Genomic DNA, 57,330 nt, shown 5'->3' with positions numbered 1-57,330 from the left:
CACCACCCAGCCGCCAATGATGCCCACTGCGCTGAACACCGCCGCCAGCAGGGGCATCGTGATCACCCCGGCCCAGAAACGCGGCGCCAGGATGCGCTGCACCGGGTCCACGGCCATCATCTCCATGGCGCTGAGCTGCTCGCCCGCGCGCATCAGCCCGATCTCGGCCGTGAGCGATGTACCAGCCCGCCCCGCAAACAGCAGCGCCGTGACCACGGGCCCCAGCTCGCGCACCAGGCTCAACGCCACCAGCAGGCCCAGGGCCTCGGAGGACCCATAGCGCTGCAGCGTGTAGTAGCCCTGCAGCCCCAGCACAAAACCCACAAACAGGCCCGAGACCGCAATGATGGCCAGTGAGTAGTTGCCCAGAAAGTGGATCTGGTCGCGCACCAGCCCGGGCCGCACAAAGGTCGCCCCCGCCAGCCGCAGCAGCCGGAAGAACAGGCGCGCGCCCAGGCCGATGTCCGCCAGTTGCTGGCGCACGGCAAAGCCGACATCCGAAGGCCTGTACCAGCTCATGACCGGCGCCCCCCTTCCGGGCCGAAGTCCTGGGCCGGATCGGGCGACGGGTAGTGGAACGGCACGGGCCCCGCAGGCAGGGCATTTACAAACTGGTGCACCAGCGGGTCGCGGCTGGCGCGCACCTCGTCGGGTGTACCCTGGGCGGCGACCACGCCCTCGCCGAGGATGATCACGTGGTCCGCGAGCCGGAAGGTTTCTTCCAGATCGTGCGAGACGATGATGCTGGTCAGGCCCATGGCGTCATTGAGCTGGCGGATCAATTGGGCCGCCGTGCCCAGCGAAATCGGGTCCAGGCCCGCAAAGGGCTCGTCGTACATGACCAGCTCCGGGTCCAGCACGATCGCGCGGGCCAGGGCCACGCGGCGTGCCATGCCACCCGATATCTGGCTGGGCGCCAGGTCGCGCGCACCGCGCAGACCCACCGCGTGCAGCTTCATGAGCACCACGTCACGGATCAGGGCTTCGGACAGGTCGGTGTGCTCGCGCAGCGGGAAGGCGACGTTCTCGAACACGCTGAGGTCGGTGAACAGCGCCCCGAACTGGAAAAGCATGCCCATGCGCCGACGCGCCGCATACAAGGCCGCGACGTCCATGCGACCCACGTCCTGGCCATCAAACAGCACTTGGCCACTCTGGGCCTTCTGCTGGCCCCCAATCAGGCGCAGCACCGTGGTCTTGCCACCGCCCGACGCCCCCATGAGCGCCGTGACCTTGCCCCGTGGCACCGAGAGCGAAACGTCGCGCAGGATGGCGCGGTCACCGTAGGAAAAGGTGACATTGCGCAGTTCGGCGAGAAAGGACGGCTCGGGCATGCGAGAAAAGGGATGGTGGAAATCCGGGACCTGCCCACTCAGCATCCGGCAAGCCCCCTTGGGAAGCGAGCCGCGATGGTAGCCGAAGACACAAACATACATTCACGCATGTTTGTAAAAATTGGCACAGGGCGCGAGGGGCTGCAGCGCGCCCAGGCAGAGGCAACCCCGGATTGACAGGACACCCGATTGTGCCAACAAAGCGCAAGTGTGGCGGATCCCACGGTTTTACCCTGGACAGCGCAGGTCGGCCTCGCGCCCCAAGACCCCACAAAAAAGCGGCGCCCGCAGGCGCCGCTGTTGCTCGAACCCCGTGCGGGCGATCAGCGGGGCAGGTCCGAGTAGCCCATGAGGAACTCGTCCACCGCGCGCGCCGCTTGGCGGCCTTCGCGGATGGCCCAGACCACCAGCGACTGGCCCCGGCGGATGTCACCGGCCGCAAACACCTTGGGCACGTTGGTGGCATAGCCGCCATCGAAATCGGTGGTTGCGCGGGCGTTGCCACGGGCGTCCTTGTCCACGCCAAAGGCGTCGAGCACCGCAGCCACGGGGCTCACAAAGCCCATGGCCAGCAGCACCAGGTCGGCTTGGTAGTGCTTTTCGGTGCCAGGAATTTCCACCAGCTTGCCGTCCTTGAACTCAACCTGCACGGTCGTCAGGCTCTTGACCTTGCCCTTTTCGCCCGTGAACTCCTTGGTAGAGATGGCGAACTCGCGCACGCAGCCTTCTTCATGACTGGAGCTGGTGCGCAGCTTCAGCGGCCAGTAGGGCCACGTCAGGGGACGGTTTTCCACCTCGGGGGGCTGGGGCATCACCTCGAACTGGGTGACGCTGGCCGCACCGTGGCGGTTGCTGGTGCCTACGCAGTCGCTGCCGGTGTCGCCGCCACCGATCACGATGACATGCTTGCCATCGGCGCGGATCTGGCCCTTGAGCTTGTCGCCCGCGTTGACCTTGTTCTGCTGGGGCAGGAACTCCATGGCGAAGTGGATGCCATCGAGGTCGCGGCCGGGCACGGGCAGGTCGCGCGATTGCTCGGCGCCACCAGTCAGCAGCACGGCGTCAAACTCCTTGTTCAGCTGCTCTGGCGTGACGGTCTCCTTGGCCCAGTTGGTGACCTTGGAGTCCTTGCCCAGGCCGTCCTTGGCGGCGCCCACAAACACGCTGGTGCGGATGACCACGCCTTCGGCTTCAAGCTGCTTGACGCGGCGGTCGATGTGCGACTTCTCCATCTTGAAGTCAGGGATGCCGTAGCGCAGCAGGCCGCCCACGCGGTCATTCTTTTCAAACAACGTGACGCTGTGACCTGCACGGGCCAGTTGCTGGGCAGCGGCCAGGCCTGCGGGGCCCGAACCCACCACGGCCACTTTCTTGCCCGTCTGGTGCTTGGCGGGGCGGGGCTTGACCCAGCCCTCTTCCCAGGCGCGGTCAATGATCGCGTGCTCGATGGACTTGATGCCCACGGCGTCGTCGTTCACGTTGAGCACGCAGGCGGCCTCGCAGGGGGCGGGGCAGATGCGGCCGGTGAACTCGGGGAAGTTGTTGGTGCTGTGCAGCACCTCGATCGCGCTCTTCCAGTCCTGGTGGTACACCAGGTCGTTGAAGTCCGGAATGATGTTGTTCACCGGGCAGCCGTTGTTGCAGAACGGCGTACCGCAGTCCATGCAGCGGGCGCCCTGCACCTTGGCCTGGCTCTCGTCGAGGCCGATGACAAATTCCTTGTAGTGCTTCAGGCGCTCGGGCACGGGCTTGTAGCCCTCTTCGATGCGCTCGTATTCCATGAAGCCAGTAGTTTTTCCCATGACGATGTCCTTGTCTATGAATGCTGTGCGAAGGGGGTGGCGTTGCCTTACTTGGCGGGGGCCACTTCTTTTTTGGTAGCAGCTACCGCCGGTGTAGCGGACTCCTCCAGCACTTTCCGTTCATAAATTTCAGCCAACGCACGCTTGTACTCGGTCGGGAAGACCTTGACGAACTTGCTGCGCGATGCGGCCCAGTTGTCCAGCAACTCACGCGCGCGCTTGCTGCCTGTCCAGCGGTTGTGGTCTTCCAGCAGCTTCTTGAGCTGGGCCTCGTCCGTCTGGCCGTTGTGCCAGATGGCGCGGGGCACGGTGGCCTCCTGCTCGGTGGCAGGCAGGATGCGTTCCAGCGTGACCATGGACATGTTGCAGCGCGTGTCGAACTGGCCGTCTTCGTCATAGACGTAGGCCACACCACCGCTCATGCCCGCCGCAAAGTTGCGGCCGGTCTTGCCCAGCACCAGCACCGTGCCGCCGGTCATGTACTCGCAACCGTGGTCGCCCGTGCCCTCCACCACCGCCGTGGCACCCGACAGGCGCACGGCAAAGCGCTCGCCGGCCACACCACTGAAGAAAGCCTCACCCGTGGTGGCGCCGTACATCACCGTGTTGCCGACGATGGTGTTGCGCACGGCATCGCCCCGGAAGTCGATGCTGGGGCGCACCACCACACGGCCACCCGACAGGCCCTTGCCCGTGTAGTCGTTCGCGTCGCCGATCAGGTACAGGGTGATGCCGCGCGTGAGGAACGCACCGAACGACTGCCCGCCCGTGCCTTCGAGCTGGATGCGGATCGTGTCGTCCGGCAGGCCTTCGGGGTGGGCGCGTGTCACAGCCCCGGAGAGCATGGCGCCCACAGAGCGGTTCACATTGCGCGCAACTTCGATGAACTGCACGCGCTCGCCCTTGTCGATGGCGGGCTTGCTGCGCTCGATGAGCTTGCGGTCCAGCGTGTGCTCGATGTTGTGGTCTTGCACATCCACGTGGAAGCGCGGCACATCGGCAGGCACATTGGGCTGGGCAAACAGGCGGCTGAAGTCCAGGCCACGTGCCTTCCAGTGCTCCAGTCCCTGGCGCATGTCGAGCAGGTCGGTGCGGCCGATCAGGTCGTCGAACTTGCGGATGCCCAGCTGGGCCATGATCTGGCGCACTTCTTCTGCGATGAAGAAGAAGTAGTTCACCACATGCTCGGGCTTGCCCGAGAACTTCTTGCGCAGCTCGGGGTCCTGCGTGGCCACGCCCACGGGGCAGGTGTTCAGGTGGCACTTGCGCATCATGATGCAGCCCTCGACCACCAACGGAGCGGTGGCGAAGCCAAATTCGTCCGCCCCCAGCAGCGCGCCGATGGCCACGTCGCGGCCGGTCTTCATCTGGCCGTCGGCCTGCACGCGAATGCGGCCACGCAGGCGGTTCAGCACCAGGGTCTGCTGGGTTTCGGCCAGGCCGATTTCCCAGGGGCCGCCTGCGTGCTTGATGGACGACCAGGGCGAAGCGCCCGTGCCGCCGTCATGGCCGGCGATCACCACGTGGTCGCTCTTGCACTTGGCCACGCCTGCGGCGATGGTGCCCACGCCCACCTCGGACACCAGCTTGACGCTGATGCCTGCGTGCGGCGCCACGTTCTTCAGGTCGTGGATCAGCTGGGCCAGATCTTCAATCGAATAGATGTCGTGGTGCGGCGGGGGCGAGATCAGGCCCACACCGGGCACACTGTGGCGCAGCTTGCCGATGTAGTTGGAGACCTTGCCACCCGGCAGCTGGCCGCCTTCGCCGGGCTTGGCGCCCTGGGCCATCTTGATCTGAATCTGGTCGGCCGACGACAGGTACTCAGCCGTCACGCCGAAGCGGCCCGACGCGACCTGCTTGATGCGGCTGCGCAGCGAGTCGCCGTCTTGCAGAGGCAGATCGACTTCAACGTTCTCGGCACCAATCACGCTCTTGAGGCTGTCGCCCTTCTTGATCGGGATGCCCTTGAGTTCGTTGCGGTAGCGGCGCTCGTCTTCGCCGCCCTCGCCCGTGTTGCTCTTGCCGCCAATGCGGTTCATGGCTACCGCCAGCGTGGCGTGCGCCTCGGTAGAGATGGAGCCCAGCGACATGGCGCCGGTGGCGAAGCGCTTGACGATTTCCTTGGCGGGCTCGACCTCGTCGATGGAGATAGCCTTGGAGGGGTCGATCTTAAACTCGAACAGGCCGCGCAGCGTCATGTGGCGCTTGCTCTGGTCGTTAATGATCTGGGCGTATTCCTTGTACGTGTTCCAGTTGTTGGCACGCGTGCTGTGCTGCAGCTTGGCAATCGCGTCGGGTGTCCACATGTGGTCTTCGCCCCGGGCGCGCCAGGCGTATTCGCCGCCAGCATCCAGCATGGTTTCGAGCACGGGGTCGTCACCAAACGCGGCCTTGTGCATTCGGATGGCTTCTTCGGCAATCTCGAACACGCCAATGCCTTCCACGCGGCTGGCAGTGCCGGTGAAATACTTGCCCACGGTTTCGGTGTTCAGACCGATGGCCTCGAACAGCTGCGCGCCGCAGTAGGACATGTAGGTGCTCACGCCCATCTTGGACATGATCTTGGACAGGCCCTTGCCAATCGCCTTGACGTAGTTGTAAATGGCCTTGTCGGCCGACAGGTCGCCACCCAGGTCCTTGTGCATCTCGGCCAGGGTTTCCATGGCCAGGTAGGGGTGCACGGCCTCGGCTCCGTAGCCTGCCAGCACGGCAAAGTGGTGCACTTCGCGCGCGGTGCCCGTCTCGACCACCAGGCCGGCCGTGGTGCGCAGGCCCGTGCCCACCAGGTGCTGGTGGATGGCCGACAGCGCCAGCAGCGCGGGGATGGCCACCTGCGTCGCGCTTACGGCGCGGTCGCTGATGATGAGGATGTTGGCACCTCCCTTAATCGCGTCCACCGCCTGCGCGCACAGCGAGGCCAGCTTGGCTTCCACGCCCTCACGGCCCCAGCTCAGCGGGTAGGTGATGTCGATGGTGACGCTCTTGAACTTGCCTTGCGTGTACTGCGCGATGTTGCGCAGCTTGGCCATGTCGGCAAAGTCGAGCACGGGCTGGCTCACTTCGAGCCGCATCGGTGGGTTGACCTGGTTGATGTCCAGCAGGTTGGGCTTGGGGCCAATGAAGCTGTTGAGCGACATCACGATGGCCTCGCGGATCGGATCGATCGGCGGGTTGGTCACCTGCGCAAACAACTGCTTGAAGTAGTTGTACAGCGGCTTGTTCTTGCCCGAAAGCACGGCCAGCGGGCTGTCGTTGCCCATGGAGCCGATGCCTTCTTCGCCGTTCTTGGCCATGGGCGCCATCAGGAACTTGATGTCTTCCTGGGTGTAGCCAAAAGCCTGCTGGCGGTCCAGCAGCGGCAGGTCTGCAGACTGGGGCGCAGCCGCCTGGGCACCGGCTTCGATGCTGTCAAGCTTGATGCGCAGGTTCTCGATCCACTGCTTGTAGGGCTTGGTATTGACGACGTTGGCCTTCAGCTCGTCGTCGTCAATCATGCGGCCTTGTTCCAGGTCGATCAGGAACATCTTGCCGGGCTGCAGGCGCCACTTGCGCACGATCTTGTTCTCGGGCACGGGCAGCACGCCCGACTCGGAGCCCATGATGACCAGATCGTCATCGGTGATGCAGTAGCGCGAGGGACGCAGGCCGTTGCGGTCCAGCGTAGCGCCGATCTGGCGGCCGTCTGTGAACACGATGGAGGCCGGGCCGTCCCAGGGCTCCAGCATGGCGGCGTGGTATTCATAGAAGGCGCGGCGGCGCTCATCCATGGTGGTGTGCTGCTCCCAGGGCTCGGGGATCATCATCATCACGGCCTGGCTGATGGGGTAGCCGGCCATGGTCAGCAGTTCGAGGCAGTTGTCGAACGTGGCGGTATCGGACTGGTCCGCAAAGCTGATGGGGTAGAGCTTTTGCAGGTCAGCAGCCAGCACGGGCGATGCCATCACGCCTTCGCGGGCCTTCATCCAGTTGTAGTTGCCCTTGACGGTGTTGATTTCACCGTTGTGCGCCACATAGCGGTAGGGGTGGGCCAGCGGCCACTCGGGGAAGGTGTTGGTGGAGAAGCGCTGGTGCACCAGGCCGATGGCCGAGACGCAGCGCTCGTCGGACAGGTCCTTGTAGTACACGCCCACCTGGTCGGCCAGCAGCAGGCCCTTGTAGACCACGGTGCGGCTGGACATGGACGGAACGTAGTATTCCTTGCTGTGCTTGAGCTTGAGGGCCTGGATGTTGGCGCTGGCCGTCTTGCGGATCACATACAGCTTGCGCTCCAGCGCGTCCTGCACGATCACGTCGTTGCCACGACCAATGAAGACCTGGCGCAGGATGGGCTCCTTCTTGCGCACGGTGGGCGACATGGGCATGTCCACATTCACCGGCACATCGCGCCAACCCAGCAGCACCTGGCCTTCGGCCTTGATGGCGCGCTCCATCTCCTGCTCGCAGGCCAGACGGGAGGCATGCTCCTTGGGCAGGAAGATCATGCCCACGCCGTATTCCCCGGCGGCGGGCAGCGTGATGCCCTGCTTGGCCATCTCTTCGCGGTACAGCGCATCGGGGATCTGGATCAAGATGCCCGCGCCGTCGCCCATCAGGGGGTCGGCCCCCACAGCACCACGGTGGTCGATGTTTTCCAGGATCTTCAGGGCCTGCGTCACGATGTCGTGGCGCTTCACACCCTTGATGTGGGCCACAAACCCGAGGCCGCAGGCGTCGTGTTCGTTACCCGATGAATACAAACCGTGTTGTTGCAGATGCTGGATCTCGGCAGCCGTGGTCATGGCGCACTCCTCATATTTTTCGCAGGGAGTGGGAGATTAGTGCATTGCAACATGGTTTGGCAAGCACATTAATTAGGGTCAGATTCCTTTTAATAACCGAGCATCTCAGTTTGATATTTTATTGGGGACATATTAAATTTAATAGCAATAAAGGCAATGCAGTAGCGCGGAAAAGCCTATTTTTCCTCTGATTTCTTCACGCTTTTTGGCCGCCCGGCCTGCCCCGCCGCCACCCTGCGCGGTGTCTGTTTTTGCAAACCTTCGATGAAATCAGTGTCTCCCAAGGCCCATCCACTCAGGGCCGAAGCCGTGAGCGCCGCCTGCTCCTGCGACCCGATTCCCGTCTGCACCAGCGCGGCATAGGCGGCCTCGCGGGCAAACGGCGTGTTGCCCAGCGCCCAGTACAGCGCATGGGGCGTGAGCAAGCGGTCATTGCGTACGCCCCGCCAGTGGGCATGGCTGGACCAGGGGTAGTCTGCCGCATTCGCCACCAGCCCTGCCCGCACCGGGTTGAGGTCCAGGTACACCATACAAGGCAGCAGGTACTTGTCGGCCTGCAGCACGGTAGACCGGTAGCGCCCTTCCCACAAGGTGCCGGTGCGCGCATGGCGGCGGTTGAAATACTGCACATAGCGCCGCCCCACCGCCTGCATCATCTGCGGCAAAGCATCCGCCGATGTGGGGGTGACCAGCAGGTGGAAGTGGTTGTCCATGAGCACATAGGCATGGACAGCCACCCCGTGCTGGAGCGCGTTGTCTGCCAGCAAGGCGAGCATGGTGTGGAAGTCTTCGCCGTCCTGAAAAATGGGCTGGCGGTTGTTGCCACGCTGGATCACGTGGTGCAGATGGCCTGGCAGGGTCAGGCGTGGAAGGCGGGCCATGGGAAGTGGTCGATGAAGGCAATGCGCGCCATCATAGACCCGTCCCCAATTTCAAAGTCTCTAGGACGCTGCCGCGCAGCTGAGGCACGGGTGAAGCAATCAGCCCGCAGCAGCCGCCTCTGTCACGTTGGCAGCCGCCGCCAACCCAAAACGCGGCCCCAGGGCCTTTTCCAGCCCGAACTCGACCAGGATGGCACGCAGGCGCTCGGCCGCGCTGCGCTTTTTCTGCCCGGTGTAGCGCGCGATGATGAGTTCGTTCTTCATGCTGTGCTCCCACCCGACCAGTTCGGTCACCGTCACTTGGTAGCCACTGGCCTCCAGATACAGGCAGCGCAGCACATTGGTCACCTGGCTGCCCAGCTCACGGGTGTGCAGCGGGTGCCGCCATAGCTCGGCCAAGGGCGTGCGCGCCAGCTGCAGGGCCTTGCCCTGGCGCAGGCAGGCGGCCATCTCGGCCTGGCAGCAGGGCACCAGCACCATCGCACGGGCCTTCTTCTCCAGACCAAAGGCGATCGCATCGTCCGTGGCCGTGTCGCAGGCGTGCAGGGCCGTCACCACATCGATCTGCGCGGGCAACTCGTCGGCCGCTGACGATTCGGCCACCGACAGGTTGAGGAAGGACATGCGGCCGAAACCCAGCCGCTGCGCGAGCAGGCGAGATTTTTCGACCAGCTCAGCCCGCGTCTCGACGCCGTAGATATGGCCATGCCCCAGGGCCTTGAAATACAGGTCGTACAGGATGAAGCCCAGGTACGACTTGCCCGCGCCATGGTCTGCCAGGGTCGGCCCACCGCCGTCCGCCGATAGCTCCGTCAACAGTGGCTCGATGAAATTGAACAGGTGGTACACCTGCTTGAGCTTGCGCCGCGAATCCTGGTTCAGCCGCCCTTCGCGCGTGAGGATGTGCAGCTCCTTGAGCAGCTCCACCGACTGCCCGGGCCGCAGCTCGGACAGCTCCGCAGCCTGGGCATTGGCCTGGGACTGTTGCTTGCGGATCGCCCCACCGGCTCCGCGCGGCGTGGAGGATGGTTTCTTCTGCGTCATCGCGCATTCCCCCCCTCGGCAGACGCCGCACCGGGCGCCGGTGCGTGCGCCCCCACATCCAGCGCCAACCAGCCCTCCATCCCCAGGCCCTCCAGCACTTCCATGTTCCGCTCAAAGATGGCTTCCGCCTCAGGGAACACCTCCACGGCCCGGTCGATGCTGTCTTCGCGCAGCAGATGCAGCGTGGGATAGGGTGCACGGTTGGTGCAGTTGGTCACATCGTCCACGTCAGTGCCCGCAAACTGGAACTGAGGGTGAAAGCTGGCAATTTGCAGGGTGCCATCCAGCCCCAAGGCATCCAGCAGGCCTTCCGCATCACCAAGAAATTCATTGAAGTCCAGAAAATCCTGCAAACAGTGCGGCAGCACCAGCAGGGTCGTGTCCCGCACCTCGGTGGGAATGCTCTGCAAAGCCAGCAACTCGTCACGCAGCAGCGACAGCACCGCGTCGGTGTCCTCGGTCAGCGCCACCACGTAGTGAATCTGCCCCTTGACATGCACGCCCTTGGCGAACGGGCACAGATTCAGCCCGATCACGGCTTTTTCAAGCCAGCGTACGGTGTCACGAATGAACGGGGCTGCGGGATCGGACGCGCCCATCGGGGTGATGGAAGGGGTGGAGGTCATAGGCGCGTAGGCAGGCACAGTGAAACGGGGTCTGATTTTACCGGGGGCCTCGGCGCGGCCCGAGGCGCAGGAGACGTCACACCGCGGTGCAGCACGCAAACAGAGTGACGGCCATGCCGCAGGCGATGGAGCACATGGGCAACGGGCTGATGCAGGGGCCGGTACAGACCCTGGACCGGGCAGCTCTGCGGCCAAACGCCCTCAACCGCCGAGCAGGCGGCGGCCCGTCAGCCGCTCATGTTCGCGCGCTGCAAAACGGTCCGTCATCCCGGCAATGAAGTCGGCCACGGCGCGGGCCCGCATGCTGGCGTCGCCCCCCAGCGCCTGCTGGGCAAACGCCGCTTTCATCTCCTGCGGTGCGGCCACATAGGCGGCAAAAAGGTCACGCACAATTTCCTGAGCCAGCCCCGTCGTCTCCATCACCTGCGGATGCCGGTACAGGTGCCGGAACAGGAACTGCTTGAGCGCTGTAGATCGTTCACGCATTCCGCCACTGAACAGCACCAGCGGCGGGCACCGGCGAACCTCATCAGCGCTGGCGGGCACATGCTCGCGCAGGGCCTCCCGCGTCGCGTCAATCACGTCGTACACCTGCGCACTGAGCATGCGCCGGATGGCCTCGAACAACAGTCGCCGCTGCAGGCTGGGCGAAGCGAGATCCGGGTACTCGGCCTGCGCCGCCGCCCGGTACGCATCGAACAAGGGAACGTCGCGCAGTTGCGCAAGGCTGATCAAGCCCGACCGCACGCCATCGTCAATGTCGTGCGCGTTGTAAGCAATCTCGTCCGCCAGGTTGCACAACTGCGCCTCCAGACTTGGCTGCTCACGCCTTAAAAATCGGCTGCCGACACCGCCGGGCTCCGAGGCTTCCAACTGTTCTGCGTGCGATCGGGAGCAATGCTTGAGGACTCCCTCTCGCGTCTCGAAGGTGAGGTTGAGTCCATCGTACTGTGGGTAGCGCTCTTCGAGCCGGTCCACCACACGCAGGCTTTGCAGGTTGTGCTCGAACCCGCCAAACCCCGCCATGCACCCATGCAGCGCATCCTGGCCCGCATGTCCGAAGGGAGTGTGACCCAGGTCATGGGCCAGCGAGATCGCCTCTACCAGGTCTTCATTGATCTGCAGAGACCGCGCAATGGAACGCCCCAGCTGCGCCACCTCCAGCGAATGGGTCAACCGGGTGCGGAACAGGTCGCCTTCGTGGTTGAGGAACACCTGCGTCTTGTAAACCAGGCGCCGAAATGCCGTGGAATGGACAATTCGATCACGGTCTCGCTGGTACTCGGTGCGTGTCGGTGCGGGCCGCTCCGGATAGCGCCGCCCCCGTGTCTGCGCGGGGTCTGAAGCGCAGGGCAATTGATCAGAGCTCTGCATCAAAAATGGGCTTGTGCGCGCTTCAAGTTTACGCTATTAGCTATATATTTAATAGCAGACTCGCCTGGCTGCGTCAATCGCAACACGCATCAATGACCTCCCGTACCAAGGCATCGGGCGCTGCGCGCACCACGGCCTTGCCAGGCCCGTCAATCAACACAAACCGGATCTCCCCACCTTCAGACTTCTTGTCGATGCGCATCAACTCCAGATAGCGCCCCGCGTTGTCCGCCGGATCCAGCACGGGCCCCTTTGTCGGCAAACCCGCCCGCGCAATCAGCGCAGTGAGCCGTTCCACAAACGCAGCATCCACCAACCCCAGCCGGCGGGACAGCTCAGCCGCCATCACCATGCCAGCAGCGACCCCTTCCCCATGCAACCAGACGCCATACCCCATGCCCGCTTCAATCGCGTGACCAAAGGTGTGTCCGAAATTGAGAATGGCACGCAAGCCGGTTTCTTTTTCATCATGGCTCACTACCCATGCCTTGATTTCGCAGCTGCGCTGGACAACATGGGCAAGTGCACTTGAGTCTTTCGCAAGTACCTTATCCACGGAGCCCTCAAGCCACTCCATAAATCCGATGTCGGCAATGGGTCCGTACTTAATGACCTCCGCCAAACCTGCGCGCAGCTCACGGACTGGCAGGGTTTCAAGCGTACTCAGATCACATACAACAAGGCGAGGCTGATAAAAAGCCCCGATCATGTTTTTACCTAACGGGTGATTGATCGCTGTCTTCCCCCCCACCGAGGAGTCCACCTGCGCCAGTAATGTGGTCGGGAGTTGAACGAAGGGGACACCTCGCATGAAAGTAGCTGCTGCAAACCCTGTCAAATCACCAATCACGCCTCCGCCGAGGGCAAACATGACAGTTTTTCTATCACACTCCCACTTCAGCAATGCAGTGAAAATTTGATTTAAAGAATTCCAGGTTTTGTGGGCCTCGCCATCTGGAAGTTCAACGACATAGACCTCCTGAAAAGAGCTTCTGAGTGAATCCAAGGCCCGGCTCAAATGTAACTTGGCGACCACCACATTCGTAACAACGACGGCTACCCGGGTGCAAACATTGGAGTTTGCGAGGAACCGAGCCAAATCCACCCTCTCTGCAATCAGAATGTCGTACGCTCTGTCACCTAAATCAATTTTTACCAAACCCATATAGCAGCCAATTTCTTACGCAAAAACAGAAAAAGGAGAGACCAATTAAGATTGGTCTCTCCTTCTAGCAAGCTCACTCTTCAAGGGCAAGCAACAGCACTATCATCTTTAATGGTGAGCGATACCGTTTGTTTTACCAACTTCGAATCATAAACATCAATTGGAATCACCTTATCTGCAGTCACGCAACGAACTCCTACCGCAGAAATCGGAACAGTCACAGTCATGGTATTCGCAGCAATTACTGCAGTGGCGTGCACCGCGTCAGCGGGGCTGATCAAAGGCGTGTAAGGCGCAGTACCACCGGCAATCAAGTAAGTTACCGTAGTTGCGGTTGCACTCCGTTCGTTAACCGTTTGATTTGCAGGAGAAACTTGCAGAACATTGGAAGTTACCGTGACAGCAACAACAACAGTCTGTCCAGCCGCATCGGTGATTGCAATGTTGGAAGATCCTTGCGACAACAAGCCCACCGAAACAGAAGATCCGGATACAGAAGCACTTGCCACAGCGGTGTTGCTGGAACTCACCGAATATGGCGCAATCCCACCATTGATGGCAATCGTGTTAGACGTTCCTGCAGCCCCAGTGATACTAGTTGGAGACGTGGCCAAAGTACCCACCTGGACCGTGACAGAAACATTGAGAGTGACTCCAGTCGCATCAGTCACAACCAGCGTAATGGTACCCGCCTTAGGCTGTCCCGTGACAGTAACCGTAGAGCCCGAAATCGATGCGCTGGCAATACTAGTGTCAGAACTATTCACAGAATAAGGAGCAACACCTCCACGCACATTGAACTGCAACGATTGATTGGGCCGCAGCGTGATAGAGGTCCCAGCACTACTCGCCAACGGAACCGCTTTAGCAGTTACTGTAATTTTGACCTGCTGGACCGGCAAACTTTCATCATAAACCGTTACTGTAGAAGTTCCATCACTATTGCCTGCAATATATAAAATACCATCTGTAGACAAGCCTGCGCTGACAGATGCGTCAGAGCTAATGACCCCATAAGGAGCTTTTCCGCCGCGAACCTCAATACCCGTGGAACCGCTCGCACCAACCGGCAAACTGATCGTGTCCACTGGAGGATACACCCTCAGGGTAGCTGAAGGGCCATTCGGCGTCCCACCACCACCACCGCCACCACCACATGCAGCGATAACAGAAAATGCAATCGCCGCATATAAAGCTTTAACAAAATATCTCATAACTACTCCCCAAAGTTCACAATCTACTTCTTTAGCCCGCTATCAGAAATCACTTTTGGCGTGATAAATACCAACATTTCACGCTTCGTTGATTCTTTAGTCCGACTCTTAAAAAGGTTACCGACAACAGGAACATCTCCAATCAGAGGGATTTTATTCTCTTGATTGGTCTCCTCCATTTCAAAAATCCCACCAATCACAACAGTTCCACCATTTTCGATAAGAATCTGTGTTTTGACATGCTTTGTATCAATGGCGACCCCTTGCGTCGTCGTCTCTCCTCGACTATCCTTATTTATATCAAGGTCCAATATTATATTGCCTTCAGGAGTAATCTGGGGTGTGACTTCCAATTTCAGAACCGCCTTCTTAAAGGCCAAACTAGTCGCACCATTAGGAGCAGTTATCGAGTATGGGTATTCAGTACCCTGTTCAATAAGCGCCTTCGTTTGATCAGCCGTAATAATTCGCGGGCTCGAGACTATACGCCCCTTACCATCAGCCTCCATGGCAGACAACTCTAAAGTGAGAAATCTATTCGCAGCCGAATTAAATATAGAGAGCGCAAAACTACCGACGCTGCTGACATTCGAAAGACTAGCTGGAAGGTTTACAAAATTTCCATTAGTGCTTGTAGTACCACCCGCTCCACTAGACGCGACAGCATCACTGTACGATGTCCCAAAAGCAACGCGATTGTTACCACCAAGACCATACCCACCATCTCCTCCACGATTCGCACGGAGATCCGAGCCCCCAAGACGCACACCCAAAGAGCGCCCAAACGAATCTCGCGCTTCCACAATGCGGGCTTCAATCAAAACCTGCCGAACAGCAACATCCAGACTCGCGAGCAGAAGCCGAACCTCTTCCAGCTTACTAGGAGTATCAGTCACAAACAATTGATTGGTTCGCGGTTCTGAGATTGCACTACCACGCTCTGATAGAAAGCGGGTACCAACCCCACCACTGCCAGACGCCGAGGTAGTGAGTTGCGTCAAAATATCTGCGGCCTTAGCATAGTTTAATTGATAGGCCTGCGTCTTCAGTGGCTCTAATTTTTGAATTGCCTGTGCGGCTTCAAAATCTTTTTTCGTACGCGCATCAATCTCATCCTTGGGAGCAATCCATAGGACTGATCCCGTCTTTTTCATCCCAAGCCCCTTAGCATCCATAATTATTTGGAGCGCCTGATCCCAAGGTACATCCTTGAGCCGCAGGGTAAGGGCCCCGGAGACAGTATCAGAAGTTACGATGTTGAAATTTGTAAAATCCGCTATCACCTGAAGAAGTGAGCGAACTTCGATATTTTGAAAATTCAACGAGAGCTTTTCACCAGAATAGCCAGGCCCTTGCGTTAGTTTACTAAGATCGACCTTCTTTTGCCGCACTTCTATTACAAACTGGCTGTCGCTTTGGTAGGCGCTATGCTCCCAATCTCCCACCGATTCAATAAGCATGCGAACACGCTCACCAACTTGAGTGGTTGTGACCGTCTGTACAGGGGTACCAAAATCAGTGACATCAAGACGCCGCCTCAATCCTTCGGGGAGCGATGAACGCATGAATTCAACAGCTATCCCTCTGGACTGCTGCTGCAAATCTACCCCCACCTGATTACTCGGCAAATTAACGACAATCCTGCCCGAGCCATCGGCGCCACGTCGAAAATCGACATCCCTCAATGGCAAAACATCGCCGTTCTGCGCATCTGAAAAATGAATAACAGAGGAAGCCCCCCCCCCCGCCCCTGCTACGGGATCCAACGACACAACCAAAGCTTTACCTTGGATCTCAGTTCGATAGGAAGTTGCAGCTTTAAGATTCAAGACAATTCGCGACCGCTCCCCCGCTTGAACCACATTCACCGACTTAAGATTACCAAGATTAACTTCGTAGGCTGATTTTCCAGTCGCGTTACCAACACCATGAAAATCTAGAGCCACACGCGCAGGCGATTGCGTTGCAAACCCTGTAGGAGCTGTCACAGGAGACTGATCAAAATCAATCTTCAAAACTTCAACGCCACCCTGCACGCTTGCAGAAATCGCATTGATAACGCCCTGGGCTGCGGCACTCACGGACATAATCGCAATAGAAACGCCTACAGCAACACTGCGGTAACGATTCACAAAAAAGCCATTATGATGTTTCATTTTTTCCCCTCTTGCAAATCAAGCGATACCGAGCGCTCTATCCAATCCCCAGTTGCATCTTGCGCGATTTCACGCAGTTGAATTGAAGTTTCCGTTATTCCAACGATTTTTCCATAGTTTTGTCCCAAATAGCCTCCAACTCTTACTTGATAGATAAGATTGTCGACCTTCAGCAAGGCTGTAAGAGTCCCTGTTTTGTTAAGACTCCCCACCATCGCCATAGCATCCAAGGGAAACGATTCAAGAGGCTCTTTGCGTCGAGTCATCTCAGGAGCGATAAGCGCAGCATTAGAGGCGACTTGCGTTGAATCTCGCCGCAATGCCTGGGTCAGCTTCACCTGATTGAATGGCTCAACCCCCCCCCCCTGCAAATAGGATTCCGGAACGAATTTTTTCGGCTCAGTCAAAGGCGTAACCGTAGGTTTCGTATTGGCTCGCTGTTCGGCCATCCACACGCGCAATTCATCCTCACCTGACGGAAGACAACCAGCCAGCGCCAAAACAGGCAGAATACCGAGCAGACTCCGCGTTAATATTCTCATTTAGCCCCTCCCGCCCGCTTCTGAGCCTGCACCTCTTCAGGGTCCAGATATCTAAAAGTGCGAGCAGTAGCCTCCATACTCAATGCATCACGAGTACCAGGTACTAGCGTCAAATTATTCAGCGTCACAATACGTGAAAGGTGAGCGATATCTGATGCGAAAGCACCAATATCATGGTACTTACCCGTCACACGAATGGATATAGGCAATTCAGCATAGTAGTCTTTCGCAACGACCTGCCCGGGTCTAAAGAGTTCAAACTGCAAACTTCGCCCCAATCCGGCCTGATTGATGTCCGACAACAACGCAGCCATTTCAGCCTTACTGGGCAATTGCTTTTCCAACTGAATAACGTATTGCTGGATCTGCTCCCTCTGCTTTTTTAACGCATCCAGGCTCACCGCCTTCACCAGTTTTTTCTGGTAATCCGTTCGCAACGCAACCTCTTTGCTTCGCTCACCATCCAACTCGACTTCAAAGTCTTTCAAAAATGCAAACCAAGCAACAATAGCCACCGCACCTGCAATAAAAAGACACAGGAGACTTTTAGGCAAAACTGGCCACAACGATGGGTCTTTAGCATCTAAGTTTTTGAATTGCCGCTGAACCGAGTCCATCCGCTGTGCAAAGCTAACCGATTTTTCCTTCTTATTAGCCATACTACTTACCTCCCGACGACGCAGCAGCACTCGCCGCAGCCATCACCTTTTGGGCTTCACTCGCACGCACTAATTGAAACCTCAAATTAAACGAGGATACCCTCCGTTGATCACGCTGACTCAGCGAGACCGTACTTGCAGTGATCTCACCAAGCTCTGGCTTAGCCAGCCAGGGGGTATTACTAGCCAGATTTCGCAGCAATTCGGATATCCGCTCATTCGACTGAGCCATCCCCTGCATGGCGATTGTTTGCCCGCTCTGCCTAATTGCAGTGATGTAAACACCGTCCGGAATCTGATTAACGAGTTCCGTCAAAAGATGGACTGGCAAATTTCTATCCGACTGAAGATCCTCAACAGCCTTTTGGCGCGCGCGCAGGGCTGCGATTTCATCTTCGATAGACGCGATTTCCTTAATCTGCCCTTCAAGAATCTTAATTTCCTGTTGCAGGAAACTATTTTTGGCCTGCTGGTCGGCAATCATCATCTGGAACCACCAATAAATAGCCCCAGCTATCACCAAACCAAGGAGGAACGACGCAAACATGGTGGCCTGGAAGGCCTCTTTGCGGCGCTTCCGCGCCTCCTCTCGGTGGGGAAGTAAGTTAATCAGAATCACTGCAGGAACCTCCGCATAGCCAAGCCGCAAGAGGTCAAATAGGATGGGGCTTCACGCACCATCTTTTTGAGCCGAACGGAACTTCCTATCTCCATCCCGTCGAATGGATTGACCGCACTGCAGGCAAACCCCGTCTGCTGAGTAACTGCCTCCGTGAGCCCCGGCAAAGGCGCCGACCCCCCCGCGAGCATGATGTGATCAACACGGTTGTGTGGCGTACTGGTGAAGAAGAACTGCAATGCACGGCCAATTTCTTGGGCCATGCTATCGACGAAAGGACGAAGAACGGCCGACTGATAGTCTTCAGGAAGATCGCCGTTGCGTTTCTTACCTTCGGCTTCTTCCACCGAGAAGCCATATTGACGCACGATCAATTGCGTCAGTTGAGCCCCGCCAAAAGCCTGGTCCCGGTCATACAAGACCTCCTCGTTCCGGATGACCTGCATGCTGGTAGTCAGCGCGCCCACCTCGAACAAGGCCACCATGGCATCAACGCCTTTATTAGGGAGCGCTTCAATCAAACGCCCCGCAGCCAAACGCGACGCGTGGGACTCGATATCGACCACCACAGGCTTCAAGCCCGCAGCCTCTGCCAGGCCTTGCCTGTCCTGGACTTTTTCGCGCCGTGAAGCGGCGATGAGTACGTCTACATCACCAGGCGCATTCTTGCTGGGCCCGATCACGCAAAAATCCAGACTCACTTCGTCGAGCGAGAAAGGAATGTACTGATTGGCTTCGGATTCGACCTGAACCTCAAGCTCCTGCTCGGTCATGCCGCCCGGAAGCGTGATCTTTTTGGTAATGACAGCAGATGGCGGCAGCGCCAGAGCGACGTTTTTTGTCCTCGTTCCGCTCTTCTTGACGAGTCGGCGCAGCGCGTCAGCGACTTCGTCGAATTTTTCGATGTTGCCGTCCGTGATCCAGCCGCGCTCCAGCGGCTCGATGGCGCAACGCTCTAGAACCAGACCGCCTGCCTTATCACGCCCCAACTCCACCAGCTTGACACTGGAAGAACTGATGTCGATTCCCAGCAGCGGAGCAGACTGGCGACTGAACAAAGACCCCATTGAGATCAAGATTGGTCCCCTGTAACTTGCCAAAATGAGGCAACAAAACTTAACACTTCACATGAATGCTATCAGTAAGATAGTTCTCCAGCAAAGATTTTTCCCGTTGTAACGCCTGCGGAGCGTTGCCAAAAGCAGACGAAATTTCGGGGTTCGGCAATACCGTTCGACAAGGATCATGCGCCTTTCGGCGGCACCGGAATCGCCTGGATTTGAGATTCAAGGGAAGCCAGGGCAGACATTTTTATAATGGACTGCCTTACCCTTTCGGAGCGATATGCCGCCCTCCCCCTCGAAGTCGTCCGACAAGTCGGACACAGCCTCCACCCGCACCCGCTCCACCTGGCTTCGCTGGCTTCTTCGCATCACGCTGTGGATGACCGGGTTGGCGGCGGCTGCGGCGGTCGGGCTCGCACTGATCATCGCGGTGGCGCTCGCCGTGGCCTACCCCAACCTTCCCGACATTTCGGACCTGGCCGACTACCGGCCCAAGCTGCCGTTGCGCGTCTATTCTGCTGAAGGGGCCTTGCTGGGTGAGTTTGGTGAGGAGCGCAGAAACCTCACGCCGATCGAAGACATCCCGAAAGTGATGAAAGACGCCGTTTTGGCCATTGAGGATGCTCGCTTCTTCCAACATGGCGGCGTGGACTACAAAGGTGTGGTGCGCGCAGGCCTTGCCAATTTGGGCCGCGTGAAAAGCCAAGGGGCATCGACTATCACAATGCAGGTGGCCCGCAATGTTTATCTGTCGTCAGAAAAAACATTTACCCGCAAAATTTACGAAATCTTACTGACATTCAAACTAGAGCACTTACTGACCAAGGATCAGATTCTTGAGATTTACATGAATCAGATTTTCTTGGGCAATCGAGCTTATGGTTTTGCCGCCGCCTCCGAGGCCTATTTTGGCAAACCGCTGAAATCACTGTCCATTGCAGAAGCCGCGATGTTGGCAGGATTGCCCAAGGCCCCCTCGGCCTACAACCCCATCAGCAATCCCAAACGGGCCCGGGTCCGCCAGCAGTACATCATTGAGCGGATGGAAGAGAACGGCTTCATCACCGCGCAGCAGGCCGCCGAAGCCAAGAAGGAAGAGTTGAAGATCCGTACCGGCCCCGACAACACGCGGGTGCATGCGGAGTACGTGGCCGAGATGGCCCGCCAACTGATCTTCACGCAGTACGGCAATGAGGCCTACACACGCGGCCTGAACGTGTACACCACGCTGAATGCCGCCGAACAGGAAGCCGCTTACAGCGCTTTGCGCCGAGGGATCATGGACTATGAGCGGCGCCAGCAGTACCGAGGCCCCGAAAAATTCGTGGCTTTGCCTACTGCACCGCAAGAAGTCGAGGATGCGATTGACGACGCTCTGGCCAACCACCCGGACAACGGCGACGTGCTCTCGGCCGTGGTGCTGGAGGCCACGCCGCGCAAAATCGTTGCAGCGCGCGCCAACGGGGACACACTGGAAATCACTGGCGATGGCCTCAAGCCCGCGCAGTCCGGACTCAGCGACAAGGCCCCGCCCAACATCAAGATCCGCCGAGGCGCCGTGATACGCGTGGTCAAGACGCCCAAGGGCGCCTGGGAGATCACGCAACTGCCTGAAGTCGAAGGTGCCTTTGTAGCCCTGGACCCTCGCAACGGCTCCATCCGTGCGCTGGTGGGGGGATTCGACTTCGACAAGAACAAGTTCAACCATGCCGCGCAGGCGTGGCGCCAGCCGGGCTCCAGCTTCAAGCCGTTCATCTACTCCGCCGCCCTTGAAAAAGGCTTCACTCCGGCCACTGTCATCAACGACGCGCCGCTGTTCTTTGATGCCGGTGTGACCGGCGGCCAGCCCTGGGAGCCCAAGAACTACGACGGCAAGTACGACGGCCCCATGAGCATGCGCACGGGCCTGGCCAAGTCCAAGAACATGATCTCGATCCGCATCCTGCAGGCCGTAGGCCCCAAGACAGCACAGGAGTGGGTGGGGCGTTTCGGCTTTGATCCTGAAAAGCACCCCGCCTACCTGACCATGGCGCTGGGAGCAGGCTCCGTCACACCGCTGCAGATGGCGGCCGCCTACTCGGTGTTTGCCAATGGGGGCTATCGCGTGAACCCCTGGCTGATCACCAAAGTCACGGACCACAAGGGCCGGGTGATTTCCGAGACCACACCGCCGGTGACCAGTGAACAGCCTCGGGCCATCGAAGCCCGCAATGCCTTTCTGATGAACAGCCTGCTGCAGGAAGTCACCCGCACCGGGACGGCTGCCCGTGCCCAGGCAACTCTCAAACGCCCGGACCTGTACGGCAAAACCGGCACCACCAACGACTCGGTGGACGCATGGTTTGCTGGCTACCAGCCCACCATCGCAGCCGTCACCTGGATCGGCTACGACACGCCCCGCAACCTGGGCAGCCGTGAAACGGGGGGCGGACTCAGCCTGCCCGTGTGGATCAGCTTCATGGAGCGCGCCCTCAAGGGCGTCCCCGTGATGGAGCCCACCGTGCCTGCAGGGGTGGTCAATGTGGGTGGCGAGTGGTTCTATGACGAGTACGCCCGCAGCGCAGGCGTGTCGAGCGTGGGACTGGAAGACCAGCGCTCCACATCACCGGCGGTCACCCCCCAGGCGCCACCGCCTTCTGAAGAGCGCAGCCGCATCCTCGACCTGTTCCGCAACTGACGGAGCGCCTCCTGCGCAACGGCTGCGTTGATGCTGTGGAGCCCAGAGCACTCTCCCGCCCAAACCAGGAGAACAAGAGGCGGGTGTCTACCCGGCACCCGACCGACGCTTCACGGGGCGTCGGTCACTTGGACGGGGCTGTCGCCTACAGGGCGGCAAACTGCAGAGGCAACCCGGACTGCTGGGTGGCGTCCCAGCTCAGGCACGCGAAGAATTCGCCCGCGCCTTTGGTGTCCTGCCATGCACTGCCGTCAAACCGGTAGTGATACCCCCCCGAACGGGCCGCCATCCAGACCTCGTGCAGAGGCTTTTGCAGGTTGACAACGATCTGGCTGCGGTTGGGAAAAGTCAGCGTCACCATCCCCCCCGACCGCTGAGCATCCACATCGGCATCCGTGGTGTCGTTGATGCGATCACAGCTGCGCTCGACGGCAAGCAGCAGTTGTTCGGCGTGGTCCATGAATTCGAGGTCGGTCATTACAATTTGCGCATGTTGAAAGCTCCCCAAATTCTAGTCAGGACACTTGTCCTTGCTGCCAGTGCGGCAGCCCTGCTTGGCTGCGGACAGCGGGGGCCCTTGTACCTGCCGACAGGGCCCGCTGCAGGCCAGCGCGCCACGCTGCCGGAAACACTCACGCCCAGCAGCGGCGCGGGCACAGTGCAGGCGCCTGCTGCCGCAGCCTCTGCTCCCCGCTGACGCAACTGGTGCAACGCTCCGCCGCCATGAGGCGCCAATGCAGCGCCGCTTGATTTCGATCAAGTACAAACCCTAGGGGCACTCGTACAGTCTGCGCTTTATTGCACCGCAGGATGGCCATGGCCCTGGAACTCTACCGCGACAAGAATCACGCTTGCCTGATGTTCACCGACCTCATCGAGGAGGACGGCCAGGCCGTGCAGGCCAATCAGTTTTTGATCGTTGACGACGACACGGGCGCCATCATCGACCCGGGCGGCAACCTCGCCTTCAACGAACTGTTCATGGGAATGACCAAACACTTCCCGCCCCACAAGCTGTCGTACCTGATCGCCTCGCACGCCGACCCGGACATCATTGCCTCGCTCGACCGCTGGATGACGAGCACCAAGGCCAACCTGGTGATCTCGCGCGTGTGGGAGCGCTTTGCGCCGCACTTCACCAAGGTGGGCAAGACCGAGAACCGCGTGATCGGCGTGCCCGATGGCGGCGGCCACCTGCCCCTGGGCCGCCACGAGTTGGTGCTGCTGCCTGCGCACTTCATGCATTCCGAAGGCAACTTCCACTTCTACGATCCGGTCAGCCGCATCCTGTTCACGGGTGACCTGGGCGTGTCGATGATGTCGGGCGCCGAGGCCCGTGTGCCGGTGACCGACCTCAAGGCGCACATTCCTCGCATGGAGGGCTTCCACCGCCGCTACATGGTGTCCAACAAGATCCTGCGCCTGTGGGCACGCATGGCCCGCCAGCTCGACATTGCCATGCTGGTGCCGCAGCATGGCGCCCCCATCATGGGCAAGGAAGCCATCAACGACTTCTTTGAATGGATCGAGAACCTGATGTGTGGCATTGACCTGTTTGATGACCGGGCCTACCAGATCCCCACAGCCTACATCGACCCCGTGACCCGGCAGATGCGCCCGGCGCTGCGGGCCGTGAACGCATAAAGCTGTTGCATTACAAGGAAAAATGGTCGTCTCCGCGCACTGGGCAAGCGAAGATAGCTATTAAATATATAGCAAACGATCCACAGCGCTAAGGCAGGCGCGCTGGAGTGCCACGCTCGCGCGGGGTGGTGGCCAAGCCGGGCTGCGGCCTGCGCCAGCGGTGCCAGACACGCCAGCCCAGCAGCACCGCAAGGATGGCGGCGTACAGCGCCACTTCAGCAAAATCGTTCTTCCCGGCACGCATCCAGAAGAAGTGCAGGATGGCCAAACCCGCCACCGCGTAGACCGCGCGGTGCAGCGCCTGCCAGCGCTTGCCCCCCAGCGCCTTGATGGCCCGGTTGAACGAGGTGCCCGCCAGCAGCGCCAGCAGCAGCAGTGCCAGCGATCCGACCAGGATGAACGGCCGCTTGGCGATGTCGCGCAGGATGTCTGCCAGGTCAAAACCCATGTCAAACCAGGCATAGCTCAGCAGGTGCAGCACTCCGTAGAAAAACACGAACAGGCCCAGCATGCGCCGAAACCGCGCCAGCTGCGGCGTGGCCGTGAGCACGCGCAGCGGCGTGACGGCCAGCACCAGGCACAGCGCTCGCAGCGTCCAGTCGCCCGTGGCGCGGATCAGGGCCTCTGCAGGGTTGGCGCCCATCTGGTTGGTGGCAGTGGCCACCACCAGCCAGACCAGGGGAAACAGGCACAGCACAAACACCAGGGGTTTGGCGGCGGGATGGAGCAGGAGTTTGCGCATGGGGATCGGTGCCTGTTCTGGAGGCCGCAGCCCCCAGTCGGAAGGCCGGGCCAGAAGACAGGGCCCAGAGAACGTCAGGCAGTCACCAGGGATCAGTAGAACTTCTTGAGGTCCATGCCCGCGTAGAGCTGACCGACCTGGGCTTCGTAGCCGTTGAACATCAACGTCTTGCGCTTCTTGGCGAACAAGCCGTCTTCACCAATACGCCGCTCGGTGGCCTGGCTCCAGCGCGGGTGGTCCACCTCGGGGTTCACGTTCGAATAGAAGCCATATTCCTGCTTGGCCGCCTTGTTCCAGGCGGTGCCGGGCTCCTTCTCGACGAAGCGGATCTTGACGATGCTCTTGGCGCTCTTGAAACCGTACTTCCAGGGCACCACCAGGCGCACCGGCGCTCCGTTCTGGTTGGGCAGCACCTCGCCATACATGCCAAATGCGAGCAGTGTGAGCGGATGCATGGCCTCGTCCAGGCGCAGGCCTTCCACATAGGGCCAGTCGAGCACACGCGAACCGACGAAGGGCATGGTCGCCTTGTCGGCCAGGGTCACGAACTCCACGTACTTGGCGCTGCCCTGCGGCTCCACGCGCTTGATGAGTTCCGCCAGCGAATAACCCACCCAGGGGATGACCATGGACCAACCCTCCACGCAGCGCAGCCGGTAAATGCGCTCCTCCTGCGCGCTGAGCTTGATCAGGTCTTCGATGCCGTACTTGCCGGGCTTCTTGACCAGCCCTTCCACGTCCACCGTCCAGGGGCTGGTCTTGAGCGTGTGGGCGTTGCGCGCCGGGTCGGCCTTGTCGGTGCCGAATTCGTAGAAGTTGTTATAGGTGCTCGCGTCTTTGTAGTCGGTGAGCTTTTCCATCGTGGCCGCGCCCGCCACGGTGGACTTGGCACCCGCCAGCGCAGCCAGTTTGTTGGGCCGCACCACCTGGGCTTGCTGCGCCAGCGCCTCGCGGCCTGCCCAGGCCGCCATCGCGGCACCTGCCGCGCCGCCTGCCATGAGCTTGAGCATCTGGCGGCGTTCTTCGTAGACCGCGCGGGGCGTGATTTCGGAGGGGTGGGGGTGGTTGAAACCCGAATCGCGCGGGGGGATCAGCATGGGGAGGCTCCGGTCGTGGTCTGGTGGAAACAGCTGCAGCGGTAGAGCAGCACAACTGTTAGTTCGTTCCCTGGACCGCGCAGGTTACACCGACGACACAATAGTTGCCGACGCCTGCGCCAATGCCCGACCGGGCCCTCACCCCATCACAACGTGCCGTAGCTGTGCAGGCCGCTCAGGAACATGTTCACCCCCAGGAACGCGAAGGTGGTGACCGCCAGCCCCACCAGCGCCCACCAGGCGGACACCGTGCCCCGCAGGCCCTTCATGAGCCGCATGTGCAGCCAGGCGGCGTAGTTGAGCCAAACGATCAGCGCCCAGGTCTCCTTCGGATCCCAGCTCCAGTAGCCGCCCCAGGCCTCGGCCGCCCACAGGGCACCCAGCACAGTGGCGATGGTGAAGAACGCAAAGCCCACGGCGATGGACTTGTACATCACGTCGTCCAGGATCTCGAACGAAGGCAGGCGCGCCGCGATGCGCTTGCGGCCCAGCAGAATGCCCGCAACGATGAGCGCGGAGATGCCGAAGTACACCATCCAATAGCTGCCGCCATTCTCGGTCGCGCCCTGGCGGAACACGATGGGCTCGAAACACAGCACCACGCCCAGCAGCCACAGCGGCGCCAGCTTGTACCAGCGGGTTTCGGCGGCCTGCTGCTTGATCAGGTAGGCAAAGGCCACCATGGCCGCCAGCGCAAAGGTGCCATAGCCGATGAAGTTGGCGGGCACATGCAGCTTCATCCACCAGCTCTTGAGGGCAGGCACCAGGGGCTGGATCTCATGCGCCTCGCGCACCACGGTGTACCAGAGCAAGAAGCCCACAGCCGCACTCACCACCAGCATCACAAAACCGCCCAGCGCGCGCGTGTCGTACTGCTCTTCGTAGTAGAGGTAGAACGCTGCCGTCATCCAGCAGAACAGCACGAACACCTCATACAAATTGCTCACCGGGATGTGGCCGATGTCGGGCCCGATGAGATAGCTTTCGTACCAGCGCACCAGCGTGCCGATGAGCGCCATGGCCACCGCCACCCAGGCGATGCGCGAGCCCAGCATGCCCATGGTGCGGCCCTCGCCGCGCGAGAACATGCCGATCCAGTAGAACGCGGTGCTGATGAAAAACAGCATGCTCATCCACAGGATGGCCGACTGGCTGGAGAGGAAATACTTGAGGCCGAACACCGTATCGGCCCGCGCCAGGTTGCCCGCCCCGTCCTGCTGGTACAGCCCGATCGCCATCAGGGCCACGGCCGCCACAACGAGCAGCAGCACCCGCAGCGGGCGCCAGAACCAGCACAGCCAGATCGTGCAGGGAATGGTCCCGAGCAGGATGCCTTTTTCGTACCCGTCCATGAAGCTGCCGTAGCGCTGCAGCGCATAGAGCCCTCCCACGGTCACGATGGCAGCAAACAGCCAGTCCAGCCAGTTGCGGCGGGCAAAGAAGCCCTCGTTCAGGGTGATCGTCGTGGTGTTCGAAGAAGAGGTCGCGGTGTTCATGCAGTACCTTCGCGGGGCGAGGCCCCGATCAGTTTGTGTGCGAGCTGTGCAAACTCCTGGTCACTGTCCAGCGTCTTGCGGTTGGTGGACAGCGCCATGGTGGCGTGGGTACGCCCTTCCTGGGGGGCCACCCACACCCATACGCGCCGCTCCCGCACGTACAGCATGGCAAAAATGCCCAGGATCAGCAAGGCGCAGCCCAGATAGACAATGTTCTTGCCAGGGGCGCGGGCCACCTGGAACACGCTGGCCTGCACCTGGGTGAAGTCCTTGAGTTCGAACGCCAGCGGCGCAGGGTAGATCTGCGCGTCTGACAGCGAGAGCACGGCCTGCGTCATGAAGCCCTGGGTGCGGTCATCGTGCTGCAGCGGCGCCTGGCCCGCCTGCTTGCGCGCGAGCTGGGCCACCTCGAACAGTGTGCCATTGAGGATGCGCACCAGCACCTCGCCCGCCCGCGCACGCTCGGCCTCGGGCACATTGGCTTCCATGAAGTCCGACACCGCCTGCAGGCCGCCCGTGGGCTTGCCATCGACCATGCCCTGGCCCGCAAACAGCGCCAGCGCGCGGGATGCCGAAAGGCGCAACTGCTCGGCCAGCTCGGGGCGCGACGAATCCATGGCCTGGGACACATAGCGGCGCACGGCCTGCTCGCGCGCATCGGGGTCGGCCAGCAGGGCCTTCATGCGCAGGAACCCGTCCATGCTGCCGTTGTCGTCTGCGGGCACGCGCAGGTAGCGGAAGGGGTCGGCAGGCGATTCGCGCACGCCCAGCAGGAACACTGGCACACCATCGCCCGTGTCCACCGGCAGCATGTAGTTGTGAAACTCACGCGCCTGGCCGGCGGCGTCGCGCAGCTTGTAGGTCACGCTCGGGCCCACGTTGCGCAGCTCTTTTTTGGTCACGGTCTTGTTGGCAGCCCCCAGGCGGGACTCCACCGATTCGCGCAGGTCCACCTTGCGCACATCGGCGCCGCTGCTGCCAGGGCCCGCACCGCCGAAGTTCTCGACGTTGATGGTACGCAGCGCCGTGAACTCCAGCGTCAGCGTGTCGCTGCCCGGACCGCCACCCTTGTTGGTGAGCTGGGTGGAGCCGCCCACCACACCTTCCACGTCAAACGGCTTTGCCCCCGCCACCATGGGTGCGGCACGCAGTTTGAGGTGCGAGCCCCCGTCGTCAAAGCTCGACTGGTAGATCTCGATGCCTTTGTAGCTCGCGGGGTGGTTCACCTCGACACGCGCGGGTGTCTTCTCGCCCGTGGCCTTGTCGTGGATCACGATCTCGCTGGCAAACAGCTTGGGCATGCCGGTGGAGTAATGCTCCACGATGAACTTCTTGAGTTCGATGGCGAAGGGCAGGTCCTGCAGCAGCACGCCGTCGGACTGGTTCAGGATGGCCGTGCTCGACTGCGTGCCCTCGGCCACCAGCAGGTTGCCCCGGAAGGTAGGGTTGCGCTCGGACAGCCGGTGCTCGGGCTTCACATCAGCAATCAGCCCACCGCCCTGGTAGGGCGTCTTGCCGCCCAGCAGCATCTGGGCGCGCACGATGAGGTCGCCGTCGAGCAGGCCACCCACGCACACCAGCACGATGGCACTGTGCGCCGCGATGTAGCCGATCTTGTTGGCCGCACCCGCCTTGGCCGCCACCATCCAGCCCGTGCCGGGGCCTGCGGCGGTGTCGCGCTGCTGCAAGCGCACCTTCCAGCCCCCACCGGCCAGCAGGGTGCCGATGCGGCGTGCCTCGGCCTCGGCCGATTCGGGCAGGTCAGCCTGTGCTTTGTGGTGGAAGGCCTTGAGGCTTTGTTCGCGGATGTTTTCCTTGTAGGCCTTGAGGTCCACCAGGATCTTGGGCGTGTTGCGAGCAATGCACAGCGAAGTGCTGATCACCAGGAACGCGAGGATCAGCAGGAACCACCATGCGCTGTACACCGCGTTGAGCTGGATGGCGCCAAACAGCTCGGCCCAGAACGGCCCGAACTGGTTGACGTAGTTGACCGCAGGCTCGTGCTGCTTGAGCACCGTGCCGATCACCGAGGCGATGCAGATCACCGTCAGCAGCGAGATGGCGAACCGCATGGAGGACAGCAGTTCGATCCCGGCGCGCCAGGCCTGGGAACCAGACTGGATGCGAAGGCCTTGGGTGTTGTCGGACATGGATGAAACGGTGTCTGCGAAGCGCGAAAGAAAAAGGGCGGGACCATCCGTGGAGATGGACCCGCCCTTTTTGGGGTTGTTATTGGCGGTAGGTTCCGTGCGGCCCGGTTCAAAAAACCTCAAGGGGCCCCGGTTTGACGAAGATCAATCAGCGCAGGCCGGCGATGTAGTCCGAGACGGCCTTGATTTCCTTGTCGTTGAGCTTGGCGGCCACCTGGGTCATCTGCAGGCTGTTGTTGCGCGAACCGTCGCGGAACATGTTCAGCTGCGACACCGTGTAGTCGGCATGCTGGCCCGCCAGACGAGGGTACTGTGCCGGGATGCCCGCACCGTTGGGGCTGTGGCAGCCTGCGCAGGCAGCGATGTTGCGGTCGGCAATGCCGCCACGGTAGATGCGCTCGCCCAGGGCGACCAGGTCCTTGTCCTTGGCGAAACCGGCCTTGGCGGGCTTGGAGGCCAGCCAGTAGGAGATGTTGCGCATGTCGTCGTCCGACAGGGCGGCCGCAAAGCCCTTCATGACGGCGTTGTTGCGCTTGCCCGACTTGAATTCCTGCAATTGCTTGACCAGGTACTCGGGGTGTTGCTGCGACAGCTTGGGGTTGGCCGCGATGGCCGAGTTGCCGTCGGCGTTGTGGCAGGCCGCACACACGGCGGTGAAGCTGGCCTCGCCCTTGACGAGATCCGGCTTGGCCACCTTGGGGGCGTCGCCCGCCGCGTAGGCCGAGAAAACAGGTGCTGCCAGTGCGGCAGCCGTCAGCAAGGAGGCGAGCAACTTCATATCGAGGGTGTATGTTTATGTGCGCAAAACCGCGCGATTCTACAATGAGGCTTCCTCGCATCCCAATTTCTCATGACGACTTCCTCCATCGCGCCAGTTGCTGGCTCCCTTCCGCCCGCACCCGACGCCAAGATCGCCATGGGCTGGATGCACACGGCCAGGTTCCTGACCACGGCCGCCCAGTTGCACCACCTGCCGCCCATCGACGTGCCCGAAATCGCCTTCGTGGGCCGCTCCAACGCGGGCAAATCCACCTGCATCAACACGCTCACACAGCAAAAGCAGCTGGCGTTTGCCTCCAAAAAACCCGGCCGCACACAGCACATCAACCTGTTCTCGCTGGGCAAGCAGGGCGTGACCGACGCCGTGCTTGCCGACCTGCCCGGCTATGGCTATGCCGCAGTGTCGCGCTCGGACAAGGTGCGCTGGCAGCAGGTGATGGTGAATTACCTGGTCAGCCGCACCAGCCTCACCGGCATCGTGCTGCTGTGCGACCCGCGCCTGGGCCTGACCGAGCTGGATGAAGCCCTGCTGGAAGTTGTGCGCCCCCGCGTCGAAGAAGGCCTGAAGTTCCTCGTGGTGCTGACCAAGGCCGACAAGCTCACCCGCGCCGAACAGGCCAAGGTGCTGTCGATTACGCGACTGCACGCGGGCGGCGGCGAGGTGAAGATGTTCTCGGCCCTCAAGAAACAAGGGGTGGACGATGTGGCCCAGCTGCTGTGGCAGTGGGCCCACCCGGTGCGCCCTGCGGCAGAGCCCGAAGCCGCCGAAGCCGATGCACCGCCTGCCGGGGCAGACGCCGCCCCTGAAAATTCAGACAAAAACAGCCTCTAGCGCTTGCCCATCATGCGCCAGAAGCTATTTAATTGATAGCAGACACGCATGATCCAACAGAACGCCGTCCCCCTTCCGCATGGCATCACCCTGCACTGCCGCACCAGCGGCATGGCGGGGCGCCCGGTGCTGCTGTTCCTGCACGGGTTTCCCGAGGGGGCCTTCATCTGGGACGAGCTGCTGCTGCATTTCTCCCGCCCCGAAAACGGCGGCTACCGCTGCGTGGCGCCCTACCTGCGCGGGTTTGGCCCGTCCAGCAGCCCGACCGAGGTAGAGGCCTACCGCGCCAGACACCTGGTGCAGGACCTGGTTGCGCTGATCGCCCACGAATGCCCCGGCGGCGCGCTGGAATGCCTGGTGGCGCACGACTGGGGCGGCGCCGTGGCCTGGAACCTGGCCAACCAGCAGCCGCAGCTGATGAAGCGGCTGGCGATCATCAACTCCCCCCATCCCGGCGCCTTTGTGCGCGAGCTGGCGCACAACCCGGCCCAACAGGCGGGCAGCCAGTACATGCACTTCCTGTGCCGCCCGGACGCCGAGGAGCTGCTGGCGGACAACGACTTCCGCCGCCTGTTCGGCTTTTTCGACGACCCGCACGGCCGCGCGCCGGCCTGGCTCACCGACAGCGTGCGCGCCCAGTACCGCGCGCTGTGGAAGCAGGGCCTGACCGGCGCCTGCAACTACTACCGCGCCAGCCCCATCCGCCCGCCACGGGATGGCGACCCGGGCGCACAGGCCATCACCTTGCCCGAATCGATGCTGACGGTGGAGGTGCCCACCCTGGTGCTGTGGGGCATGGACGATCCGGCCCTGCTGCCCGGGCTGCTCGACGGGCTGCCGGGCTGGGTGCCTCGGCTGCAACTGCAACAGATAGAAGCCGCTTCGCACTGGATCGTGCACGAGCACCCGGAGCGCGTGGCCCTGGAGTTGCAACGCTTTATTCATCAAAAAGCATAGCTGCCAAGGCATGCAGGACGCGCGGAATCGGCCTTTTTCGTCAACAAACTGAGATCCACCAACGGACCCAAGCCACGCCGCCCGGGCGGGGCCCCACTGCCAGAGATCAGTAATCAGTACACCGAATCCTCGCCCTCGGGCCGCGTCTTGAAGCGCTTGTGCACCCAGTAGTACTGCTCGGGCATGGTGTCGATCACGGCCTGCAGCTCGCGGTTCATGCGCACGGTGTCGGCCTCGGCGTCGTCGGTGGGGTAATCAGCCCAGGCGGGCGAGACCTCGGCCACATAGCCTGTGGGCGTCATGCGCGAATACACGCCCACCACCTTGGCCCGCCCCAACCGCGCAAAACGCGACAGCGAGGGGATGGTGGCCGCCGTCACGCCATAGAACGGCACAAACAGCGAGTCGTTGCGGCCATAGTCCATGTCGGGCAGCAGGTACAGCAGCCCCCCCTTGCGCAGGCTGGAGATGATGGGCTTGACGCCATCGGCACGGTTGAGCATGCGCACGTCGCCAAAACGCTGCCGCCCGGCCATGAACCAGGCATCCACCGCCGGGTCGGGGTGGGTGGCAAAAATCGAGGTGAAGGCGCGCTGCGTGTTCAGCGGCAGCGCCAGACCGCCCGCGTCCATGCCGTAGAAATGCGGCGCGAACAGGATTGTGGGCGTGTCGCCCTCCAGCTCGTGCACCGCGCCCGCGAGGCGCACGCGCTGCTCGACCACCGCGCGCGGCGCGGCCCAGAGCCAGCTGCGGTCCAGCCAGGTCTGGCAGAACACCACAAAGTTGGCCCGCGCCACGGCGCGGCGGCGCGCCTCGGTCCAGTCGGGGAAACACAGCGCCAGGTTGCGCAGCGCCACCTTGCGCCGCCGCACCACCAACACGTACGCCACCTGCCCCAGCACCCAGCCCATGCCCCGCAACACCGGCAAGGGCAGCAGCGCCAGCACGCTCATGAACCACACGCCCAGGCGGCCGGTCATGCGGCACCCCCGGCAACCGGCTCAGCCGGTGCTGCTTCCCCCCGCGGCTGTTTGTAGCGGCCATAGCCCCACAGGTACTGCTCGGGGCACTGGCGGATGAGGTGTTCCATGGCCTGATTGATCTGCAGCACAGCCGGGTCCATCTGGTCGGACAGCGGCTGCGCCAGGGGTTCGAAATGTGTGATGTAGCCCCGCCCCCAGGGCAGGCGCTCGCAGCGCACCAGCACCACGGCCGCGCCGGTCTGCTGCGCCAGGCGCGCGGCCAGGGTCATGGTGTAGGCATCGCGGCCAAAGAACGGTGCCCACAGACCCTGCCCCTCGGGCGGCACCTGGTCGGGCAGCAGGCCCACGGCCTCGCCCCGGCGCAGGGCCTTGATCATCTGGCGCACACCCGCCAGCGTGGTAGGCACGGCCAACATGCCGGGGCGATTGCGCGCGGTCTCCATCACCTTGGCCAGCCAGGCCTGGCGCGCGGGGCGGTACAGCACGGTGATGGGGCCGCGCTCCGCACTCCAGCGGCGCGCAGCGGCCTGGGCCGACAGCTCGAAGCACCCTTGGTGCGGGGTCAGGAACACGATGCCCCGCCCGGCCGCATAGGCCTGCTCCACACAGGCTTCGCCCGTGATGGCACAGGGCATGGTGGCACCCATCCACAGGCGGGGCAGCTCGGCCACCATGCGCCCGGCATGGGCCACTGCGGCCCGCACGGCGCTAAACGGATAGCCCGCCAGCGCCGAATTGGCGAGAAAGCGGCGCCGGTAGGTGGGCGACGCACAAAACGCCACCCAGCCCATGGCAGCACCCATGGCATGCAGCAACCACAGCGGAAACGCGGAAAAGAATCGGAAGACGACTGGCATTAAAATAACGGGGTCGCTGAGTTAAATGAGCAACTTGCAGGGCGACGTTAAAAAAATCTGCTAAAGCGTTCGCCAGATCTCCTTCGGGGTGAGGGCAACGCCCCAAATGCCGGAACACAGGAGTTTATTCAAATGGCGAACGACTTTCTCTTTACCTCGGAATCCGTCTCCGAAGGCCACCCCGACAAGGTGGCCGACCAGATCTCGGACGCGATTCTCGATGCGATCTTCAAACAAGACCCCCGCAGCCGCGTCGCCGCTGAAACGCTGACCAACACCGGCCTTGTCGTGCTGGCGGGCGAGATCACCACCAACGCCCACGTGGACTACATCCAGGTGGCGCGCGACACCATCAAGCGCATCGGCTACGACAACACCGACTACGGCATCGACTACAAGGGCTGCGCCGTGCTCGTGGCCTACGACAAGCAGAGCAACGACATCGCCCAGGGCGTGGACCACGCGAGCGACGACCACCTGAACACCGGCGCCGGTGACCAGGGCCTGATGTTCGGCTACGCCTGCGACGAAACGCCCGAGCTGATGCCCGCGCCCATCTACTACGCCCACCGCCTCGTGGAGCGTCAGGCCCAGCTGCGCAAGGACGGCCGCCTGCCGTTCCTGCGCCCTGATGCCAAGAGCCAGGTGACGATGCGCTACGTGGACGGCAAGCCCCACAGCATCGACACGGTGGTGCTCTCCACCCAGCACCACCCCGACCAGAGCGAAACACAGACCAAGATGAAGGCCAGCTTCACTGAAGCCGTCATCGAAGAGATCATCAAGCCCGTGCTGCCCAAGGAATGGCTGCAGAACACGCGCTACCTGATCAACCCCACCGGCCGTTTCGTCATCGGCGGCCCGCAGGGCGACTGCGGCCTCACGGGCCGCAAGATCATTGTGGACACCTACGGCGGCGCCTGCCCCCACGGCGGTGGCGCGTTCAGCGGCAAGGACCCAACGAAGGTGGACCGCTCGGCCGCCTATGCCGCCCGCTACGTGGCCAAGAACATCGTGGCCGCTGGCCTGGCCCGCCAGTGCCAGATCCAGGTGGCCTACGCGATCGGCGTGGCCGAGCCGATGAACATCACGGTCTACACCGAAGGCACGGGCGTGATTCCGGACGACCAGATCGCCAAGCTGGTGCGCGCGCACTTCGACCTGCGCCCCAAGGGCATCATCCAGATGCTGGACCTGCTGCGCCCGATCTATGAAAAGACCGCAGCCTACGGCCACTTCGGCCGCGAAGAACCCGAGTTCAGCTGGGAAAAGACGGACAAGGCGGCTGCGCTGCGCGCAGCAGCGGGCCTGTAAAGGCCCCGAGCGAAGCGAGCTTATCCGGCTTTCGGCGCAGGCTCATATCGCGCAGCGATGTGAGCGCAGGCCAAAAGACTGACAAGGCTGCTGCGCTTCGCTCTGCAGCCGGGCTGTAAAGCCCTCCGCGCGTTAGCGCGGTATCGGTCTTCGGACGCAGTTCATATCGCGCAAGCGATGAGAACGCAGACCAAGGAAATGAAGAAAAGAAGCCGCAACGCCCCGCGCGTTGCGGCTTTTTCTTTTTTGGTCCATCCCCCTAGGCGGCACTCTCCTACACCCGCGCCCAGCCGCTGCTGACTGCGGCAGCCGCGGCCGGTCCGTATTGTTTCTGCACGCCCTGTCGCAGCCCACGCGGCGCGACAGCCCACAGAGCTGAAACGGACACCACCAACATGCCCGACACCACGACGATCTTTGAAGCCTTGCGCGCAAGCCACGAACGCCAGCGCGCGCTGTCCACCGCGCTCACGGACACCAGCGGAGACAGCCCCGAGCGGCGCGCGCTGTTTGACGAACTCAAGACCGAACTGGCCGCCCACGCGCTGGCCGAGGACCGCCACTTTTATGTGCCACTGATGGCGCACGACGCTGGCATCGACCTGTCGCGCCACGCGATCGCGGAGCACCACCAGATCGACGAACTGGTGGAATCCCTGCAAGAGACCGAGCCGTCAAGTCCCGCATGGCTGCCGCTGGCCAGGAAGCTGGCCGACAAGGTGGAACACCATCTGCAGGAGGAAGAACACCGCTTCTTCCAGATGGCCGGGAAGCTGCTGACGGAAAAGCAGAAAACTGCGCTGGCAGCGAGCTACCGGGATGACTATGAAGACGCCAAGGCCACTCCGGCCTGATGAGCAGCTTCTCGCAAGCTCAGGCCGCCCCTTCAGCCTGCACCACACAATTGCGACCGCTGGACTTGGCCTTGTACAACGCCGTGTCCGCGCGCTTGATGAGCGCATGGCTGTCTTCCTTGTGGTCCCAGGTGGCCACGCCAAAGCTGGCGCTCACATGGCCCACGGCGTCAAACGGCACACCCGCGATGCGGGCCCGCACGGCCTCGGCCATGGCCATGGCGGCATCCACCGGGGTTTCCTTGAGCAGGATGATGAATTCCTCGCCGCCAAAGCGGGCCGCACAGTCCGACGAACGCAGCAGCTCGCGCACACGCAGCGCCGTGTTCTTCAACACCACATCGCCCGAGTCATGCCCGAAGGTGTCGTTGATGCGCTTGAAGAAGTCGATGTCGAACATGACCACCGACAGCTGGCTCTTCTTGACCCGCGTCTCGGCCATGTCGGCCTCCAGCCGCTCGAAGAAGCGGCGGCGGTTGACCAGGTCAGTGAGGAAGTCCTTGGTCGCCAGGTCTTCGAGCTTGGCGTTGAGCCGCGCCATGGGCTCGATCACCAGCGACGACAGCGAGAGGTTGAGCACCACAAACAGCAGCGCAAAGCTGGCCACCAGCGCCGCCATCACGGTGTTGAAAGTCTGGCGCGCCTTCTCCAGCGGGAAGTACATGGGCACCTTCACCACCTGGATGCCCACCGTCTCGTTCATGCCCCAGCCAAAGCCGTTCTTGTCGCCATAGACCTTGAGCATGGTGGGCGGCGCCACGGCCGGCGTGCTGTGGCAGGCCATGCACTGGGCCTGCTTGATCGTGATGGGCCGTGCCACGTACATGGCACGGTGCATGCCCTCGCCCACCTCACCGGTCACCTCTTTCTTCAGATCGGCGCGGCCTTCGCGGAAGTCGCTGATGATGCGCTCTTCCCACTCGTTGGCCCGGTCGCGGAGGTTGGTGGGGTTGAGCACCGCCTCCTTGTATTCGTAACCCGGGAAGCGGCTCTGCAGGCGGCGCAGCGTCTCCGTCGCTGCGTAGGCGGGCACGGTCTGCGGCAGGAATTTTTCGGCCAGCGTCACGTCCAGGTGGGGCTTGACCAGCTCGGTGGTGTAGTCGCGGATGGCCATGGCGGCGTGCATCATGATCTGCGAGTTGTGCTGCACCTCCTCGATGGCCGCTTGCTGCAGAAAGCGGTGCACATAGGCGCCTGCGCCCAGCACCGCCAGCAGCAGCACCGCTGCCAACACCAGATTGAATTTGAGCCGCAAAGACATGGATCACCCTCAGGCACCAGCGTCGCGCTGGCTTGTTATTGGCGAGGCGGCGGCGCTCCCCCTGGCCTGCGCCGCGCACCCACCGTTCGTGGGACACAAAGTTTGCGTTTGTGCCAGATTTGGGCGCGGCGGTCCAATCTTTTGTGCGTGTGGAGCCCGCGCTACAACCCCCTGGCACTGAGCGACAGCTGCCGCCGGTAGGCCGGGCGCACCCGGTACAGCTGCGCGGGGCGGTGCGCGCCGCCCGTCTGCAAGGCGCCCACCACGGGCTCCAGCATGGCCAGCTCGTCCACCTTGCGGCGAAAGCTCACCTTGTTGACCGGCTCGCCCAGCACGGCCTCGTACACCGCCTGCAGCTGCGGCAGCGTGAACGGCTCGGCGCAAAGGTGAACGGGCAGCGACGAATACTGGCTCTTGCTACGCACGCGCAACACGGCGGTGTCAACGATCTGGCGGTGGTCAAAGGGCAGCGGCGGCAGCGCATCCACCGCCACCAGCTCCACCCGCCCCGCAGCCTGCGCCAGCACGGCAGAAGGCACCAGGGCGCAATAGGCCACGGCCACCGACCAGCCACGCGGGTCGCGCACCGCCCCCGTGAAGGTGGCCAGTTGCTCCAGGTAAGGGCTGTCCAGCCCGGCTTTATCGCGCAGCACCCGCACGGCGCTGGCCTGTGCGTCCACATCGTCCTGGGCATGGATGTAACCACCGGGCAGCGCCAGCGCCTGGGCAAAGGGCTCGCGCTCGCGGCGCACCAGGGCCACCTTCAGCGTGGCCTGCTCCAGGGTCAGCAGCACCACGTCCACGGTACAGATCACGGCGGGAATGCTGTCGGAGGTCATGTGGCGAGGTAGTTCATTGCAAAGTTGAACGAACAAGGCTACCACCAGGACAGATTGCGGCAAAGCATTCCGAGACTATCGAAGCCCTGCAGCCCCGAAACATCCGCTTGCAAACCACTTAGTTGCAAACTTGACTTAACAAAACTACACTGCACCCACAGCGAAGGAGAAAGACCATGGCCACACGCACCACCCAGCTTCTGGTGATCGACCCCCAGAACGATTTCTGCGACCTGCCTGCCAGCCGTTGCCCCGCAGGCCACGCGCCCAGCCTGCCCGTGGCGGGCGCCCACGCAGACATGCAGCGCCTCGCGGCCTTCATCCGGGCACAGACTGGTCAGCTCGACGCCATCACGGTCACACTCGACTCACACCAGCGCTTCGATATCGCTCACCCCGGCTTCTGGCAGACCGGTGCGGGAGCGGAAGTGAAGCCCTTTACCCCCATCACTGCGGCCCAGGCGCGCACGGGCGAGTTCGCGCCGCGCAACCCCGCCGCCCTGCCCCGCACGCTGGCCTACCTGGACGCACTCGAAGCCCTGGGCCGCTACACGCTCATGGTCTGGCCTGTGCACTGCGAGATCGGCAGCTGGGGCCACGGCATCCACGCCGATGTGCTGGCCGCCTGTGGCGACTGGCAATTGCAGCGCCAGCGCGCCGTGGGCAATGTGTTCAAGGGCACCAACCCCTGGACGGAGCACTACAGCGCCATCGAGGCCGAGGTGCCCGATGCGGACGACGCCAGCACCGCGCTCAACACCGCCCTGCTGCTGTCGCTGGGCCAGGCCGATGTGCTGCTGATTGCGGGCGAGGCCAGCAGCCACTGCGTGCGCTCGACCACCGAACACATCGTGCAGCACCTGCCGCGCCTGGTGCCCGGCTGGCAGGCCAGCCGCATCGTGCTGCTGACCGACGGCATGAGCCCCGTGGCGGGATTTGAAGCACAACACCAGGCGTTTCTGGATGCGATGCGCGCCGCAGGCGCACAGTTGGGAAACATGAGTGAAATTGGCCTCTAGCGCCTGGCCATCCTCCCCTGATAGCTATAAATTCAGGAGCAAACCATGCAACCCGTCATCACCAGCCTGCTCGATACCGACCTCTACAAGTTCACCATGTGGCAGGCGCTGCTGCACCGGCATCCACAGACGCAGAGCGAATACCGCTTTGTCTGCCGCAACCAGCCGATCTACCCGCTGGCCGAGCTGCTGCCCGAAGTGAATGCCGCGCTGGACCACCTGTGCACGCTGCGCTTCAGCGAAGACGAGCTGGCCTACCTGGGCAGCCTGCGCTTTATCAAGAGCGACTTCATCGACTTTCTGCGCATCTTCCAGTTCCAGCGCAGCTTCGTCCGCGCCTGGGCCGAAGGCGATCAGCTGCACATCGTGGCCCAAGGCCCGCAGGTGCATGTGATGGGCTTTGAGATCTTTGTGCTGGCCATCGTGAACGAGCTGTACTTCCGCCGCTTCGACGCCACCGCAGCCCTGGCCAGCGGCCGCGAGCGGCTGGCAGTCAAGGTGCAACAGCTGCAGGACCTGGCGCAGCAGGCCACGCTGCGCCACCCCTTCGAGCTGTTCGACTTTGGCCTGCGACGCCGCTACAGCGGCGCGTGGCAGCGCGAGGTGGTGCAGACCTTTGCCACGCAAGCGCCGCAGTGGTTCAAGGGCACCAGCAACGTGCTGCTGGCGCGCGACCTGGGTCTGGTGCCCATCGGCACCATGGCGCACGAGTACCTGCAAAGCTACCAGGCGCTGGGCGTGCGCCTGCGCGACTTTCAAAAGGCGGCGCTCGAAGACTGGGTGCAAGAGTACCGGGGCGACCTGGGCATTGCACTGACCGACACCGTGGGCATGGACGCCTTCCTCGACGACTTCGACCTATATTTCGCCAAGCTGTTCGACGGCCTGCGGCACGACTCGGGCGACCCGGTGGCCTGGGGCGAGAAGGCGCTGGCGCACTATGCCAAGCTGCGCATCGACGCACACACCAAGCGGCTGGTGTTTTCTGACGGCCTCACGCTGACCAAGGCGCTGGCGCTGTACCGACACTTTGGCGACCGCACGCAGCTGGGCTTTGGCATCGGCACCCACCTCACCAACGACATGGGCGATGCGCCGGAAATGAAGCCACTCAACATCGTGATGAAGCTGGTGCGCGCCAACGGGCAGCCGGTAGCCAAGCTGTCGGACACGCCGGGCAAGACGCTGTGCGACGATGAAACCTATCTCGCGTACTTGCGCCAAGTCTTCAACGTTGGGGGCTGAGTGGCTGAGAAAACTCTCCTGGCGTCGTTGTTCAGCCTTGCCGTACCTCCGGTACTGTCTGCGACTGAACGCCTAGCCAGGACCGCTTCGCTGAGCTTTTCAGCCACTCCGACGCGCCCTGAAGCATTCAAGGAAAAAGAAACATGCTCCGCATCACCATCGCCCAATTGAATTTCACCGTTGGCGACATCGAGGGTAACGTGGCCCGCATGGTGGCAGCCGCCCAACAGGCCGCCCGCGAGCAGTCCGACCTCATCGTGTTCAGCGAGCTCGCACTGTGCGGCTACTACCCCGGCGACATGCTGGACGAGCCGCCCTTCCTGCAACGCGTGCAGGACGGCCTGGCGGCGCTGCAGCAGGCATCGGCCGAGCTGCCCTCGCTGCACTGGGTGGTGGGCGCGCCCACGCCCACCACAGGCCCGGGCAAGCGCCTGCACAACAGCCTGCTGGTGCTGCAAGGCGGCACCGTGCGCCTGCAATATGCCAAGCAGCTGCTGCCCACCTACAACATCTTTGACGAGCGCCGCCACTTCGAGCCCGGGCCGGACGTGGCCAAGGTGCTGCGCATCGGCAGCGCGCAAGTCGGGTTGCTGATCTGCGAAGACGGCTGGAACGACCACGGTGCCGACTACGCCACCAACCCCTTCGAGCGCCTGCGCGATGCTGCGCCCGACCTGGTCATCAGCATCAACGCCAGCCCCAGCCACGTGGGCAAGCGCGAGCAACGCCACCAGATCTTTGGCGGCTCGTCGCGCCGCCACGGTCTGCCCATCCTGTATGTGAACCAGGTTGGCGGCCACGACCAGGTGGTGTACGACGGCGCATCGTTCGCGGCCGAACCCGAGGCAGGCATCGTGTTCGAGGCGCCACGTTTTGTAGAGGATGTGCGCACGCTGCGGTTTGACAACGGCCACTTCCTCACCGCCGACGGCCAGGCGCCAGCGCGTGTGCCTGCCGAGGGCCTGCCCACCATGGAGTTCTACCGCCAGCAGATCCTGCTGGGCCTCAAGGACTACGCACGGCGCTGCGGCTTCAGACAGGTGGTGGTGGGCAGCTCGGGTGGCATCGACAGCGCGCTCACGCTGGCATTGGCTGCGCAGGCGCTGGGGCCCGAGAACGTGGTGGGCATCACCATGCCCTCGCGATACTCCAGCAGCGGCTCGGTTGATGACTCGGTGGCGCTGTGCCAGAACCTGGGCGTGCAGCTGCACACGCACCCGATTGCCGAGCTGGTGGCGGGCTACGCGCAGCAGTTTGAGGGTAGCTTCGGCCAGCCGCTGCAGGGTCTGCCGCTTGAAAACCTGCAGGCCCGCATCCGCGGCACGGTGCTGATGGAATACTCCAACGCCTTTGGCCACCTGCTGCTCACCACAGGCAACAAGAGCGAAATCTCGGTGGGCTACTGCACGCTGTATGGCGACACCAATGGCGGCCTGGGGCTGATTGGCGACCTCTACAAGACGGAGGTGTTTGCCCTCTCACGCCATGTCAACGAACAAGCGGGGCGCGCGCTGATTCCGCAGGCCATCATCGACAAGGAGCCGTCGGCCGAACTAGCCCCCGGCCAGCGCGATGTGGACAGCCTGCCACCCTACCCCGTGCTGGACGAAGTGCTCAAGCTGCTCATCGAGGGCGAGCGCCTGTCGGCGGCCGAACACCTGGCCGCGCAGGCCTTTGTGGCCCAGCTGCAGGCCGACGACGCCGGGCGTGCCCTGGTGCAGCGCGTGCGCATAATGGTGGCGCGCAACGAATACAAACGCCGCCAGGCCCCGCCCATCCTGCGGGTGCGGCCGCGCGCGTTTGGCAGCGGACGCCAGATGCCCATCGCCGCAAAGTATGTGTGACAACCCCCTGAGCCGCTTCGCGGCTTCCCCCTTCTCTCACGCTGCGCGCGGGAAGGGGGACCACGCCAGCGCGGCGGGGCGGCCCTTGCGCGGCGTCCGCTGGCGGGGGCCGCGCCGGTACCCAGCGGCGCGTCTCATTCCCCAAAGGCAATCACTACTAAAATCGTAGCTATAAGCGCATGATGGACGCGCGCAAACGGCCAAAAAAGCTCAGAATTTCGGAGACCCATGTACGACACCGCCCTCCTCATCGGCCGCTTTGAACCCGTGCACAGCGGCCACCTGGCCCTGCTGCACGAGGCCCTGCGCGTGGCGCCCCAGGTCATCGTGGTGGTGGGCTCGGCCTGGCAGGCCCGCTCGCCCAAGAACCCCTTCACCTGGCAAGAACGCGAAGCCATGCTGCGCGATGCGCTGCCCGCCGCCGACCGCCACCGCATGCGCGTGCTGCCCGTGCGCGACTACTACAACGAAGCCGTGTGGGTGCAGGCCGTGCGCCAGGGCGTGGCGCAGCACACGCAGCCCGGCGCCCGCATCGCGCTGGTGGGCCACTTCAAGGACGCAACCAGCAGCTACCTGCGCTCCTTCCCCGGCTGGGCGCTGATCGACCTGCCCCGCCAGGGCAGCATGGACGCCACCACCATCCGCGACGCCTACTTTGGCGCCACGGCCGCCACAGTAGGCAAAGCCCTGGCGCCGCTGGCTGCGCAGATTCCGCCCGGCACCCTGGCCCAGCTGCAGGCCTTTGCACACACACCGCACTATGCCGCGCTGCAGGAGGAATGGCGCATGCTGCGCGGCTACCGCCAGGCCTGGTCCGCAGCGCCCTACCCGCCCGTGTTCGTGACGGTGGACGCCGTGCTCCGCTGCCAGGACCATGTGCTGCTGATCCGCCGCGCCCACGCGCCGGGCAAAGGCCAGCTGGCCGTGCCCGGCGGTTTCATCGAGCAGCGCGAAACCGTGTGGCAGTCCTGCCTGCGCGAGCTGGTGGAAGAAACCCATTGCCACCTGCCCGAGGCCCACATGCGCGCCGCGCTGCAGTCGGTAGCCGTGTTCGACCATCCCGACCGCAGCCAGCGCGGCCGCACCATCACGCATGCACACTACTTCGACCTGGGCGATGCGCCCTTCCCGGTGGTGCAGGCCGACGATGATGCGGCGCTGGTGCAGTGGACCCGCATCGACGAGCTGGCAGGCATGGAAGAGGCATTCTTCGAAGACCACTTCCACATGCTGGACCACTTTCTGGGCTTGACCGGCTTGGTCACGCCCCGCCCCTGACGCAACAAAAAAGGCAGGGCGAACCCTGCCTTTGCGAATGCCCAGCGCTGGACTCACGCCACGCGGAACTGCCCCACGGTCTGCGACAGCGCCACGGCCTGCTGGCTGAGTGACTGGGCTGCCGCCAGGGCCTCCTCCACCAGCGCGGCGTTCTGCTGGGTGCTCTGGTCCATCTGCGAGATGGCCTGGTTGACCTGGGCGATGCCCGCGCTCTGTTCGCCGCTGGCGGCGCTGATCTCGGCGACCATGGTGGTAACGCTTTTCACACCCGCCACCACCTCGCCCATGGTGGCGCCCGCCTGCTCCACCAGTTGCGTGCCCACGCCCACCTTGGCCACGGAGTCGTCGATCAGGCCCTTGATCTCCTTGGCCGCCGCCGCACTGCGCTGGGCCAGGCTGCGCACCTCGCTCGCCACCACCGCAAAGCCCCGGCCCTGTTCCCCCGCGCGCGCGGCCTCCACCGCCGCATTCAGCGCCAGGATGTTGGTCTGGAACGCAATGCCGTCGATCACGCTGATGATGTCCACGATCTTGCGCGAGGACTGGTCGATGGAGCCCATGGTGCCCACCACCTGCTGCACCACGTCACCGCCGCGCACGGCCATGTCGGATGCGGCACGCGCCAGCTCGTCGGCCCGTTTGGCGTTGGCGGCGTTCTGCTGCACGGTGGAAGTGAGCTGCTCCATCGAGGCCGCCGTCTCCTGCAGCGCGCTGGCCTGCGACTCGGTGCGTGCCGACAGGTCGCCATTGCCTGCAGCAATTTCGGAGGAGGCGGTGTTGATGGAATCGGTGCTGTCGCGCACCTGCTTCACCAGGTGCGAGAGGTTGTCGCGCATGGCGCGGATGGCGTGCAGGATGCTGGTGGTGTCGCCAGGCAAGGTCTGCACCTCCACAGCCAGGTTGCCCTCGGCAATCTGGGTGACCACCTCGGCCGCGTACTGCGGCTCGCCGCCGAGCTGGTGCACCAGAGTGCGCAGCATCTGCCAGGCCATCAGCGCCACGATGAGCATCAGCACTGCGCCAATAGACAGCAGGATGGCGGTGTTGCGCCAAAAAGCGTTTTCGATGTCGTCCACATAGTCGCCAAAGCCGATGATCCAGTCCCAGGGCTCGAACTTGATGATGGCGTAGAGCTTGTCCACCGGCTCCTTGGCGCCGGGGCGCGTGCCAGGCGCTGTCACGGTGCCCACCGTCACGCCCTGCAGCGCGGCGCGGTAGCGCACACCCGCCTCCTTGCCCCCCTTTTCATCGACGATGCCGATGCGCTTGGGGTTGGGGTGCATGTAGTTCACATCGTTGGTAAAACCACGGACAAAAAAGTATTTGTCCTTGTCCACAAAGCTGCCGATGGTCTGGGTGGCTTCCTTGATGGCGTCTTCGCGCGAGAGCGCGCCGCTCTTTTCTTTTTCGTGCGACTTCTGGGCGGCCGCGTGGGCCAGCACCACCAGGTTGGAGAGCTGCGCCGTGCGCTCTTTCATCATCGACTGGTAGAGCGTGGTGAGCGCCATGGCCGACAGTACGACCAGGCCCAGGAGCGTGGCGGCGCACAGCCACAGGATGCGGGTTTTGAGTTTCATGGGGCAGCCCTCTTCGCGGAAAACAAAAATTACAAACCACCGGAAGATACAACGCCACCCATACCCTGCGGGCGCGCCGCCCCACTGCGCGCCCGATCAGGCGCCCGCCCGCTCCAGCATGGCGTGCAGCAGCACGTTGCACCCCGCCTCGATGTGCTCGGGTTTCGCGTCCTCGATCTCGTTGTGGCTGATGCCGTCCTTGCAGGGGATGAAGATCATGCCGCTGGGCGCGAGCTTGGCCATGTAGACGGCGTCATGCCCCGCCCCTGAAACGGCCGGCATGTGGCTGTAGCCCAGCTTGGCGGCAGCGCGGCCCACGGCCTCCACGCACTCGGGCTGGAAGAGCTGCGCGGGGTAGCTGGACACCATCTCGATGTGCACCTGCACGCCGTGCTCCTTGGCCACCTGGTCGGCAAAGGCCTTGACCTCGGCGGCCATGGCGTCCACCAGTGCGTCCGTGCTGTTGCGCAGGTCGATGCTGAACTTGACCCGGCCGGGGATGACGTTGCGGCTGTTGGGGAACACCTGCACCATGCCCACCGTGCCGCGCCCATGCGGCGGGTGACGGTGGGCGGCTGCCACCACGTCTTGCATGATGCGCGTGGCGGCCAGCATCGCGTCCTTGCGCAGGGCCATGGGCGTGGGGCCCGCGTGGGCCTCCATGCCGGTGACGGTGCAGTCGAACCAGCGGATGCCCAGCACGCCGCTGACCACGCCAATGGTCTTGTCGTTGTCTTCCAGCACCGGGCCTTGTTCGATGTGGGTCTCGAAGTACGCGCCAATGGGGTGGTCGCCCGGCTCCTGGTCGCCGATGTAGCCGATGCGTTCCAGCTCGCCCTTCACGGTCTTGCCCTCGGTGTCGGTGGCTGCGTAAGCGTGCTCCAGCGTGAAGGCCTTGGCGAAGACGCCGGAGCCCATCATCACGGGCACAAAGCGGCTGCCTTCTTCGTTGGTCCAGAAGGCGACTTCGATGGGGGCTTCGGTTTCGATGCCGTGGTCGTTCAGCGTGCGCACCACCTCGATGCCCGCCAGCACGCCGTAGTTGCCGTCGAACTTGCCGCCCGTGGGCTGGGTGTCGATGTGGCTGCCGGTCATGATGGGCGGGAGGCTGTTGTTGCGGCCGGGACGGCGCATGAAGCCGTTGCCGATCTTGTCGATGGTGACGGTCATGCCTGCGTCACGCGCCCAGCGGGTCACGAGGTCGCGGCCTTGTTTGTCCAGGTCGGTGAGGGTGAGGCGGCACACGCCGCCTTTGGGGGTGGCGCCGATCTGGGCCAGCTCCATGAGCGAGTCCCACAGGCGCTGGCCGTTGATGCGCAGGTTTTCGATGTTGGGTTTGACTTTGGTGTCCATGGTGTTCTCCAGATGCATTGCAGCGGTTAGCGCGCCACCGCCGTGGGGGCCAGGTCCTGCGCGCGCTTTTGCACGGCCTGAAAGTTGGCGCCAAACGCAGGGCGCTTGATGTAGCGGCCCTGGCCCTGCTCGGCACGCAGGTCGCCGTTGGCAAACACCACGCGGCCCTGGCTCACGGTGTGGCTGGGAATGCCACGCACGGTGCGGCCTTCAAAGATGTTGAAGTCGCCCTTGCTGAACTGGGTCTTGGCCGAGAAGGTCTTCGTGCCTTGCGGGTCCCACAGCACCAGGTCGGCGTCAGCGCCTTCGCCGATGTAGCCCTTGCGCGGGTAGATGTTGAACAGCTTGGCGGCGTTGGCCGAGGTGATGGCCACAAACTCGCTGGGCGTGAGGCGCCCGGTGTTCACGCCGCCGTCCCACAGCGCGGCCATGCGCTCCTCCACGCCGCCGGTGCCGTTGGGGATCTTGGCGAAGTTCTCCTTGCCCATGGCCTTTTGCGCGGCGCAGAAGGTGCAGTGGTCCGTCGCCGTGGTGTGCAGCTGGCCCGACTGCAGGCCGCGCCACAGCGCCTCCTGGTGGCCCTTGGGGCGGAAGGGTGGGCTCATCACATAGGCGGCCGCCTTGGCAAAGTCGGGGTCGCGGTACACGCTGTCGTCCACCAGCAAGTGGCCCGCCAGCACCTCGCCGTACACGCGCTGGCCGCGCGCACGAGCGCGGGCAATCGCGTCGGCCGACTCCATGCAGCTCACGTGCACCACGTAGATGGGCACGCCCAGCACGTCGGCAATGGCGATGGCGCGGTTGGCGGCTTCGGCCTCGACCATGGGCGGGCGCGACAGCGGGTGGCCCTCGGGGCCGGTGATGCCCATCTTGGCGACCTCCTGCTGCAGCAGGTACACCAGCTCGCCGTTTTCGGCATGCACCGTGGGCATGGCGCCCAGCTCCAGCGCGCGCTTGAAGCTGTTCACCAGGGTTTCGTCGTCGCACATGATGGCGTTCTTGTAGGCCATGAAGTGCTTGAAGCTGTTCACGCCCTCGTCCTGCACCAGCGTGCCCATGTCGGCGCGCACCTGCTCGCTCCACCAGGTGACGGCGACGTGGAAGGAATAGTCGGCCGCCGATTTTTCGGCCCAGCCGCGCCACTTGCGGTAGGCGTCCATCAGCGGCTCATGCGGGTCGGGGATCACGAAGTCGATGATGCTCGTGGTGCCGCCGGCCAGCGCGGCGGCCGTCCCGGTGAAGAAGTCGTCCATGGTGACGGTGCCCATGAACGGCAGCTGCATGTGGGTGTGCGGGTCGATGCCACCGGGCAGCACGTACTGGCCGCTGGCATCCAGCACCTGCGCGCCTGCGGGGGCCTGCGCCGCAGCCCCATCCCCCACGGCCACGATGCGGCCATCGACGCACAACACATCGGCGCGCTGTTCACGGTCGGCGTTGACCACGGTGCCACCGCGGATCACAAGGGCTTGGCTCATGGGGGTCTCCTTCAAGGGGTACAGAAAAAAGGCCCCGCGCTGGCACCAGGCCCAGGCAGGGCGAAGGGGGTTACTTCTTCTTCGCGGTCAGGTAGTAGTAGGTACCTGCCACGGCCAGGCTGAAGAACCAGCCCGAGTCGAACAGCGTGAGCCAGATGGCAGGCATGCCCGCCTTGTCCACCACGCCCGACACGGCCAGATAGCCGGGCAGGCACGGCAGCACGCCCAGCGCAAAGGCGATGAGCGCATGGAGGTTCCAGCCGTTGCTGTACTCGTACTCGCCGCCGCGCGTGTACAGGTCGTCCACCTTCAGCTCGGCTTTGCGCACCAGGTAGTAGTCCACCAGCAGGATGCCGGCGATGGCGCCCAGCAGCGTGCCGTAGCCGCCCAGCCAGGTGAAGAGGTAGCCGCCCGACGTCGCCAGGATCTTCCAGGGCATGAACACCAGCCCGATCAGCGCAGCAATGATCCCGCCCATGCGGAAGCTGATCTTGGAGGGCGCGCACTGACTGAAGTCGTACGAAGGCGACACCAGGTTGGCCGCCACGTTGGTCGTCAGGTTGGCCAGCAGGATCACCAGCAGGCCCAGGCCTGCAGCCACGCTGCCCATCTGCGTGAGCAGGCCGTCAGGGAACAGCTGGGCCTTGCCATACAGGATGGCCGATGCCGAGAAGCCGATCACGCCCACCATGGAGAACAGCGCCATGGGAATCGGCAGGCCGATGGCCTGGCCCACGACCTGGTCCTTCTGCGACTTGGCAAAGCGCGTGAAGTCCGGGATGTTGAGCGCGAGCGTGGCCCAGAAGCCGACCAGGCCCGTCAGCGCCGCCCAGGTCTTGGGGCCGCCCTCGACCACCTTGGCGGGCAAGTTGAACAGCTGGCCCGAGGGCACCTTCATCATCAGCACCACCACCAGCAGCACCGAGGCGCCGATCATCAGCGGCGCGGCAATCACCTCCAGCAGGCGGATGGATTCAGGCCCCTTCCAGATGAACCAGATGTGCACCGCCCAGAACGCCAGGAAGCACATGAACTGCGAGGTGCTGATGGTCTGCCCATCGGCCGGCCCCGCGAGGTTCATGCCCAGGATGTTCAGGAACCCGTGCAGCGCCAGCGCGCCAAAGTAGCAGTTGATGGAAAACCAGCCGCACGCCACCAAGCCGCGCAGCACGGCCGGCAGGTTGGCGCCTTTGACGCCGAACGACGCGCGTGCCAGCACAGGGAACGGCACACCGTACTTCGGCCCCACGCGCCCGATGAGCACCATGGGCACCAGCACGATGCAGTTGGCCAGGAACACCAGCCACACCGCCATCTGCCAGGTGAAGCCCTGGTCCAGCATGGAGCTGGCCATGGTGTAGGTGGGCACGCACACCACCATGCCCACCCAGAGCGCGGCAAAGTCCTTCCACGTCCAGTGTCGCTGCGCGGCGGTGGTGGGGAGCAGATCTTCGTTGGCGAGCGTGTTGGTTGCTGCGCCGGGCATGTGCCCCGCCACGTGGGCGGCGCCGCCGGTACTGTTGGTCATGCCTGTACTCCTCTTGTCAAAGACGTCGTTGGGGTTGCACACAACCCACTGTCTGCCGGTGCGCCCTCACGCTGGCAGACGGCGGGCAAAAGAAGCGAGCGATGCTATCGGTCACGCAAGAACTGCACCAGATGCAGTGCAACACACCCTGTTGTGAATGCGCAGCATCATGGCCCGCTTCTGTCACGCAGCCACCCGCTGCGGGTTGTTGGGGTGCGTGGTCCAGTTGGCGTATTCGGCGGGCACGGGCTGGCCCGTGCGCTGGTCCACCTCGCCCGGCGCCAGCGCGCGCATGGTGATGCATTCGGGCACGGGGCAGATGGACACGCACAGGTTGCAGCCCACGCACTCGGCTTCGTTGATCTCGAACTTGCGCACGCCGCCGTCCTTGGTGAAGGTAATGGCCTGGTGGGAGGTGTCCTCGCACACCACGTGGCAGCGGCCGCACTGGATGCAGGCATCCTGGTTGATGACGGCCTTTTCCACGTAGTTGAGGTTGAGGTTCTTCCAGTCCTTCACCGTGGGCACGGCCTGCCCCTTGAAGTCTTCGAGCGTGGCGTAGCCGTGCTCGTCCATGAAGTTGGACAAGCCATCGCACATGTCCTGCACGATCTTGAAGCCATAAACCATCGCGGCCGTGCACACCTGCACCGTGCCGCAGCCCAGCGCAATGTATTCGGCCGCATCGCGCCAGGTGGTGATGCCGCCAATGCCGCTGATGGGCAGGCCGGCGGTCTGCGCGTCACGCGCAATCTCGGCCACCATGTTGAGCGCAATGGGCTTGACGGCCGGGCCACAGTAGCCGCCGTGCGAACCCCAGCCGTCGGTGCTCGGGCTCATCACCATGCGGTCGAGGTCCACACCCATGATGGAGTTGATGGTATTGATGAGCGACACTGCGTCCGCACCACCCGCCTTGGCAGCGCGCGCCGGGTGGCGCACGTCGGTGATGTTTGGCGTGAGCTTCACAATCACGGGCAGCTTGCTGTAGTGCTTGCACCAGGCCGTGACCATCTGGATGTATTCAGGCACCTGGCCCACGGCCGCGCCCATGCCACGCTCGCTCATGCCGTGGGGGCAACCGAAGTTGAGTTCGATGCCATCGGCACCCGTGTCTTCCACCAGCGGCAGGATGTTTTTCCAGCTCTCTTCCACGCAGGGAACCATGAGCGAAACGATCATCGCGCGGTCCGGCCAGTTGCGTTTGACGCGTTTGATCTCTTCGAGGTTGGTGTGCAGCGGCCGGTCGGTGATCAGCTCGATGTTGTTCAGGCCGATCACGCGGCGGTCTTGCGACATGAGTGTGGAGTAGCGCGGGCCGTTGACGTTGACCACCGCCGGGTCTTCGCCCAGCGTTTTCCACACCACGCCGCCCCAGCCCGCCTCGAAGGCGCGGGTGACGTTGATCTCTTTGTCGGTGGGTGGTGCGGACGCGAGCCAGAAGGGGTTGGGACTTTGGATGCCCAGAAAATTGCTGCGAATGTCTGCCATGGGGTGCTCCCGTGAAAACTGGGGTGGAAGGGTTCAGGCCGCTTCAGGCCATCTCAAGCCATCAGTGCGGCGTGGATGGAAACAGCGGCAACCTTGCCGTGCTCCACCGCCTCCACCGTGAGGTCGCGGCCGCCCACGCGGCAGTCGCCACCGGCCCATACACGCGGCAGGCTGGTCTGGCCCTCTGCATCGGTGGCAATGCGCCCGCCCTCCAGTGCAATGCGGCTGCCCACGGGCTCGGCCACAAAGGTCTGGCCGATGGCCTTGAGCACCATGTCGGCTTCGAGCGTGAAGGTCTCGCCGGTTTCCACCAGCTTGCCCCCGCTCAGCGCCGTGGCGGCAAAACGCACACCCTTCACCGCGCCGTTTTCGCTCAGTACCTCTTTCGGTGCAGCCCAGTGGCGGATGGTCACGCCATTCGTCTGCGCCCATTGCTGCTCCACGGCCGATGCCGACATGGCCTCAGCACCCCGGCGGTAGACGATGGCCACCTCTTCCGCACCCAGCTTGCGCGACTGCACGGCGGCATCCACTGCCGTCATGCCGCCACCAATCACCACCACGCGGCGGCCTACAGGCAGGGCGGAGAGGTCGGTGCTCTGGCGCAGCTCGGCAATGAAGTCCACCGCATTGCGCAGACCAGTGGCCGTAGGCTCGGCCACGCCCAGCGCGTTCACGCCCTGCAGCCCCAGTCCCAGGAACACGGCGTCATAAGCACTCAGCAGGCTGTCGAGCGTGATATCACGGCCCAGTTGCTGGCCGGTGCGCACTTCAATGCCGCCGATGGACAACAGCCACTCCACTTCCTTCTGCGCGAAGTTGTTGGTGGTCTTGTAACTGGCCAGTCCATATTCGTTGAGGCCGCCGAGCTTGGGCCGCGCCTCGAACAGCACCACGTCATGCCCGCGCACGGCCAGGCCATGCGCACAGGCCAGGCCCGCAGGCCCGGCGCCCACCACGGCCACACGCTTGCCGGTGGCCGCTGCGCGCTGGAACAGCGGAGCCCCGGGCTGGGCAAAGAAGGCATCGGTGGCATAGCGCTGCAACGAGCCAATCTCTACCGGCTTGTCTTCGTTGGTGTTACGCACACAGGCCTGTTCGCACAACACCTCGGTGGGGCACACACGGGCGCACATGCCGCCCAGCGGGTTGGCCTCCAGGATGGCGCGGGCCGCGCCCCGGTTGTTGTCCTGCGCAATGCGGTGGATGAACGAGGGGATGTCGATGCCCGTGGGGCAGGCCGTGGCGCAGGGGGCGTCGTGGCAGTAGTAGCAGCGCTCGGCCTCGATCAGCGCCTGCGCCCGGGTGAGCGGCGGGTGCGCGTCGCCAAAGTTGACGGCGTAGTCGGCCAGGTTCAGGCGTGCGGCATGAATGCCGCAGGCACGGCTTGCAGGTGTGTCCATCAGGTTTCCTCCGAGAGGGTGAGGGTGGGGGTCTGGGCGCCCATGGGGCGTGCAAGCGCACGCCGCGCAGCGCTGGCGCGCCAGTCAGTGGCGCCAACCAATGCGGCACCAGCATGGGTGCTGGTACCCGCAAACTTCGGAGGTTTCATCATGGTCCTCGCTGTGGGGTGCAGGTGCCCGCTGCTTTGGTGCAGCGGTGCCCTGCGTTGTGGGTCAATTTACCAACGTGTAAAAATTTACCAATTGGTAAAATCCCTAGAGCAAACCGCGTGCCAGCCCCACGCCAGAGATTTGCCAGTTTTTGGGCCCTGGCTTGTTCCACAATGGTGCAATGACTGCTGCCGCCCGCCCGCCCCAAGCCCCCTCCCCCCTCCGTACGCCCCGATCCCCCCGGGTGCAGCGCACCGCCCCCGGCGACGAGGTAGCGCCCCGTGCACCCAAGGCCTCGCGCCTGGCCAAGGAGCAGGGCATCCTCACCGAGGCCGAGAACCACTTTGCACAGTTCGGCTTCGAGGGCGCCTCGCTGGAGAACATTGCCGCCGCTGCGGGCATCAGCCGCCACAACCTGCTGTATTACTTCCCGAGCAAGGAAGCGCTGTACCAGCGGGTGCTGGACGATGTGCTCACCCAGTGGCTGGAGGGTATGGAAGATTTGTCGCACAGTGACGACCCCCAGCAAGCGCTGCGGCGCTACATCCGCGCCAAGCTGCACTACTCACGCACCCGGCCCCAGGGCGCCAAGGTGTTCACCAAAGAGGTGATTGCGGGTGCACCACGCTATGGCACGGCCATCACCGAGCGCGTGGCGCCGCTGCTCAAGACCGAAGTGCGCACCTTCGAGCGCTGGGCGCGCGAGGGCCGCATTGCCAAGGTCAACTTCACGCACCTGATGTTCATCATCTGGTCGGTCACGCAGGCGTATGCGGAGCAGGAAGCCCAGTTCGCCCTGCTGCTGGGCAAACCCGCGCTGACGGAGCGCGACTACGAAAAGGCCGAGGAGCTGATCGTGCGCATGGTGCTGAGCGCGTTGTTGCCTGATGCGGTGGGCTGAACGGGTGGCGATGCATCGAGCCCAGGCGCGTCCAGATTTCAATCACTACATATTTGATAGCAAAAAAACCAATATGGTCGCGCGGAAACGGCCTATTTTTCTCATGATGCGCCCACTATCACCGGCGGCGCATTGAGCCACTGGCAGGAAGGGTCCGCGCCGACAACCCATGCCCGGCCGCATCAGCCCTGTTATTGCTGCCACAGCACATCCAGCACATGCTGGGTGGCGCGCTCCACGCCGCCTTCGCGGTGGGCAATGCCCAGCGGCCGCCACAGCGGGCGCTGCAGGGGCAGCATGCGGATGCGCGGGTCCAGCGGCGCAGCGGTTGCTGCCTCATGGGGCAGCAGCGTGGCGCCATAACCGGCGGCCACCAGGCTCTTGATGGCATCGTTGTAGTTGAGCTGGATGCGCGCCCGGGGGTGCTCGCCCGCCTGGGCAAACCATTCCTTGCACAGGCGCGACAGGCTGGTGCCCTCGTCGTTCAGGATCAGCGGCTGGCCCGCCAGCCAGCAGGGCGTGGCACGCCGGGGCGATGCCCAGGCCGATGGCACAAAGGCCATGACCGGATCACGCCGCCATGGCAGCACCACCACCCCGCGCACGGCAGGCTGCGGCAGGGCCACCAGGCCAATGTCCAGCGTCCCGCTGGCCAGGCGCTCCATGGTTTCTGGCGACGTCAGCACCGCCACCTGCACGTCAACGCCCGGGTGGTGCTGGCCCAGCACCTCCAGCGCCTGCGGCAGCAGGTGCGCAATGGCGCCGGTGGATGCGCCCAAGCGCACCCGCCCGGCCAGCCCCTGCAACTGGCGCTGCACCAGATCCAGGGTTTCGTCCGCATCGGCCAGCAGGCGCCGCGCGCGCTCGACCAGCGCCTCGCCCACGCCCGACGGCCGCACCTCGCCGCGCTTGCGCACCAGCAGGGGCGCGCCGATGTGGGCCTCCAGGTCGGCGATGTGCAGGCTGACCGTGGGCGGCGCCAGGTGCAGCACGCGCGCGGCTTCGGCAAAGGAGCCGAGGTCGGCAATCGTGACCAGGGTGCGCAGCCGGTCAAGGTTGAGTTCGCGCATAACGTTCAGTAAACCTGATGCTGATGTTTGTGAAATTCAACTTTTCAAAGTTTAGACCGGCACCGAAGATTGCGCATCCCCCACACCCGCTCGTTCATCCCGCCGTGGATGCCACAGCAATCACCCGGAGCCCTACCCCATGACCACCTCTCCCCTTGTTTTTATCGACGGCGACCAGGGCACCACCGGTCTGCAGATCCACGAGCGCCTGCGCGGCCGCACCGACCTGCGCCTGCTGACCCTGCCCGACGCCGAGCGCAAGAACGCGGCCCGCCGCGCCGAGGCCATCAACCACTGCGACATCGCCATCCTGTGCCTGCCCGATGCGGCTGCGCGCGAGGCCGTGGCCGCCATCACCAACCCGGCCGTGCAGGTGATCGACGCCAGCTCGGCGCACCGCACCGACCCGCAGTGGGTCTATGGCTTTCCTGAACTGGACGCTGCGCAGCCTGCGCGCATCGCCAGTGCCCAGCGGGTGAGCAACCCTGGCTGCTATCCCACGGGCGCCGTGGCCCTGCTGCGTCCCCTGGTGCAGGCCGGCCTGCTGGGCCGCGAGCATGCGGTCACGGTGCATGCGGTGTCGGGCTACTCGGGCGGCGGACGGGCCCTGGTGGAAGAGCACGAGGGCCCTGGCGGCGCACACGCCCCCGCCTTCCAGCTGTATGGACTGAAGCTGGAGCACAAACACACGCCCGAAATCGCGCAGCACGCAGGCCTGGCCCAACGCCCCATTTTTGTGCCCGCCTACGGCGCGTTCCGCCAGGGCATCGTGCTGAGCATTCCCCTGTTTGTGCACCAGCTGCCTGCGGGTGCCAGCGGCGAGCGGCTGCACGCCTGTCTGCAGCAGCACTACGCAGGTGCCGCCCATGTCGAGGTCATGCCGTTGGCGCAGGCCGAAGCCGCCGAGTACCTCGACCCGCAGGCCCTCAATGGCACCAACCAGCTACGGCTGGGGGTGTTCGCCAACGCACGGCATGGGCAGGTGCTGCTCACGGCCGTGTTCGACAACCTGGGCAAGGGCGCGTCGGGCGCGGCGGTGCAGAACCTGGACCTGATGCTGGCACACCGGGCCGCATGATGGCCCGCCCCGCGCCCCGACCGAGCGACGCGGCGCGAACACCAGGGCAAGCCACCAACAAAAAGGGCTCCCAATGGGAGCCCCGTTTGCTTGGCCAGTGCGGGTGTCTTCAAAACACCTCCCATGGCAGCAGCCTCCGCACCGCGCGAAGTGCCACCACCATGGGAAGTCCCGCAACTGCGTCAATCGATCAACCGATTACATGGCGCTGAATTCGCCCGAAGGGATCTGGCCCGTGCGCAGGGCTTCAGCAGCCTGGGCACGCACAGCAGCACGGTCAGCCGTGGACTTGTAGGTCACCACACGCGAACCTGCTGGTTCGATGGAACGGGTCTGGGCCACGGTAGCAGCTTCGGCAGCCACTTCAGCGCGGGTGCGGTTCGTGTCGAACTTCAGAGCGAACTGCGAGCTGTCGGCTTCGTCAGCGTGTGCGCCGAAGGCAGAGAAAGCAGCCACAGCGGCGATGGAGAGGATGCGAGCGGTCTTGTTCATGGTGAAACTCCGGTGAAATTCAAAAAACAGGGATGTACGGGGCAATACGAAACAGCAAGAGCGGTGGATTCAGCGAATCAGGCGCTGACCAATCAACCACGCTCGCCGTAAGCGATCTGGCCGGTGCGCACAGCGTCAGCAGCCTGGGCACGCACAGCAGCGCGGTCGGCGGTGGACTTGTAAGTCACCACACGCGAACCTGCAGGTTCGATCGAGCGGGTCTGGGCGACGGTGGCGGCTTCGGCGGCCACTTCAGCGCGGGTGCGGTTGGTTTCAAACTTCGTGGCGAACTGCGAAGCATCGGCTTCGTCAGCGTGGGCACCAAAAGAGGCAAAAGCAGCGACAGCGGCGATGGAGAGGAAACGTGCGGTGTTGTTCATGATGGATAAGTCCTTGAAGTTAAAAAGCGTCTCAAAAAAAACCGGGTCAAAAACCATTCCTGAACCGGGTTCGGTGAGTCGCCTTGCGGGTTCGGCTCATCGATGGGTTGAACTGTACGCCGATGGCGTTCAGAGAAAAACCACTCAGTCGCTAACTGACTGTTCCAGTATTTGAAACAATGCCACATGGCGTGGGCAGGCAGAAAAAAAAGCCCGTGGCTCCTTTCAGAATCACGGGCAGGGCGGGCGCAAGCCCTCAGAGGCTATTTAAAGGCGGAGATTTTTTGGCTGCACGCAGGAGCGGCGCGTCAATGCCCCGGTCTCAGTACAGGTACACCGCACCCGCATTGATGCGGCTTTCGTCGGCCTGGTTGCCACCAATGCCGTTCGATCCACCGTCTTCCGTCGAAGCCCCAACCGCCAGCGTATTGCCGTCGCCCGACAGCGCCACCCGGCCGCCAAAGCGGTCGCCACTGCCGGTGTTCGGCGCCTTCACGTAGGCTTGCTGCGCCCAGGTGCCTGCGGTGCGGCGAAACACCAGCACGGCGCCCGCATCGGCAGCCGTGGTGTCGGCCTGGTTGCCGTTGAAGCCCGTGGCCGCGCTGTTGTCGCGGTACGAGGGCACGACCAGCGTGTTGCCGTCGCTGGACATGGCGAGGTTGTTGCCAAAACGATGGGGGGTGCGGGTGTTGGATGCCTTCAGGTAGGCCTGCGGCTGCCAGGTGCCGCCTGCGCGGGTGTAGACAAACACGGCCCCTGAGTTGAGCGCCAGGCTGTTGCTGGCAGGGGGCACCACATACACGCCCGTGTGATCGCTGCTGTCCCCGTCCATGCCCACAGCCAGCGTGTTGCCGTCCCCCGACAGCATGACTGCCACGCCAAAACGGTCCAGCGCCAGCGGGCTGGGAGCCTTGAGGTAGGCCTGCTGCGCCCAGACCCCAGCCGTGCGCTGGAACACATAGGCAGCCCCCGCATCCTGCAAGGAATCATCGGCCGGAGTGGCGGCCGAGGCGCTGCGCTCAAAAAAAGCGCCCACCGCCAGCGTGTCGCCGCTGCCCGACAGGCTGAGGTAGATCCCGAAAAAATCCCCCGCCCCTGCGTTGGCGGCTTTGATGTAGCCCTGCTGCGCCCAGCTGGTGCCGGTGCGGCTGAACACATAGGCCGCGCCGGACGACGCGAACGCCGCATTGCCATGGGCACCGGTCAGGTCCCCGCTCTCGTTGTAGGCGCCCACCGCCAGGGTGTTGCCATCGGCCGAGAGCGCAACAAACGCGCCGAACAGGTCGAACGCAAACGTGT

At 63.2% G+C, this 57,330-nt stretch carries 49 protein-coding genes (2 of these 49 running past the window's edge); 13 read left to right on the top strand and 36 right to left on the bottom strand.

The genetic code is table 11. The annotated features are described in order from the left end of the window. From mlaE to CBY09_RS03485, 15 genes are all read right to left on the bottom strand, one after another. Positions 1-519 carry the 5' portion of a lipid asymmetry maintenance ABC transporter permease subunit MlaE gene (gene mlaE / locus CBY09_RS03550; protein ID WP_094286492.1) on the bottom strand. It extends 264 nt beyond the left edge of the window, so the window shows 519 of its 783 coding nt (coding positions 1-519); its start codon is at positions 517-519; the stop codon falls past the left edge of the window. Then, a complete protein-coding gene (locus CBY09_RS03545; protein WP_094286490.1) occupies positions 516-1,334 on the bottom strand; it encodes an ABC transporter ATP-binding protein in 819 nt (272 codons plus the stop codon). Before CBY09_RS03545 ends, mlaE begins: the two co-directional genes overlap by 4 nt. 323 nt (positions 1,335-1,657) lie before the next feature. Next, positions 1,658-3,136 (bottom strand): glutamate synthase subunit beta, encoded by a 1,479-nt coding sequence (locus CBY09_RS03540; protein WP_094286488.1) that lies wholly within the window; start codon positions 3,134-3,136, stop codon positions 1,658-1,660. A 47-nt stretch (positions 3,137-3,183) separates the two neighbouring features. Further along, positions 3,184-7,917 (bottom strand): glutamate synthase-related protein, encoded by a 4,734-nt coding sequence (locus CBY09_RS03535; RefSeq protein ID WP_094286486.1) that lies wholly within the window; start codon positions 7,915-7,917, stop codon positions 3,184-3,186. 176 nt (positions 7,918-8,093) lie between these two features. After that, complete coding sequence (locus tag CBY09_RS03530; RefSeq protein WP_094286484.1) at positions 8,094-8,798, bottom strand: REP-associated tyrosine transposase; 705 nt, start codon at positions 8,796-8,798, stop codon at positions 8,094-8,096. Between the two features lie 99 nt (positions 8,799-8,897). Beyond that, entirely contained in the window at positions 8,898-9,842 is a 945-nt protein-coding gene (locus tag CBY09_RS03525) for a class I SAM-dependent methyltransferase (RefSeq protein WP_240515571.1), read from the bottom strand. Continuing rightward, positions 9,839-10,468: a DUF1415 domain-containing protein gene (locus CBY09_RS03520; RefSeq protein ID WP_240515570.1), complete on the bottom strand. Its 630-nt coding sequence runs from the start codon at positions 10,466-10,468 to the stop codon at positions 9,839-9,841. Before CBY09_RS03520 ends, CBY09_RS03525 begins: the two co-directional genes overlap by 4 nt. 201 nt (positions 10,469-10,669) lie before the next feature. After that, positions 10,670-11,842 carry a deoxyguanosinetriphosphate triphosphohydrolase gene (locus CBY09_RS03515; RefSeq protein WP_094286482.1) on the bottom strand — a complete coding sequence of 391 codons (1,173 nt, stop codon included), beginning with the start codon at positions 11,840-11,842 and terminating at the stop codon, positions 10,670-10,672. A 73-nt stretch (positions 11,843-11,915) separates the two neighbouring features. Further along, a complete protein-coding gene (gene aroB / locus CBY09_RS03510) occupies positions 11,916-13,007 on the bottom strand; it encodes a 3-dehydroquinate synthase (RefSeq protein WP_094286480.1) in 1,092 nt (363 codons plus the stop codon). Between the two features lie 80 nt (positions 13,008-13,087). Beyond that, positions 13,088-14,221 carry a hypothetical protein gene (locus CBY09_RS23595; protein ID WP_133066231.1) on the bottom strand — a complete coding sequence of 378 codons (1,134 nt, stop codon included), beginning with the start codon at positions 14,219-14,221 and terminating at the stop codon, positions 13,088-13,090. A gap of 23 nt (positions 14,222-14,244) precedes the next feature. Then, the gene (locus CBY09_RS03505; protein WP_094286478.1) at positions 14,245-16,377 is read right to left on the bottom strand and encodes a type IV pilus secretin PilQ; all 2,133 of its coding nucleotides are present in this window, start codon (positions 16,375-16,377) and stop codon (positions 14,245-14,247) included. After that, complete coding sequence (locus tag CBY09_RS03500; protein ID WP_094286476.1) at positions 16,374-16,919, bottom strand: pilus assembly protein PilP; 546 nt, start codon at positions 16,917-16,919, stop codon at positions 16,374-16,376. Before CBY09_RS03500 ends, CBY09_RS03505 begins: the two co-directional genes overlap by 4 nt. Next, complete coding sequence (locus CBY09_RS03495; RefSeq protein ID WP_094286474.1) at positions 16,916-17,578, bottom strand: type IV pilus inner membrane component PilO; 663 nt, start codon at positions 17,576-17,578, stop codon at positions 16,916-16,918. Before CBY09_RS03495 ends, CBY09_RS03500 begins: the two co-directional genes overlap by 4 nt. A 1-nt stretch (position 17,579) precedes the next feature. After that, on the bottom strand, positions 17,580-18,197 hold the full coding sequence (locus tag CBY09_RS03490) for a PilN domain-containing protein (RefSeq protein ID WP_094286472.1): 618 nt from the start codon (positions 18,195-18,197) through the stop codon (positions 17,580-17,582). Further along, positions 18,194-19,273: a pilus assembly protein PilM gene (locus CBY09_RS03485; RefSeq protein WP_094286470.1), complete on the bottom strand. Its 1,080-nt coding sequence runs from the start codon at positions 19,271-19,273 to the stop codon at positions 18,194-18,196. The genes CBY09_RS03490 and CBY09_RS03485 overlap by 4 nt, the downstream gene beginning before the upstream one ends. Before the next feature lie 268 nt (positions 19,274-19,541). On the opposite strand from CBY09_RS03485, the gene CBY09_RS03480 reads away from it, so the two are divergent. Next, positions 19,542-21,938, top strand: coding sequence for a penicillin-binding protein 1A (locus CBY09_RS03480; protein ID WP_094286468.1), 2,397 nt, complete (start codon positions 19,542-19,544; stop codon positions 21,936-21,938). Between the two features lie 145 nt (positions 21,939-22,083). Here the strand turns inward: CBY09_RS03480 and cyaY are convergent, their stop codons facing one another. After that, positions 22,084-22,416, bottom strand: a complete 333-nt coding sequence (cyaY, locus tag CBY09_RS03475; protein ID WP_094286466.1) for an iron donor protein CyaY — start codon at positions 22,414-22,416, stop codon at positions 22,084-22,086. A gap of 12 nt (positions 22,417-22,428) precedes the next feature. Between cyaY and lptM the strand changes: the two genes are divergently transcribed. Continuing rightward, positions 22,429-22,635: an LPS translocon maturation chaperone LptM gene (gene lptM, locus CBY09_RS03470; protein ID WP_094286464.1), complete on the top strand. Its 207-nt coding sequence runs from the start codon at positions 22,429-22,431 to the stop codon at positions 22,633-22,635. Between the two features lie 119 nt (positions 22,636-22,754). Continuing rightward, positions 22,755-23,582, top strand: coding sequence for an oxygen-binding di-iron domain-containing protein (locus CBY09_RS03465; protein WP_094287955.1), 828 nt, complete (start codon positions 22,755-22,757; stop codon positions 23,580-23,582). A gap of 88 nt (positions 23,583-23,670) precedes the next feature. On the opposite strand, the gene CBY09_RS03460 is transcribed toward CBY09_RS03465, so the two are convergent. The 5 genes from CBY09_RS03460 to CBY09_RS03440 form a co-directional block, all read right to left on the bottom strand. Further along, positions 23,671-24,324, bottom strand: coding sequence for a protein-methionine-sulfoxide reductase heme-binding subunit MsrQ (locus CBY09_RS03460; RefSeq protein ID WP_094286462.1), 654 nt, complete (start codon positions 24,322-24,324; stop codon positions 23,671-23,673). Between the two features lie 92 nt (positions 24,325-24,416). Beyond that, positions 24,417-25,421 carry a protein-methionine-sulfoxide reductase catalytic subunit MsrP gene (msrP, locus tag CBY09_RS03455; RefSeq protein WP_094286460.1) on the bottom strand — a complete coding sequence of 335 codons (1,005 nt, stop codon included), beginning with the start codon at positions 25,419-25,421 and terminating at the stop codon, positions 24,417-24,419. A gap of 146 nt (positions 25,422-25,567) precedes the next feature. Beyond that, complete coding sequence (ccsB, locus tag CBY09_RS03450) at positions 25,568-26,917, bottom strand: c-type cytochrome biogenesis protein CcsB (RefSeq protein WP_094286459.1); 1,350 nt, start codon at positions 26,915-26,917, stop codon at positions 25,568-25,570. Next, entirely contained in the window at positions 26,914-29,067 is a 2,154-nt protein-coding gene (locus CBY09_RS03445) for a cytochrome c biogenesis protein ResB (RefSeq protein WP_094286458.1), read from the bottom strand. The genes ccsB and CBY09_RS03445 overlap by 4 nt, the downstream gene beginning before the upstream one ends. Before the next feature lie 148 nt (positions 29,068-29,215). Then, positions 29,216-29,845 carry a c-type cytochrome gene (locus CBY09_RS03440; protein WP_094286456.1) on the bottom strand — a complete coding sequence of 210 codons (630 nt, stop codon included), beginning with the start codon at positions 29,843-29,845 and terminating at the stop codon, positions 29,216-29,218. A 72-nt stretch (positions 29,846-29,917) separates the two neighbouring features. On the opposite strand from CBY09_RS03440, the gene yihA reads away from it, so the two are divergent. Next, positions 29,918-30,679, top strand: coding sequence for a ribosome biogenesis GTP-binding protein YihA/YsxC (gene yihA / locus CBY09_RS03435; RefSeq protein WP_094286454.1), 762 nt, complete (start codon positions 29,918-29,920; stop codon positions 30,677-30,679). Between the two features lie 48 nt (positions 30,680-30,727). Then, the gene (locus CBY09_RS03430; RefSeq protein WP_094286452.1) at positions 30,728-31,636 is read left to right on the top strand and encodes an alpha/beta fold hydrolase; all 909 of its coding nucleotides are present in this window, start codon (positions 30,728-30,730) and stop codon (positions 31,634-31,636) included. Between the two features lie 113 nt (positions 31,637-31,749). On the opposite strand, the gene CBY09_RS03425 is transcribed toward CBY09_RS03430, so the two are convergent. Both CBY09_RS03425 and CBY09_RS03420 read right to left on the bottom strand, forming a co-directional pair. Next, the gene (locus tag CBY09_RS03425; protein WP_094286450.1) at positions 31,750-32,616 is read right to left on the bottom strand and encodes a lysophospholipid acyltransferase family protein; all 867 of its coding nucleotides are present in this window, start codon (positions 32,614-32,616) and stop codon (positions 31,750-31,752) included. After that, the gene (locus tag CBY09_RS03420) at positions 32,613-33,476 is read right to left on the bottom strand and encodes a lysophospholipid acyltransferase family protein (RefSeq protein WP_094286448.1); all 864 of its coding nucleotides are present in this window, start codon (positions 33,474-33,476) and stop codon (positions 32,613-32,615) included. Before CBY09_RS03420 ends, CBY09_RS03425 begins: the two co-directional genes overlap by 4 nt. Before the next feature lie 132 nt (positions 33,477-33,608). On the opposite strand from CBY09_RS03420, the gene metK reads away from it, so the two are divergent. Both metK and CBY09_RS03410 read left to right on the top strand, forming a co-directional pair. Beyond that, entirely contained in the window at positions 33,609-34,790 is a 1,182-nt protein-coding gene (gene metK, locus CBY09_RS03415) for a methionine adenosyltransferase (protein ID WP_094286446.1), read from the top strand. A 395-nt stretch (positions 34,791-35,185) separates the two neighbouring features. Further along, positions 35,186-35,644, top strand: coding sequence for a hemerythrin domain-containing protein (locus CBY09_RS03410; RefSeq protein WP_094286444.1), 459 nt, complete (start codon positions 35,186-35,188; stop codon positions 35,642-35,644). A 19-nt stretch (positions 35,645-35,663) separates the two neighbouring features. Here the strand turns inward: CBY09_RS03410 and CBY09_RS03405 are convergent, their stop codons facing one another. Together CBY09_RS03405 and CBY09_RS03400 are read right to left on the bottom strand one after the other, a co-directional pair. After that, positions 35,664-36,905 (bottom strand): diguanylate cyclase, encoded by a 1,242-nt coding sequence (locus tag CBY09_RS03405; RefSeq protein WP_094286441.1) that lies wholly within the window; start codon positions 36,903-36,905, stop codon positions 35,664-35,666. Positions 36,906-37,066: 161 nt separating this feature from the next. After that, entirely contained in the window at positions 37,067-37,744 is a 678-nt protein-coding gene (locus tag CBY09_RS03400; protein WP_094286439.1) for an NUDIX hydrolase, read from the bottom strand. Positions 37,745-37,920: 176 nt separating this feature from the next. On the opposite strand from CBY09_RS03400, the gene CBY09_RS03395 reads away from it, so the two are divergent. The 4 genes from CBY09_RS03395 (at position 37,921) to CBY09_RS03380 (ending at position 43,130) form a co-directional block, all read left to right on the top strand. Next, positions 37,921-38,763 carry a cysteine hydrolase family protein gene (locus tag CBY09_RS03395; protein WP_094286437.1) on the top strand — a complete coding sequence of 281 codons (843 nt, stop codon included), beginning with the start codon at positions 37,921-37,923 and terminating at the stop codon, positions 38,761-38,763. 45 nt (positions 38,764-38,808) lie between these two features. Next, the gene (gene pncB, locus CBY09_RS03390) at positions 38,809-40,008 is read left to right on the top strand and encodes a nicotinate phosphoribosyltransferase (RefSeq protein ID WP_094286435.1); all 1,200 of its coding nucleotides are present in this window, start codon (positions 38,809-38,811) and stop codon (positions 40,006-40,008) included. Between the two features lie 143 nt (positions 40,009-40,151). Continuing rightward, positions 40,152-41,852, top strand: coding sequence for an NAD+ synthase (locus CBY09_RS03385; protein WP_094286433.1), 1,701 nt, complete (start codon positions 40,152-40,154; stop codon positions 41,850-41,852). Between the two features lie 228 nt (positions 41,853-42,080). Then, the gene (locus tag CBY09_RS03380; RefSeq protein WP_094286431.1) at positions 42,081-43,130 is read left to right on the top strand and encodes a bifunctional nicotinamide-nucleotide adenylyltransferase/Nudix hydroxylase; all 1,050 of its coding nucleotides are present in this window, start codon (positions 42,081-42,083) and stop codon (positions 43,128-43,130) included. 53 nt (positions 43,131-43,183) lie between these two features. Here CBY09_RS03380 and CBY09_RS03375 read toward each other — a convergent pair whose 3' ends face one another. From CBY09_RS03375 to CBY09_RS23810, 7 genes are all read right to left on the bottom strand, one after another. Beyond that, positions 43,184-44,707 carry a methyl-accepting chemotaxis protein gene (locus tag CBY09_RS03375; protein ID WP_094286429.1) on the bottom strand — a complete coding sequence of 508 codons (1,524 nt, stop codon included), beginning with the start codon at positions 44,705-44,707 and terminating at the stop codon, positions 43,184-43,186. A 96-nt stretch (positions 44,708-44,803) separates the two neighbouring features. Beyond that, positions 44,804-46,060: a Zn-dependent hydrolase gene (locus tag CBY09_RS03370; protein ID WP_094287953.1), complete on the bottom strand. Its 1,257-nt coding sequence runs from the start codon at positions 46,058-46,060 to the stop codon at positions 44,804-44,806. A 26-nt stretch (positions 46,061-46,086) separates the two neighbouring features. Further along, positions 46,087-47,538, bottom strand: a complete 1,452-nt coding sequence (hydA, locus tag CBY09_RS03365; RefSeq protein WP_094286427.1) for a dihydropyrimidinase — start codon at positions 47,536-47,538, stop codon at positions 46,087-46,089. 70 nt (positions 47,539-47,608) lie between these two features. Continuing rightward, positions 47,609-49,066 carry an NCS1 family nucleobase:cation symporter-1 gene (locus CBY09_RS03360; protein ID WP_094286425.1) on the bottom strand — a complete coding sequence of 486 codons (1,458 nt, stop codon included), beginning with the start codon at positions 49,064-49,066 and terminating at the stop codon, positions 47,609-47,611. A gap of 183 nt (positions 49,067-49,249) precedes the next feature. Next, a complete protein-coding gene (gene preA, locus CBY09_RS03355) occupies positions 49,250-50,557 on the bottom strand; it encodes an NAD-dependent dihydropyrimidine dehydrogenase subunit PreA (RefSeq protein ID WP_094286423.1) in 1,308 nt (435 codons plus the stop codon). Positions 50,558-50,610: 53 nt separating this feature from the next. Beyond that, complete coding sequence (locus tag CBY09_RS03350) at positions 50,611-51,960, bottom strand: NAD(P)-dependent oxidoreductase (protein WP_094286421.1); 1,350 nt, start codon at positions 51,958-51,960, stop codon at positions 50,611-50,613. Beyond that, a complete protein-coding gene (locus tag CBY09_RS23810) occupies positions 51,960-52,109 on the bottom strand; it encodes a hypothetical protein (RefSeq protein ID WP_165773863.1) in 150 nt (49 codons plus the stop codon). The genes CBY09_RS03350 and CBY09_RS23810 overlap by 1 nt, the downstream gene beginning before the upstream one ends. 182 nt (positions 52,110-52,291) lie before the next feature. Between CBY09_RS23810 and CBY09_RS03345 the strand changes: the two genes are divergently transcribed. Continuing rightward, positions 52,292-53,011 (top strand): TetR/AcrR family transcriptional regulator, encoded by a 720-nt coding sequence (locus CBY09_RS03345; protein WP_240515569.1) that lies wholly within the window; start codon positions 52,292-52,294, stop codon positions 53,009-53,011. A 191-nt stretch (positions 53,012-53,202) separates the two neighbouring features. On the opposite strand, the gene CBY09_RS03340 is transcribed toward CBY09_RS03345, so the two are convergent. Continuing rightward, positions 53,203-54,081: a LysR family transcriptional regulator gene (locus CBY09_RS03340; protein WP_094286417.1), complete on the bottom strand. Its 879-nt coding sequence runs from the start codon at positions 54,079-54,081 to the stop codon at positions 53,203-53,205. A 139-nt stretch (positions 54,082-54,220) separates the two neighbouring features. On the opposite strand from CBY09_RS03340, the gene argC reads away from it, so the two are divergent. After that, positions 54,221-55,159: an N-acetyl-gamma-glutamyl-phosphate reductase gene (argC, locus tag CBY09_RS03335; RefSeq protein WP_094286415.1), complete on the top strand. Its 939-nt coding sequence runs from the start codon at positions 54,221-54,223 to the stop codon at positions 55,157-55,159. A gap of 198 nt (positions 55,160-55,357) precedes the next feature. Here argC and CBY09_RS03330 read toward each other — a convergent pair whose 3' ends face one another. From CBY09_RS03330 to CBY09_RS03320, 3 genes are all read right to left on the bottom strand, one after another. Beyond that, the gene (locus CBY09_RS03330) at positions 55,358-55,651 is read right to left on the bottom strand and encodes a hypothetical protein (RefSeq protein WP_063459401.1); all 294 of its coding nucleotides are present in this window, start codon (positions 55,649-55,651) and stop codon (positions 55,358-55,360) included. 92 nt (positions 55,652-55,743) lie between these two features. After that, the gene (locus CBY09_RS03325; protein ID WP_063459199.1) at positions 55,744-56,031 is read right to left on the bottom strand and encodes a hypothetical protein; all 288 of its coding nucleotides are present in this window, start codon (positions 56,029-56,031) and stop codon (positions 55,744-55,746) included. Positions 56,032-56,353: 322 nt separating this feature from the next. Next, a protein-coding gene (locus tag CBY09_RS03320) for an FG-GAP repeat protein (protein ID WP_133066230.1) crosses the window boundary here: on the bottom strand, positions 56,354-57,330 show its 3' end. The gene runs 1,342 nt beyond the window's last position; only the last 977 of its 2,319 coding nucleotides appear in the window; its start codon lies beyond the right edge, outside the window; the stop codon is at positions 56,354-56,356.

It is taken from the genome of Acidovorax kalamii, assembly GCF_002245625.1.
Taxonomy (GTDB): domain Bacteria; phylum Pseudomonadota; class Gammaproteobacteria; order Burkholderiales; family Burkholderiaceae_C; genus Acidovorax; species Acidovorax kalamii.
This window is presented reverse-complemented; position numbering and strand designations above follow the sequence as displayed.

Excerpts from the sequence above, each read along its gene's own strand:
- CBY09_RS23595 (WP_133066231.1), bottom strand. The coding sequence starts at position 14,221 with ATGAGATATTTTGTTAAAGCTTTATATGCGGCGATTGCATTTTCTGTT.
- CBY09_RS23810 (WP_165773863.1), bottom strand. The coding sequence starts at position 52,109 with ATGAAACCTCCGAAGTTTGCGGGTACCAGCACCCATGCTGGTGCCGCA.
- hydA (WP_094286427.1), bottom strand. The coding sequence starts at position 47,538 with ATGAGCCAAGCCCTTGTGATCCGCGGTGGCACCGTGGTCAACGCCGAC.
- CBY09_RS03405 (WP_094286441.1), bottom strand. The coding sequence starts at position 36,905 with ATGTCTTTGCGGCTCAAATTCAATCTGGTGTTGGCAGCGGTGCTGCTG.
- CBY09_RS03325 (WP_063459199.1), bottom strand. The coding sequence starts at position 56,031 with ATGAACAACACCGCACGTTTCCTCTCCATCGCCGCTGTCGCTGCTTTT.
- CBY09_RS03395 (WP_094286437.1), top strand. The coding sequence starts at position 37,921 with ATGGCCACACGCACCACCCAGCTTCTGGTGATCGACCCCCAGAACGAT.
- lptM (WP_094286464.1), top strand. The coding sequence starts at position 22,429 with ATGTTGAAAGCTCCCCAAATTCTAGTCAGGACACTTGTCCTTGCTGCC.
- CBY09_RS03430 (WP_094286452.1), top strand. The coding sequence starts at position 30,728 with ATGATCCAACAGAACGCCGTCCCCCTTCCGCATGGCATCACCCTGCAC.
- CBY09_RS03425 (WP_094286450.1), bottom strand. The coding sequence starts at position 32,616 with ATGACCGGCCGCCTGGGCGTGTGGTTCATGAGCGTGCTGGCGCTGCTG.
- CBY09_RS03440 (WP_094286456.1), bottom strand. The coding sequence starts at position 29,845 with ATGAAGTTGCTCGCCTCCTTGCTGACGGCTGCCGCACTGGCAGCACCT.
- CBY09_RS03465 (WP_094287955.1), top strand. The coding sequence starts at position 22,755 with ATGGCCCTGGAACTCTACCGCGACAAGAATCACGCTTGCCTGATGTTC.
- CBY09_RS03375 (WP_094286429.1), bottom strand. The coding sequence starts at position 44,707 with ATGAAACTCAAAACCCGCATCCTGTGGCTGTGCGCCGCCACGCTCCTG.
- CBY09_RS03545 (WP_094286490.1), bottom strand. The coding sequence starts at position 1,334 with ATGCCCGAGCCGTCCTTTCTCGCCGAACTGCGCAATGTCACCTTTTCC.
- CBY09_RS03460 (WP_094286462.1), bottom strand. The coding sequence starts at position 24,324 with ATGCGCAAACTCCTGCTCCATCCCGCCGCCAAACCCCTGGTGTTTGTG.
- CBY09_RS03345 (WP_240515569.1), top strand. The coding sequence starts at position 52,292 with ATGACTGCTGCCGCCCGCCCGCCCCAAGCCCCCTCCCCCCTCCGTACG.
- CBY09_RS03535 (WP_094286486.1), bottom strand. The coding sequence starts at position 7,917 with ATGACCACGGCTGCCGAGATCCAGCATCTGCAACAACACGGTTTGTAT.
- CBY09_RS03500 (WP_094286476.1), bottom strand. The coding sequence starts at position 16,919 with ATGAGAATATTAACGCGGAGTCTGCTCGGTATTCTGCCTGTTTTGGCG.
- CBY09_RS03420 (WP_094286448.1), bottom strand. The coding sequence starts at position 33,476 with ATGCCAGTCGTCTTCCGATTCTTTTCCGCGTTTCCGCTGTGGTTGCTG.
- preA (WP_094286423.1), bottom strand. The coding sequence starts at position 50,557 with ATGGCAGACATTCGCAGCAATTTTCTGGGCATCCAAAGTCCCAACCCC.
- CBY09_RS03445 (WP_094286458.1), bottom strand. The coding sequence starts at position 29,067 with ATGTCCGACAACACCCAAGGCCTTCGCATCCAGTCTGGTTCCCAGGCC.
- CBY09_RS03380 (WP_094286431.1), top strand. The coding sequence starts at position 42,081 with ATGTACGACACCGCCCTCCTCATCGGCCGCTTTGAACCCGTGCACAGC.
- CBY09_RS03520 (WP_240515570.1), bottom strand. The coding sequence starts at position 10,468 with ATGACCTCCACCCCTTCCATCACCCCGATGGGCGCGTCCGATCCCGCA.
- CBY09_RS03385 (WP_094286433.1), top strand. The coding sequence starts at position 40,152 with ATGCTCCGCATCACCATCGCCCAATTGAATTTCACCGTTGGCGACATC.
- CBY09_RS03505 (WP_094286478.1), bottom strand. The coding sequence starts at position 16,377 with ATGAAACATCATAATGGCTTTTTTGTGAATCGTTACCGCAGTGTTGCT.
- CBY09_RS03480 (WP_094286468.1), top strand. The coding sequence starts at position 19,542 with ATGCCGCCCTCCCCCTCGAAGTCGTCCGACAAGTCGGACACAGCCTCC.
- CBY09_RS03530 (WP_094286484.1), bottom strand. The coding sequence starts at position 8,798 with ATGGCCCGCCTTCCACGCCTGACCCTGCCAGGCCATCTGCACCACGTG.
- msrP (WP_094286460.1), bottom strand. The coding sequence starts at position 25,421 with ATGCTGATCCCCCCGCGCGATTCGGGTTTCAACCACCCCCACCCCTCC.
- CBY09_RS03340 (WP_094286417.1), bottom strand. The coding sequence starts at position 54,081 with ATGCGCGAACTCAACCTTGACCGGCTGCGCACCCTGGTCACGATTGCC.
- CBY09_RS03540 (WP_094286488.1), bottom strand. The coding sequence starts at position 3,136 with ATGGGAAAAACTACTGGCTTCATGGAATACGAGCGCATCGAAGAGGGC.
- CBY09_RS03525 (WP_240515571.1), bottom strand. The coding sequence starts at position 9,842 with ATGACGCAGAAGAAACCATCCTCCACGCCGCGCGGAGCCGGTGGGGCG.
- cyaY (WP_094286466.1), bottom strand. The coding sequence starts at position 22,416 with ATGACCGACCTCGAATTCATGGACCACGCCGAACAACTGCTGCTTGCC.
- CBY09_RS03495 (WP_094286474.1), bottom strand. The coding sequence starts at position 17,578 with ATGGCTAATAAGAAGGAAAAATCGGTTAGCTTTGCACAGCGGATGGAC.
- CBY09_RS03515 (WP_094286482.1), bottom strand. The coding sequence starts at position 11,842 with ATGCAGAGCTCTGATCAATTGCCCTGCGCTTCAGACCCCGCGCAGACA.
- ccsB (WP_094286459.1), bottom strand. The coding sequence starts at position 26,917 with ATGAACACCGCGACCTCTTCTTCGAACACCACGACGATCACCCTGAAC.
- CBY09_RS03360 (WP_094286425.1), bottom strand. The coding sequence starts at position 49,066 with ATGACCAACAGTACCGGCGGCGCCGCCCACGTGGCGGGGCACATGCCC.
- metK (WP_094286446.1), top strand. The coding sequence starts at position 33,609 with ATGGCGAACGACTTTCTCTTTACCTCGGAATCCGTCTCCGAAGGCCAC.
- CBY09_RS03400 (WP_094286439.1), bottom strand. The coding sequence starts at position 37,744 with ATGACCTCCGACAGCATTCCCGCCGTGATCTGTACCGTGGACGTGGTG.
- CBY09_RS03370 (WP_094287953.1), bottom strand. The coding sequence starts at position 46,060 with ATGGACACCAAAGTCAAACCCAACATCGAAAACCTGCGCATCAACGGC.
- CBY09_RS03330 (WP_063459401.1), bottom strand. The coding sequence starts at position 55,651 with ATGAACAAGACCGCTCGCATCCTCTCCATCGCCGCTGTGGCTGCTTTC.
- CBY09_RS03410 (WP_094286444.1), top strand. The coding sequence starts at position 35,186 with ATGCCCGACACCACGACGATCTTTGAAGCCTTGCGCGCAAGCCACGAA.
- argC (WP_094286415.1), top strand. The coding sequence starts at position 54,221 with ATGACCACCTCTCCCCTTGTTTTTATCGACGGCGACCAGGGCACCACC.
- CBY09_RS03350 (WP_094286421.1), bottom strand. The coding sequence starts at position 51,960 with ATGGACACACCTGCAAGCCGTGCCTGCGGCATTCATGCCGCACGCCTG.
- pncB (WP_094286435.1), top strand. The coding sequence starts at position 38,809 with ATGCAACCCGTCATCACCAGCCTGCTCGATACCGACCTCTACAAGTTC.
- aroB (WP_094286480.1), bottom strand. The coding sequence starts at position 13,007 with ATGGGTTTGGTAAAAATTGATTTAGGTGACAGAGCGTACGACATTCTG.
- yihA (WP_094286454.1), top strand. The coding sequence starts at position 29,918 with ATGACGACTTCCTCCATCGCGCCAGTTGCTGGCTCCCTTCCGCCCGCA.